Source organism: Cryobacterium sp. Y62, from assembly GCF_002929785.1.
Taxonomy (GTDB): Bacteria; Actinomycetota; Actinomycetes; order Actinomycetales; family Microbacteriaceae; genus Cryobacterium.
Genome location: NZ_PJJK01000113.1, coordinates 1 through 57,671, shown reverse-complemented (window position 1 = coordinate 57,671; position 57,671 = coordinate 1). Strand labels below are relative to the sequence as shown.

The window sequence follows — 57,671 nt, the reverse complement described above, 5'->3', positions numbered from 1 at the left end:
CCACAGCGGATGCCGCCACCAAGCAGGCTGGCCAGCTCGCCGCCCAGCTCTACCGCACCGGTGGCACGAATCTGAGCGTCAACCTGTTCCTGGAAGGCGAGGGGGACGGGGCCGATGCCGACCTGCTGCTGGCGAAACTCGGCAACATGAGCAAGCTGGTCGAGCGCAGTTCGGACGTGTACGACGACGCTCAGTCCGCCATGAACAACGCCCAGTCGCTCGGGGACCAGGCCAAGGTCGCCCAGGCGGAACGCGAAGTGCTGCGCGTCGCCGCCGAGGCCGCTCTCATTGCGGCCCAGGCTGCGGCCCAGGCTGCGGCCAATGCCCTCGCCGAATCCGAAGCCAAGAGCATCGAGCTGGAGCAGCAGCTCCAGTTCATGCGTGACACCCAGGCCACGACGACGGCCGGGTATGAAGCTGGAGTCGCCGAACGCGCCCGCCTCGAAGCAATTCGGGTGGCGGCCGAGGCTGAGGCAGCTCGGGTGGCCGCGGCCGCGGCCGCGGCTGCAGCGAGCGCCAGCGGCGGCTCCGGCGGAACCGTGAGCATGTCCGGCTGGGGCGTTCCGGCCAGCGGACGCATCACCGGTGGCTATGGCCCGCGCTCGACCATTTGCGGCGACGGCGGACAGTGCAGCGGAAGCTTTCACTACGCTACCGACCTCGGCACCGGTTGTGGCGCCCCCCTCTACGCCGCCCACGCCGGCGTCGTCACCTGGGCCGGGCGCCTCGGCACCTATGGCAACTTCGTGAAGATAAGCCACGGCGACAATGTCTCGACCGGCTACGCCCACATTCGCGATGGCGGCTACAACGTCCAATCCGGCCAGTCGGTATCGGCGGGGCAGCTCATTGCCACCTCCGGACGGACCGGTGCCGCCAACGGCTGCCACCTGCACTTCGAAGTTTGGATTGGTGGAAATCGCATCAATCCCGTTCCATTCATGGCCGACCGGGGAGCAACACTTGGCTGACAGCACTACACCCGCACGGGGCACCGCAGCGGTACCGAGCACCACGGCTCGTGTACGAGTTCACGAACGATCGAAGCGTCTGTTCTCGGCCGTCGCGATCGGCGCAGTATCGGCTGTGACGGCATCCGTTGCCGCGGCGGGCGGGGCGGCGTTTGCCGCGCCGGACTACCCGAGCTGGAACGACGTCGAGAAGGCCAAGCAGAACGAGTCGACCAAGCTGGCCGAAATTGCCACGCTGGGCGAGCTGCTGGACGGTTTGGCCGCCCAGGCGGCGACAGCCGTGACGGCCGCACAGATGGCGGCCGAGGAGTATCGCATCACCCAGGATTCTCTGGCTGCCGCCACCGAGCGGGAAGCCAGCCTGAACGAGCAGGCGAAAACTGCCGAGGCTAGTGCTGCGACGTCGAAGATGCGGGCCGGCCTGATCGCAGCCCACCTCGCCAAGTCCGGCGGCAACGGTCTCTCACTGAACCTGTTCTTGAATGGCAACAGCGCCGATGATCTGCTCAGCCAGCTCGGTACGGCCAGCAAGCTCAGCGAACAGTCCGAGCAGATTTACACCGAAGCGCGCCAGGACCAGAACGCGGCTGAATCGCTCGGCGACCAGGCGGCATCGGCAACCGACGAACGAGAACGCCTCACCATAGAGTCGAAGACCACCTTTGAGGCGGCAGCTGAGAGCTCAGCGGCGGCCGAGGCCGCCTACGACACCCAGCAACGCCGGTCGAGCGAGCTGTTCGAGCAACTCGCCCTGCTCAAGGACACGACGGCCGAGGCCGAGCGCAGCTTTCACGTCGGTGAAGAAGCGGCCGCTGCGGCGAAAGCGTTCGCGCAGGCTCAGGGCTCTGCTGCTGCAATAGCGAATGCTGCGGCTGCCGCAGCAGCGCAAGTGGCGCAGGACGCCGCGGCAGCTGAGGGTTCCGGGTCGGGCTCGGGTTCTGGGTCCGGTTCCGGGTCTGGCGCCGTCACTCCCGTGCTGCCGAGCACGCCGAGCACGCCGAGCACGCCGAGCACGCCGAGCACGCCGGCCGGCGGCGGTACGACCGTTCTAGCGCCGAATGCGAGTGTGGTCGACACCGCTCTCGCCTTTGCCAACGACCAGCTCGGCGACCGGTACGTCTTCGGCGGCTCCGGCCCCGACGCCTGGGACTGCTCGGGTCTGACTAAGGCGGCCTACGCCGCGGCGGGCATCTACATTGGCACCCACTCGGCCACGAACCAGTACAACACCATGGCGCGGCAGGGCAAGCTCGTCTCCTTCGCGCAGGTTCAGGTGGGCGACCTGGTGTTCTGGGGCAGCCCCGGCAACTATTATCACGTGGCGATTTACGTCGGCAGCGGGCAGGTTCTGGAAGCCCCAAATCCCTCGGCGCGCGTGCGGGTGCACAGCATCTGGTCCTCTTGGGCGGTCGCGCCCTACGTCGGGCGCCCCGCCGCTTAACCTCAGAATGGGGCTTCTTCCACTGGCCTGCCAGCGGAAGAAGCCCCATTACCTTGCGGGTTAGTGGCCCTCTTCGGCGAGCTTTGCGATGCCGTCAACCACGATCTGGTTGGCTTCGGCGGCATCGCCCCAGCCCTCGGTTTTGACCCACTTGTTCGGCTCGAGGTCCTTGTAGTGCTCGAAGAAGTGCTCGATTTCCTTGCGGGTGTACTCCGGAATGTCGAGGACATCCTGGATGTGGTCCCAGCGCGGGTCGCCAGCCGGAACGGCGATGACCTTGGCGTCTGAACCGCCGTCATCGGTCATGTTGAACACGCCGACCGGACGTACGGAGACGCCAACGCCCGGAAACAACGGGTAGTCGAGCAGCACGAGCACGTCGACCGGATCACCGTCGAGGCCGAGGGTGTTCTCGAAGTAGCCGTAGTCGGTGGGGTACATGAAGCTCGTGTACAGCACGCGGTCGAGATACACCCGGCCGGTCTCGTGGTCTACCTCGTACTTATTGCGGCTCCCGCGGGGGATTTCGATGACTGCGTCGTATTCGGCCATGGCCTTGTTTCTCCCTTGATCTAAGTCTGCGGATAACGTTACTGGATGGAATCCACCCGCCGCCCGCGTCTCACCCCGGCCATCGCCGATATTCGGCGGGCCGTGCGCACACTGCTCCCGGCCGAGGGCCTGGTTCTGGTCGGGCTCAGCGGCGGCGCGGATTCGCTCGCGCTCGCCGCTGCGACCGCCTTCGAAGCCGAACGGACGGGCATCCGGGCCGGCGCCGTCATCGTCGACCACAACCTGCAAACCGGTTCAGCGGATGTCGCAGGCCGGGCCGCCGAGACCGCCCGCCGACTCGGACTCGACCCCGTGCTCGTGCTAAGCGTGACGGTCGGTAGCGACGGAACAGGCCCGGAGGCGGCCGCCCGCACGGCTCGCTATGCGGCGTTCACCGCGGCGCTCGAGCAGACCGGGGCGAGCGGCGTGCTGCTCGGTCATACCCTCGACGACCAGGCCGAAACCGTGCTGCTCGGGCTGGCCCGGGGCTCCGGGCCGACCAGCCTGCGCGGAATGGCGGCGCGAACCGGGTCGATTTTGCGACCATTGCTGGGCATCCGCCGCGCCGATACCCGGCAATTCTGCGCCGATACCGGCCTTACGCCGTGGACCGACCCGCAGAATTTCGACCCGCGTTACGCCCGGGTGCGGGCGCGCGAGACCGTGCTGCCGCTGCTGGAAAGCGAGCTCGGTCCCGGCGTAGCAGTAGCGCTTGCCCGCACCGCCCAGGCGCTGCGCGAAGATTCCGACGCGCTCGATGAGCTGGCAGCGGCTGCAGTACGCACGCACTGGGTCAATGGCACGATCGACGCGGCCGCTCTCGCCGCCCAGCCGGCCGCGGTGCGGCAGCGCGTGCTTAGGTTGGGAGTCGAGCAGGAGTGTGGGGTGTGGCTGGACCGTGCGCAGACCCTGGCCGTGGCGGCGCTGGCGACGGATTGGCACGGACAGGGGGCGCTCAGCCTGCCAGGCATTAGAGTTATACGGCAGGACGGATTGCTGATTTTCTCCGTGCCAGCGTAAATCTGAAGAAATGGACTGCATCTTTCATATGGAACCTCGCGACATTGACGGCGACCTCACCGAGATCCTGATCAGCGAGGAGCAGATCCGCGATCGCCTGGCCGAGATGAGTCGCCAGATCGAAACCGACTACGCCGGCACCGATCTGCTGCTGGTCGGCGTGCTCAAGGGCGCGGTCATGGTCATGGCCGATCTGGCTCGCGAACTGCACCACCCGATCACCATGGACTGGATGGCGGTCAGCTCCTACGGCTCGGGCACGCAGTCCAGCGGCGTCGTGCGCATTCTCAAGGACCTCGACACCGACCTGTCCGGGCGCAACGTGCTCATCGTCGAGGACATCATCGACTCTGGCCTGACCCTCTCGTGGCTGCTGGCGAACCTGAAAACTCGCGGTCCGGCATCCATCGAAATCTGTGCGTTGCTTCGCAAGCCGGATGCCGCGCGCGTCGATATCGACGTGAAATATGTCGGATTCAACATTCCGAACAAGTTCGTGGTTGGCTATGGCCTCGACTACGACGAGAAGTACCGCAACCTGCGCTCGGTCGGAATTCTCGCCCCACACGTCTACTCCACCGTCGCGGCTGCCGCGTTCTAGCCTCAGCGTGCGCACCACGCCAAGTTTTCCTTTGGGCGAACACACGACATTCCCTTGTAAACGCGCGCTAGCCTGAGGTCACCATGAACGTCAAGAAGCTTCTCCGCGGCCCCATTCTGTATATTGTGCTCGCCGTCATCGCAGTCTGGGTGGGGTCGAGCCTCATCACCATGTCCGGATTCCGTGAGGTCAGTACACAAGAGGGCCTGAGCTTTCTCAAATCGGGCAATGTAGCCGAGGCGACCATCGTCGACGGTGAACAGCGCGTCGATCTCACGCTGACCAAGGCCAGCGGGGACCTCGGCACCCAGGTGCAGTTCTATTACGTCGCTCCGCGCGGCGAAGAAATCATCACCGCGGTGACCGCAGCGAACCCGAAGGACGGCTTCACCGACGAGGTACCGCAGCCCAACTGGGTGCTCTCCGTACTCAGCTTTCTGCTGCCCGTGTTGCTCATCGGTGCTTTCTTCTGGCTCATGATCTCGATGCAGGGCGGTGGCAGCAAGGTCATGAAGTTCGGTAAGTCCAAAGCCAAGCTCGTCTCCAAGGAAAGCCCACAGGTCACCTTCGCCGATGTTGCCGGCGCCGATGAAGCCATCGAAGAGCTCGAAGAAATCAAGGACTTCCTCAAGGAGCCGGCTAAATTCCAGGCGGTCGGAGCCCGTATTCCGAAGGGCGTGCTGCTGTACGGCCCTCCCGGAACCGGAAAAACTCTGCTGGCCCGCGCCGTGGCCGGCGAGGCCAACGTGCCGTTCTATGCCATCAGCGGCTCGGACTTTGTCGAAATGTTCGTCGGCGTCGGCGCCAGCCGTGTGCGTGACTTGTTCAGCCAGGCCAAGGAAAATGCCCCGGCCATCATCTTCATCGACGAGATCGACGCCGTCGGTCGTCACCGTGGTGCCGGAATGGGCGGCGGCCACGACGAACGTGAGCAGACCCTGAACCAGCTGCTGGTGGAGATGGACGGCTTCGACGTGAAGGCGAACGTCATTCTGATCGCCGCCACCAACCGACCAGATATTCTTGACCCGGCTCTGCTGCGCCCGGGCCGGTTCGACCGGCAGATCGGCGTTGACGCGCCCGACATGCTCGGCCGCAAGCGCATCCTCGAGGTGCATTCCAAGGGCAAGCCAATGGCCGAGGGTGTCGACCTCGAGGTTCTCGCCCGCAAGACGCCCGGCTTCACCGGTGCCGACCTCGCCAACGTGCTCAATGAGGCCGCTTTGCTGACCGCTCGTTCGAACGCCCAGCTCATCGACAACCGAGCGCTGGACGAGGCCGTCGACCGGGTCATGGCCGGACCCCAACGCCGCACTCGCGTGATGCGTGACAAGGAAAAGCTCATCACGGCGTACCACGAGGGTGGGCACGCCCTTGTCGCGACCGCCATGAACTTCACCGACCCGGTCACCAAGATCACCATTCTGCCGCGTGGCCGGGCCCTCGGTTACACCATGGTCATGCCGCTTGAAGACCGCTACTCGGTCACCCGCAACGAGCTGCTCGACCAGTTGGCCTACGCCATGGGTGGCCGTGTCGCCGAGGAGATCATCTTCCACGACCCGACCAGCGGCGCCTCCAACGATATCGAGAAGGCCACGGCCACCGCACGCAAGATGGTCACCGAGTTCGGTATGAGCGCGGTCGTCGGTCCGCTCAAGCTTGGCCAGGGTTCCGGCGAGGTATTTCTCGGCCGCGACATGGGCCATCAGCGTGATTACTCGGAGCGCGTGGCCGAGAGCGTTGACCGCGAGGTGCGCCAGCTGCTCGAGGACGCCCACGACGAGGCCTATGAAGTTTTGATCAAGAACCGCGTGATCCTGGACGACCTCGCCACCGCACTGCTCGAGCACGAAACGCTCGACCAGAGCGCTCTCGCGGAGATCTTCACCAACGTCGAAAAGCTCCCGCAGCGCCCGCAGTGGCTCTCGAGCGACAAGCGCCCCGTCTCTGACGTGCCGCCGATCGCGATGCCAGCTCCGAAGGCTCCCATCGACGGCGCCGCCGTCGACGGTGGCATCACGAGCGGTGACGCCGCCCCCGCCAAACCGAAACGCGCGCCGGCCCGCAACCCCCGCCCCGCGACCGCTTAGGCGCCCGTGGCAGTGGACAGGGCACGCATCGAGGCGGCTGTTTCAGAGATTCTCGCTGCAATCGGCGAGGATACGGAACGGGTCGGCTTGGAAAGCACGCCGCGACGAGTAGCGGATGCCTACGCCGAGTTCTTCGCCGGCCTGGACCAGGACCCGCAGAAGCTCCTGCAAGATTTCGTGCCGGTCGATGGCAGAACCGGTGAACTCGTGCTGCTGCGCGACATCGCCTTCCGATCCATCTGTGAGCATCACCTGCTGCCGTTCCTCGGCACCGCTCACGTGGCCTACCTGCCGCGCGACCGGGTCGTTGGCCTCGGACGGTTGCCCGCCGTTGTCGAAACCATCGCCGCCCGGCCGCAACTCCAGGAGCGTCTCACCGAGGAAATCGCTGATGCTTTTCAGGACGGCCTCGACCCGCTCGGCGTGCTCGTCGTGCTCGATGCTGTGCACGGCTGTGTCGGCACTCGCGGTCCACGTCAAAGCGCCAGTTCGACCGTCACCATGGCCTCGCGCGGCACGCTGACCGAGCCGACCGCCCGGGCCGAGATCATTGCCCTGATCGCCGCCGGCCAGTGACACTCATCATGGGGGTGCTCAACGTCACACCGGACTCCTTCAGCGATGGCGGACGGTGGGCAGCAACGGATGACGCCATCGAGCACGGTCTGCTGTTGCACGCCCAGGGCGCCGACCTGATCGACGTGGGTGGTGAATCCACTCGTCCGGGTGCCACGCGTATCACGCCGGCCGAGGAACAAAACCGGGTCATTCCGGTCGTCACCGAGCTCGCCCGGCAGGGACTATGCCTGAGCATCGACACGCTCAACGCCGCGACGGCCCGCGCGGCTGCGAAAGCCGGAGCGAGCATCATCAACGATGTTTCCGGTGGGTTGGCCGACCCCGATATGGCCGCTGTCGTCGACGACACGGGCCTGAACTTTGTGGTCATGCACTGGCGTGCCCATGCCCAGCTGATGGACACCGTCACCGAGTATGACAACGTCGTCACTGATGTCATGGCCGCGCTGAGCGCCCGGGTGGACGTGTTGACCGCCGCCGGCGTCGCTCGCGAGCGCATTGTGCTCGACCCTGGTCTCGGCTTCTCCAAGAAGCCCGAGCACAACTGGCAGTTGATCAACCGGCTGGATGCCTTTGTAGCACTCGGGCTGCCGATCCTCGTCGGTGCCTCGCGCAAACGCTTTCTGGCGGACGTTCTGCCGGTCGGTACTCCGGTGCTGGACCGCGACCTACCGACAGCCGTGGTGAGCGTGTTGGCCGCACAGGCGGGCGTCTGGGCGGTGCGCGTCCACGACGTCGCCGGCACCCGCGCGGCACTCAACGTGCTGTCCTGCGCGCTGCAGTCGACGCCCTTGGCCGCCAATGAGTTGTCGGGCGGGGCGCCCCGTCCGACACAATGGAACCATGACTGATTCGATCACCCTTACTGGCCTGCGGGTGAACGCCCACCACGGTGTCTACGACTTCGAGAAGGAAAACGGCCAGGACTTCGTCATCGACGTGACCGTCTGGCTCGATCTGCTGCGGGCGGCGGCGAGCGATGACGTGAGCCAAACCATCCACTATGGCGAACTTGCCGAGGAAGTCACCGACGCAGCCAAGTACAACCCGGTCGACCTCATCGAAACCGTCGCCGAACGCATCGCCGCCGTCGTGCTGGCCCACCCACCGGCACTCAGGGTGCAGGTCACGGTGCACAAGCCGCAGGCTCCCATTTTGGTGCCCTTCACCGACGTGGCCGTGCAGATCACCCGGGTGCGTCCATGACAGGCGATCGAGTCGTTCTGGCCCTCGGGAGCAACCTCGGCGACCGGGCAGCGACGCTCGCGAGCGCCGTGCGGGATCTCGCCAACCTGCCTGGGGCTACGCTGGTCGCGGTGTCGCCGGGCTACGAATCGGCAGCCGTGAAACTCGACGGTGTTGACGAGCGCGCCCCGCGCTATCTCAACGCGGTACTCACGATCGATTACAGCGGCGACGCCTACGAGCTGCTCGACGCCGTCAACGCCATCGAGGCTGAGCACGGCCGGGTGCGCGCCGAGCGCTGGGGCGATCGCACACTCGACATCGACATCATCGCCTTCGGACAGCTGAGCATCGACGACGCGCGCCTCATCGTGCCGCACCCGCGCGCAGCGGAGCGCGACTTCGTGCTCGCCCCCTGGCTCGACCTCGATGAGCAAGCCACCGTTCCTGGACGGGGTCTGGTGCGCGACCTCCTCGCCGCGACCGGTAATACCGTGCGGCGATCAGCGGATGCCGCCGCCCTCTGCCCGGCACCGGGAGCACCGCGATGAAGCGCTCGCACGCGACCGGGCTGCTCGCGGTGTTGCTCATCGGTCTCGTGATCGGCTTTCTGCTCGAGATTGCGTTTGCGGCATCCGGTGCCCCCATCGTCGTTCCACCGGTTACGCTGTCGCTGACGCTCATGCTGTTGGCGGCCGTCGTCGTGAGCCTGGCCTGGCGGGTGCGTCAGGGTAGCCGGCGTAAGGCGCTGCGCCGCATCGACCCGTTCTGGGCGATGCGCGTGGCCGTGCTGTCGAAGGCGACCTCACTAGCGGCGTCGGTGCTGCTCGGCGGTTCTCTCGGCATTGTGCTGTACATCCTGACCCGATCGGTGGTGCCAGCGGTCACCTCGCTCTGGCTCGCGATCGGCACGGCGATCGGCGCGGCCGTCATGCTGGCGGCCGGCCTCGTAGCCGAACACTTCTGCATCTTGCCGCCCGACGACGACACCAACACCGACGAGCCCGGAGGTACGTGTGCCTGATCCCGACGATTTGAACCCACCCGAACACGCGCAAGTCGAACCGTCGGAACGGCTTGACTTGGTCGGCGTAGGTGAGTGGAAGCGGGTTTCCCCGAAATACGTGCTGGTCGAGATCGTCGGCACTATTCTGTTCGGGGTCGTGGTCTGCGGTGGCGCCAGCCTGCTCTGGCTGCTGCTCGATGCGACCTGGGCGCTGTGGGTCGGCATCGCGGTGCTCCTGATGACGATCATCAACCTGGTGTTCGAACCTCGCCGGGTGCGCTCCATCGGCTATCTGCTGCGCGAGGATGATTTGCTCTTTCGCCGCGGCATCCTCTTTCAACGCTTTGTAGCGGTGCCCTACGGACGGATGCAGCTCATCGATATCACCCGCGGCCCGGTGGCTCGCTGGCTCGGTCTGGCCGACCTCAAGTTTGTGACCGCTGCGGCAACCGCCGGGGTCTCGATCCCCGGGCTGCCCGAAGCAGATGCCGAAAGCCTGCGCGACCGTTTGGTGGAGCTCGCCGAGATCCGCCGGGCGGGACTGTGAGCGAGCCCGCCGTTCCGGCACCGCTAGCGGCACCGCGTACCGACCACACCGACGGGCAGTGGCACCGTTTGCACCCCGCGACACCGCTGCTGCGCGGCGGCATTTTCATGGTCGCAGTGCTCGGATTCGTGATCGCAAACCTGCGCGAACGGCTCATCGACCTGTTCCTGGGCGAGGAGAACTATGGCGGCGACCCGATTGATGAGATCTACCAGCGGGGCGGCACCGGGTGGGCGCTGCTCATCATCGCCGGTGTGCTGCTGGTCATTATCGTCGCGTTCTACCTGTCTTGGCGCATGCACACCTTTCGCATCAACGGGGAAGTCGTCGAGGTGCGCAGCGGCCTCATCTTTCGCAGCAACCGCAAGGCGCGCCTCGACCGGGTGCAGGGAGTGAACCTGGCTCGGCCGTTGATCCCCCGACTGTTCGGAGCCGCCAGGCTCGACATCGCCGTGGCCGGCCAGGACGGCAACGTACAGCTGTCCTACCTCGGCTCGAAATTAGCGGATGACCTGCGCCGCGACATCCTGCACCTCGCCTCCGGCCTGCGGCAGGCCAGAGCGCCGGTGGTCGCTGCGGACNCCGGCCTGCGGCAGGCCAGAGCGCCGGTGGTCGCTGCGGACGCCGTTGCACCACCAAACGACCCGGCCTTGACCGGCGACGACGCAGCCCCCACCCTGATCGGCCCACCCACCGCGCACTCGACCCTCGGCAACTTCGCCGCGGCGCGCTGTAACGAGTATGTGGCCTCGGAACTTGACCCCGACGCCGCCCCGCCGGAGTCGGTCGTGCGCATTCCGCCCGGACGGCTGATCGGGTCGGTCGTGCTCAGCGGGTTCACCGTTTTTCTACTTCTGGCCGGCATCGGACTGATCGTCAGCGTGATCGCCGGCAGTAGCGGCTGGGTGCTCGTGGCCGTTCTTCCCGGCCTGATCGGCAGCGTCGGCTACTACTTCTCCCGTATCACCAAGCAGCTGCGGTTCACGATTGCGGGCACGGCTGACGGCGTGCGGGTCGGCTTTGGGCTGCTTTCCACGAGCAGCCAGACCCTGCCTCCGGGGCGCATCCACGCCATCAAGGTGTCTCAACCCATTCTCTGGCGTCGGCTCGGCTGGTGGCAGATCAGCATTAACACGGCAGGGCACGCTGCCGGGGCCAGCGCGAACAATCCTACGAGCACGGTACTCCTGCCGGTCGGCACCTTCGCCGATGTCGAGAAGGTGCTCGAACTGGCTCTCCCGGGCTTCACCACCGATACCCACGGGGCGCTGGTCGAAAACGGCATGCTCGGCGGCCGCAGGGTTGATGTCGGCGTGGCCGATTTCTACAGCAACGCGCCACCGCGAGCGGTCTGGCTGCGACCCTTCTCCTGGTGGCGCACCGGCTGGGCCGTCTCGGGCAATGTCGCCCTGATCCGCCGCGGGGTGCTGTCCCGCGACCTGATCCTCATACCGCTCGCCCGTATGCAGGGTGTGAGCGTGAAGCAGGGCCCGATCAAGCGTCGGCTACGCCTCGCCTCGGCCGACCTGCTCGCGGTTGCTGGCCCGGTCACGGCGTCGCTCAGCGTCATCGACGTCGATGAAGCGCTCGTGCTTTTCAAATGGATGTCCACCGGCGCGGTCAGCTCAGCGCTGGCCGACACCAGCCACCGCTGGAGCCGGGCCGAGGAGGCCCCGCAGCCGGCAGCCGACCAGTACGGAGCGACAGAATGACCGGAAAGCCTGGCCGCCTCGGCGTCGGAATCATCGGAGCCGGCCACGTCGGCCCCATTCTCGGCGCGGCACTCGCGGGTGCCGGCCACGCGATCGTGGGCATCTCGGCGATCTCGCAGGCCAGCCGCGATCGGGCCGAAGCCATTCTACCGCTCGTGCCGATTCTAACCGTGCCCGAGGTAGTCGAGCGCAGTGAGCTGGTCATCATCGCGGTGCCCGATGCGCAGCTGGAGAGTCTGGTGCAGGGTCTCGCCGTCACGAACACGTGGCACCCCGGTCAGATCGTGCTGCACACCTCTGCCCGCTATGGCACCGCGGTGCTCGCGCCCGCCCTGACGGCCGGGGCGATCCCGCTCGCCATCCACCCGGCCATGGCCTTCACCGGCACGAGCCTCGACCTGGCCCGGCTCACTGACAGCTATTTCGCGGTGACCGCGCCCGGCCCGGTGCTGCCGATCGGGCAGGCCCTCGCGGTAGAGATGGGCGGCGAACCGGTCATCGTCGCCGAGGGCGACCGCGCCAGCTACGCCGAGGCGATCGAGATCGCCACCGCGTTTTCCACGTCGATCGTCGAGCAGGCCACGCGGCTACTCGCTGGAATCGGGATGGAGCAGCCGGGAGCCGTTCTGGGCCCGCTGCTGCGCTCCGCGATGGAGAATGCCCTCGGGCACACGAGCCCGGAACGCCTCGACCTGGCCGGGCTGGACGAAATCGCGCCCAGGCAGCATCCGCTTGACGACGACCGGACAATCGAATGAGCACACCAGAAGTAATCAGCACCATCACCGCCCTGCAGCACAGGCTCGGCCAGGCCCGGCGCCGCTCGGCGTTGGTCGGCGGAGACACCCGCATCGTGCTCGTGCCGACCATGGGCGCCCTGCACGCCGGGCACCTCGCCCTGGTTCGACGGGCGCACGCGCTCGGCGAGATCGTGGTGGTGTCGATCTTCGTGAATCCGCTGCAGTTCGGCACCGGTGAAGACCTCGAGCGGTATCCGCGCACCCTCGACGCCGACCTGGCCACCCTCGCCGACGAGAAGGTGCCGTTCGTGTTCGCGCCCAGTGCCGGCGAAATGTATCCAGACAGCGCGAACGGCACGCGGGTTACCGCTGGCCCGATCGGCAGCGCCTACGAGGGTGCAGCGCGCCCCGGCCACTTCGATGGAATGCTCACGGTCGTCGCGAAACTGCTGGGCATCGTGGCACCGGATACGGCGGTGTTCGGTCAAAAAGACGGCCAGCAGGTTTTTCTCGTGCAGAGCATGGTTGCTGACCTCAACCTGCGCAGTGCGATCGAGGTCGTCGAGACCGTGCGTGAGCCGAGCGGGCTGGCCCTCTCGAGCCGCAACCGCTACCTCGACGACGCCGAGAATACGGCGGCGCAAGCTCTGTTCGCCGGACTGAACGCGGCCGCGTTGGCCGCGTTGGCCGGACCCGTCGTCGCCGTCGCCGCAGCACACGCACGCATTGCCGCCCAGCCGCTGGTTAAACTGGACTATCTCGTGATCGTGCACCCGCAGACCTTTCTTCCGGTCGACGACGCCTATCGCGGGCCGGCCAGGATGCTCGTGGCCGCGCGGGTCGGCACCACCCGGCTGATCGACAACGTGCCGCTTGCCCTCGGGTAGGCGTAGCAGCATCCGCTTATTTCTGACCTGACAGCACCAACGGAGAACCGCATGAGCCAGAACACCCCGCCCGCCGCACACGACGATGCCGAGGGCTTTTCCGACGTGGAAATGAACGAGCAGAAGGCCGTGCGCCTCGGCAAACGCGACCGCCTGAACGCGCAAGCTCAGAGTCCGGCCGGCGGTGCTTACCCGGTGTCGGTTCCGGTGACCCACACCATTCCGGCCGTGCGCGCCGAATTCGGCCAGCTCGAAGCGGATGCCACCACCGGCGTCATCGTCGGCCTGGCCGGTCGCATCGTGCACCTGCGCAACACCGGCAAGCTGTGCTTCGCCAGCCTGCAGAGCGGTGACGGCACCCGCATTCAGGCCATGGTCTCGCTCGCGGCCGTCGGGGATGAGTCGCTTGCCGCCTGGAAAGACCTGGTCGACCTCGGTGACCACCTGTTCGTCACCGGTGAGGTCATCTCCAGCCGCCGCGGCGAGCTGTCGATCATGGTCACCGACTGGCAGGTCGCCGCGAAGGCGCTGCTGCCGCTGCCCAACCTGCACTCCGAGCTCAGCGAAGAGACGCGGGTGCGCAGCCGCTACCTCGACCTGATCAGCCGCGAGCAGGCCCGAACCAACGTGCGCTCCCGGTCGAAGGCCGTCACGAGTCTGCGCAAGACGTTCACCGATCTGGAGTTCATCGAGATCGAGACCCCGATGCTGCAGGTCATGCACGGCGGGGCATCCGCTCGCCCATTTCAGACCCACAGCAACGCCTTCGACACCGAACTGTTTCTGCGTATCGCACCCGAGTTGTTTTTGAAGCGGGCCGTGGTCGGCGGCATCGACCGGGTCTACGAAATCAATCGCAACTTTCGCAATGAGGGCGCCGACTCCACCCACTCGCCCGAGTTCGCGATGCTCGAGGCCTATGAGGCGTACGGCGATTACAACTCCATCGCCGACCTCACCCAAAAGCTGATTCAGGATGCCGCGTTCGCGATCGCTGGATCGCACGTGGTCACCTGGGCCGACGGCACACTGTTCGACCTCGGCGGCGACTGGGACCGCATCGGCATGTACGACAGCCTGTCCACGGCGGCCGGCATCACGATCACGCCCGAGACGCCGCTTGCCGACCTCGTCGCGCTCGCCGATCGCGAAGGCATCGAGATCGACCACCCGATTCACGGCAAGTATGTCGAAGAGCTCTGGGAGCACTTCGTCAAGGGCGACCTCGTGCGTCCGACCTTCGTGATGGACTTTCCCATCGACACGAGCCCGCTCGTGCGCGGCCACCGTTCGGTGGCCGGCGTGGTCGAAAAGTGGGACCTCTACGTGCGCGGCTTCGAACTGGCGACCGGCTACTCCGAGCTCGTCGACCCAGTCGTGCAGCGTGAACGATTCATCGAACAGGCCAGCCTGGCCGCAGGGGGAGACCTCGAGGCCATGCACCTTGATGAAGAATTTTTGCGCGCGCTTGAGTATGGCATGCCACCGACCGGTGGCATGGGCATGGGCATCGATCGTATGCTGATGGCACTGACCGGTCTCGGCATCCGCGAGACGATCCTCTTCCCACTGGTGAAATAATGAGCTATCTTCCCAAAGATGAATTAGAGCCCGACAAGGGCGGGCGCAAACCGCCGTCGATGAACCGCATCGCGATCTGGGTGATCGTCGGTGGCATCGGCGTCTATTTTCTGGGCAGCGGCATCTTTGGACTGCTCACCAGGTAGCGGGTATCCCAGCCTTTACGCGTAGTCTGGAGGTGTGATTGAGAACTTCTGGGGTAACGCGCTCTTTTCGGTCGTACCCACCATTGCGCTTGGCCTCATTTTCTGGCTGATGATGCGCTCAATCCTGCGCGCTGACCGCACCGAACGTAAGGTATACGCCCAAATCGAAGCCGAAGAACGCGCCCGGCTCGGTCTCGACAAACCGGTCACCTAAGTTCGATGTTCGGCATTGATGGCGTGACCATCACTGTTCTGCTGGCCCTGATAGTCGATTTTTCCATTCGCATCGTAGCAATCATTGTCGTGCCACGGAATCGACGCCCGATGTCGGGCATGGCCTGGCTGCTGACCATTTTCTTCATTCCGTACCTCGGCGTGCTGTTGTTCCTGCTGATCGGTTATCGCACACTGCCGAAGAAGCGCCGGTTGATGCAGGATGAAATCAATAGGTTCATTCTCGACAGCACCGACGGAATGGATTTGGTGCAGCACGACCGCCCGTGGCCGAGCTGGCTCGAATCGGTCGTCGAACTCAACCGCAACCTCGGGGCGATGCCGCTCGTCGGCGATAACACGGCGAGCCTGATCAACGACTATCAACTGTCTTTTGACACCATGATCGCCGACATCGACCGGGCTCAGAAATACGTGCACGTTGAGTTCTACATTCTCTCGCTCGATCACACCACGGCGCCGTTCTTCGACGCGCTCGAGCGCGCCCACCGGCGTGGGGTCAGCGTGAGGGTTCTGCTTGATCACATCCAGTCCATGCGCAAGCCCGGTTTCACGCAGACCAAACGGCGGCTAACGGATGACGGTATCGCCTGGCACCTCATGCTGCCCGTACAGCCGTTCAAGGGCAAATGGCAACGGCCTGATCTGCGCAATCACCGCAAACTGCTCGTGGTGGACGGCCTGGTCGGCTTCATGGGGTCGCAGAACATCATCGACCGCTCGTACAACATGCGCCGAAACATCCGTCGTGGCCTGCAGTGGAAAGACTTCATGACCCGGCTGGAGGGCCCGATCGTGTCTGGGCTCAACGCGATCTTCATCACCGACTGGTACAGCGAGACCAACGAGCTGCTCACCCGCGATATCGAGCCGGTGCATCCGCGGCCGGTGACGGATGCCCTCGACTGCCAGGTCGTTCCGAGCGGCCCCGGGTTTCGCGGCGAGAATAACCTACGCCTGTTCCTGGCACTGTTGTACTACGCGCAGGATCGCATCATCATCACCAGCCCGTACTTCGTGCCGGATGAGTCGGTCATGTACGCCATCACGACCGCAGTGCAGCGCGGACTGCACGTGGAGCTGTTCGTCTCCGAGATCGGCGACCAGGCCGTGGTCTATCACGCCCAGCGCTCGTATTACGAGGAACTGCTGACCGCCGGCGTGCATATCTACATGTACAAGGCGCCGTACATTCTGCACGCCAAGCACTTCACGATCGATGATGAGGTCGCAGTCGTCGGCTCGAGCAACATGGACCAGCGTTCCTTCAGCCTCAACATGGAGGTGTCGCTCATGGTGCGCGGCCCGTCGTTCGTGCGCAACCTGCGCACCATGGAAGACGAGAACCGACGCAACAGCCGCGAACTCACCCTCGAGGAGTGGCGCAAGCAGCCGCTGCGCTCGACCATCCTCGACAACCTCGCCCGGCTGACCTCCGCGGTGCAGTAGCGCCGGTAGCAAAACGGATGCTGCGCGCAGGGCGTGCGCGCAGCATCCGTCACTCTGTCTGCATCATCACGCCTACGGCGAACAAACACGCGCGAGCGGCGCAGGCTGGCTACTCTCGATGTAACGGCACCAACTGCCCTGGCGCCAAGGGAGCGATCACATGTTTGAAAGATTTACCGACCGAGCTCGTCGCGTCGTCGTTTTGGCCCAGGAAGAGGCCAAGATGCTCAACCACAACTACATCGGCACCGAGCACATTCTGCTCGGGCTGATCCACGAGGGTGAAGGCGTCGCCGCGAAGGCTCTGGAGAGCCTCGGCATCTCGCTGGACGCCGTGCGCGAGCAGGTTCAGGACATCATCGGCCAGGGGCAGCAGCAGCCCACCGGTCACATCCCCTTCACGCCTCGGGCGAAGAAGGTTCTCGAGCTAAGCCTGCGCGAAGCGCTGCAGCTCGGTCACAACTACATCGGCACCGAGCACATTCTGCTCGGCCTTATTCGCGAGGGCGAGGGCGTCGCCGCTCAGGTTCTGGTGAAGCTCGGCGCCGACCTCAACCGCGTGCGCCAGCAGGTCATCCAGCTCCTCTCCGGTTACCAGGGCAAGGAGCAGGTCGCCGTCGGCGCTAACGAGCAGGCGGCCAACACGGCCGGCAGTCAGGTGCTCGACCAGTTCGGTCGCAACCTCACCCAGATGGCCCGCGACAACAAACTCGACCCGGTCATCGGGCGCGAGAAAGAAATCGAGCGGGTCATGCAGATCCTCTCGCGTCGCACCAAGAACAACCCCGTGCTGATCGGTGAGCCCGGCGTCGGCAAGACCGCCGTCGTCGAGGGGCTCGCCCAGGCGATCGTCAAGGGCGATGTGCCCGAGACGCTCAAGGACAAGCAGCTCTACTCGCTCGACCTCGGCTCTCTCATCGCCGGCAGCCGCTACCGCGGTGACTTCGAAGAGCGACTGAAGAAGGTCACCAAGGAGATCCGCACCCGCGGCGATATCATCGTCTTCATCGACGAGATCCACACCCTGGTCGGTGCGGGCGCCGCCGAGGGAGCCATCGACGCCGCGTCGATCCTCAAGCCGCTGCTCGCTCGCGGTGAGCTCCAGACCATCGGTGCGACCACCCTTGACGAGTACCGCAAGCACTTCGAAAAAGATGCTGCGCTCGAGCGCCGCTTCCAGCCGATCCAGGTGAACGAACCGTCGCTGCCGCACACCATCAACATCCTCAAGGGACTGCGCGACCGCTACGAAGCGCACCACAAGGTTTCGATCACCGACGGTGCCCTCGTAGCCGCGGCGAACCTTGCTGACCGCTACGTCTCCGACCGGTTCCTGCCGGACAAGGCCATCGACCTGATCGATGAGGCCGGCGCCCGCCTGCGCCTATCGATCCTGTCGAGCCCCCCGGAGCTGCGCGAATTCGACGAGAAGATCGCCGTAGTTCGTGCCGCCAAGGAACTCGCCATTGAAGAGCAGGACTTCGAGAAGGCCGCCGGACTGCGCGACGAGGAGAAGAACCTTCTTGGCGAGCGTCTGCGCTTGGAGAAGAAGTGGAAGTCCGGCGACGTCAAGACCACCGCGGTGGTCGACGAAGGCTTGATCGCCGAGGTTCTGGCCCAGGCCACCGGCATTCCGGTGTTCAAGCTCACCGAGGAAGAGTCCTCGCGGCTGGTCTTCATGGAGAAGGCTTTGCACCAGCGCGTCATCGGTCAGGAAGAGGCCATCTCGGCGCTCGCCAAGACCATCCGTCGCACCCGGGCCGGCCTGAAGGACCCGAAGCGTCCCTCTGGTTCCTTCGTCTTCGCCGGCCCCACCGGTGTCGGCAAGACGGAGCTCGCCAAGGCACTCGCCGAGTTCTTGTTCGACGACGAGGCCGCCATGATCTCGCTCGACATGAGTGAGTACGGCGAGAAGCACACCGTGTCGCGCCTGTTCGGTGCGCCTCCCGGATTCGTCGGCTTCGAAGAGGGCGGTCAGCTCACCGAGAAGGTGCGGCGCAAGCCGTTCTCCGTGGTGCTGTTCGATGAGATCGAAAAGGCTCACCCCGACATCTTTAACTCCCTGCTCCAGATTCTGGAAGAGGGTCGGTTGACGGATGGTCAGGGTCGCGTGGTCGACTTCAAGAACACCGTCATCATCATGACTACCAACCTCGGCACCAAGGACATCTCGGGCGGACCGGTCGGCTTCCAGCTGGAAGGCGACAGCACCACCGGGTACGAGCGTATGGCCGGCAAGGTCAAGGACGAGCTGAAGAAGCACTTCAAGCCCGAGTTTCTCAACCGCGTGGACGAGGTCATCGTGTTCCCGCAGCTGACCAAGCCTGAGCTGCTGCAGATCGTCGACCTGTTCATTAAGCGTCTCGGCGTGCGTCTGCTCGACCGCGACATGACCGTCGAGGTCACCGTCCCGGCCAAGGAACACCTGATCGAGGTCGGATTCGACCCGACGCTCGGTGCTCGTCCGCTGCGTCGCGCCATCCAGCGCGAGGTGGAAGACCGCCTGTCGGAGAAGATCCTGCAGGGCGAGCTCAATGCCGGTGACCACGTGCACGTGGACTTCGTCGAGGGCAAGCTTGTCTTCACCACGACGACCCGGGCAGAGTCGGTCGGCGTCGGAGTGAACACTGCAGCCGCAGTCGGCACCGGTCCGGCCACCCCCAACCTGGCTATCACTAGCGACTAGCAGTTCCAGCGCTAGTTTCAACAGAAGGGCCCGGCAGATGCGTCTGCCGGGCTTTTTCTGTGCCCTCACTAGACTGGTGGTTTGATCCTGAAACAGCCACATGAGAGGGCCGATCGGCGTGACCGTAGTGCAGCAGACCGCACCTGAACAACCCGAACTGGAGTATTCGGTGCGCCGCGCTCGCACGAGTGACGTTCCCGGCATCGAAGCGCTGGTCGAGCCGCTCGTACAGCAGCGCATTCTCCTCGGCAAGGACCGGGTCGTGTTCTACGAGGCGGTGCAGGAGTTTCGGGTCGCCGTCGACTCGTCCGGTACCCTGATCGGTTGCGGCGCGCTGCACGTCATGTGGGAAGACCTCGGCGAGGTGCGCACCCTGGCCGTTGACGCGACATGGCTTGGCCGCGGCGTCGGCTACACGATGATGCAACGCCTCGAAGCGGATGCCCAGGGCCTCGGCCTGAGCCGACTGTTCTGCCTCACCTTCGAGGTCGGCTTCTTCACCCGCAACGGCTTCAGCGACATGGGTACCGAAACCGTTGATCCGACCGTCTACGCCGAACTCGTGCGGTCGTCCGATGAGGGCGTCGCCGAGTTTCTCGACCTGGCTCGGGTGAAGCCGAACACGCTCGGCAACACCCGCATGGTGAAACGCCTGACTCGTTCCTGAACCGGCGGAATTCTGCGTGACCGGCCCGATCGTGGCTATCTGTGCTGCGTGGCGCCGATTTCAGCTGCGCATACGAGCAAAATGAGCGGAGTTTACCCCCCGGTCATGGGCCGTCACTAGGCTGCGAACTATTGCACCGACCGGCACCACATCACGGGAGCAAATCCCCGGGTGCAATGAGACCACCATCGTTCAATGAATGAGGAGATCCATGTCATCCGCCGTTCGCAGCCGCTCGAGGCTGGTTTTAGCCACACTTCTGGGGGTAAGCCTCGCGGCCGCTCCGATCATTGCCGTACCGGCCAGCGCCAATACCGCCGGCACCGGAGTCGTCATCAACGAGGCCTACTTCAACGGGGGCAGCTCGGGCGCGACCTATCTGAACAAGTTCGTCGAGCTGTACAACCCAACCGATGCCGACGTCTCGCTTGTCGGCACGTCGGTTCAGTATCGCTCGGCCACCGGAACGTCGAACCCGACCGGGGTCGTCGCCCTCACCGGCACCATTGCCGCCGGCGGCTACTACCTCGTACAGGGAAGCTCGAACGCCGCCAATGGCGCGGTACTGCCGACACCGGATGACTCCTTCGGCACCTCCTTTGCCGCTGGCTCCGGCACGATCTTCTTCGCCAACCAGTCCACGGCGCTGACCGCACCAGCCACGGGCTCGCTCACCGGGCAGGCCGAAATTCTGGACCTAATCGGCTACGGCAGCTCGAACACGTTTGAGGGAACGGTAGCAGCCAACGCATCCGTTACGACGTCGGTGAACCGCACTAACTTCTCTGACACCGACGTCAACGCCGCCGACTTCAGCTCGGGCGAGCCCACGCCGACGAACACGGCCGGCGAGACCGGCAGCCCGGTCGTACCAGACCCCGAACCGACTCCGGTACCCGACCAATTGACCGCGATCAACGCGATCCAAGGCACGACCGACGCGAGCCCGCTGGCCGGAACCGTCATCAAGACGTCGGGTGTCGTCACGGCCGCCTACCCGACCGGCGGCTTCGACGGGTTCTACCTGCAGACCGCTGGGACCGGTGGCGACGTTGACTTTGCAAGCCACACCGCATCGCATGGTGTTTTCGCGTACTCCAACTCGGCAACCGCGAACGTGCAGATCGGCGACCACGTACAGGTCGTGGGCACCGTCGTCGAATTCTTCGGCATGACCGAGGTGACCTTCGGCACCGTTGATGATGTCGTCCAACTCACCGACCCCGCTGTGTCGGTGACACCGGCTACGGTCTCGTTGCCCACCAGTATGCAACAGCGCGAAACCCTCGAGGGCATGCTGATCGCGCCCCAGGGCGACTTCACCGTCACCAACAACTACACGACCAACCAGTACGCCGAGATCGGCCTCGCCGCCGGAACGACACCCCTGGTGAACCCGACTGTGGCGGCACTGCCCGGCTCGGCCGAGTACACGGCGGCCATCGCGGCCAATGCCGCACGTGCAGTGACCCTCGATGACGGTGCGAGCACGAACTTCCTCTCCAGTACCAACCAGGGAACCCCGGTGCCGTACCTCACCGTCGCCGATCCCCTGCGCATCGGTGCGGCCGTGACCTTCACGAAGCCCGTGATCTTTGACTACCGCAACGCCTCGTGGAAATTCCAGCCCACCGCGGCGCTGACCGCCGCAAACGCCGCCACGGTTCAACCGGCTACGTTCGCCAATACGCGAACGGAGGCTCCCGAAGACGTGGGCGGGGACATCCGTCTCGCGAGCTTCAACGTCTTGAACTACTTCTCCACCGTCGGTGATTCCCTTTCCGGTTGCTCGTATTACAACGACCGGGCCGGGAACTCGATCACCGTGCGAAGCGGATGCGACGCCCGCGGCGCCGCGAACACCGTCAACTTCGAACGGCAGCAGGCCAAGATAGTCTCGGCCATCAACGCCCTCGACGCCGACGTTGTCTCGCTTGAGGAGATCGAGAACTCGGCCGCTTTCGGCAAGGACCGCGACGACGCCCTCGCCAACCTGGTAAACGCCCTCAACGTAGCGGTCGGCAGCACGGTCTGGGCTTTTGCGGCCTCTCCCACTGAGCTTCCCGCCAACGAAGACGTCATCCGCACCGCTTTCATCTACAAGGCCGGTGCGGTCGAAACCGTGGGAGGATCCAAGATCCTCACCGGTTCCGCGGCCTTCAGCAACGCTCGCCAGCCACTCGCCCAGGCCTTCGCGCTGGTCGGTGACACGGACAGCTCGTTCCTCGCCATTGTCAACCACTTCAAGTCGAAGGGCTCAGGTACCGGCGTCGACGCCGACATGAATGACGGTCAGGGTGCCTCGAACGCCTCCCGGGTGAACCAGGCCATCGCCCTCGTTGACTTTGCCAGCGGGCTGAAAACCAGCACGGGCATCGACCGGGTGTTTCTCACGGGTGACTTCAATGCTTACGACCTGGAAGACCCGATCAGGGTGATCACCGACGCCGGGTATATCAACCAGGGTGCCAAGACTGGCGAGTACAGCTATGCCTTCGGCGGTACGGTCGGTTCGCTCGACCACGTGTTCGCTTCGCCCGAAGCGGATGCCACGGTGAACGACGTCGACATTTGGAACATCAACTCCGTTGAATCGGTGGCCCTTGAATACAGCCGCTATAACAACAACGTGACCGACTTCTACGTTGCCGACGCGTTCCGTTCCTCCGACCACGACCCGGTCGTGCTCGGACTCAACCTGGCCACGCCCACCGCGGTGGAGCTCAACCTGCTCAACATCAACGACTTCCACGGACGCATCGACGCCAACACCGTCAAGTTCGCCGGAACCGTCGAGCAGTTGCGGGCCGAGTACGGCGACGCGAACTCGCTGTTCCTCTCGGACGGTGACAACATCGGCGCGTCGCTCTTCGCGTCGGCGTCGCAGAACGATCAGCCCACCATTGACGTGCTCAACGCCCTCGGTCTCGCAGCCTCGGGCGTGGGCAACCACGAGTTCGATCAAGGCTTTTCCGACCTCACCGGTCGAGTGGCCGATGCTGCCAACTTCGACTATCTCGGGGCCAACGTCTACAACGTGGGAACAGAGACTCCCGCGATGCAGGAGTACGCCCTCCTCGACGTGGCGGGCATCACCGTGGGAGTGATCGGCGCAGTGACGGAGGAGACCCCCACCCTGGTCTCGCCCAATGGTATCGCCAGCCTCAGCTTCGGCGACCCCGTCGAAGCGGTCAACCGCGTTGCGGCCCAGCTTACCGACGGCGACCTGACGAACGGCGAAGCGGATGTCCTGATCGCTGAGTACCACGAGGGTGCCGGCGCTGGGACTCCCGACGGCGCAACGCTCGAGCAGGAACTCGCAGCCGGCGGGGCCTTCGCGAGCATCGTGAATGAGACCTCGGCCGAGGTCGATGCGATCTTCACTGGTCACACGCACAAGCAGTATGCGTGGGACGCCCAGGTACCCGGAGCGGCCACCGGCGTCACGCGCCCGGTGCTGCAGACGGGCAGCTACGGCGAGAACATCGGCCAAGTCGTGCTCAGCTATGACGTGGCCTCCGGCGACACCACCACGGTGAAGAACCGCAACGTGGCCCGCTCGATCGTTGCCGATGCCGACCTCGTGGCCGCGTACCCGCGCGTCACCGAGGTTCAGACCATCACCAATGCCGCGTTGGCCGAGGCCGCGATCCAGGGCAATGTGCCCGTGGGTTCGGTCACCGCCGACATCACCAGGGCGTGCCTCGGCGGAGTCGCGCCGTGCGCCGAAAACCGCATGGCGCCATCCGCTCTGGGGACGCTCGTGGCAAACTCGCTTCGCGCATCGCTGGCCGACCCCACCATCGGCGGCGCCCAGATCGGTGTCGTCAACCCCGGTGGGATGCGCGCAGACCTCTCGCTCGCACCCGATGGTGTCGTCACCTACGCCGAGGCGAACGGGGTGCTGCCATTCCTGAACAACCTCTGGACGACGAGTCTTACCGGCGCGCAGTTCAAGACTGTGCTCGAGCAGCAGTGGCAGACCAACGCCGATGGCACCATTCCCAGCCGTCCGTTTTTGCAACTCGGTCTGAGCGACAACGTGAACTACACGTTTGACGCGTCAAGAGATACCGGAAGCCGCATCACGGGCATCTGGATCGACGGCGCCCAGATCGATCCGGCGCAGTCCTACCGCATCGGTTCGTTCAACTTCCTGCTCACCGGAGGCGACAACTTCCGTGAGTTCAAGAACGGAACGAACACCCGTGATTCCGGCCTCGTCGACCGTGATGCCTGGATCTCCTACATCCAGGCCAACAGCCCGTTGTCACCGTCGTTCAAGGCCAACCAGGCTTCGATCACCGGCGCCCCCACGGCCGCAGTCAACCTGGGTGATACGATCACCTTCACGGTGGGCAGCCTCAATATCACCTCGCTCGGCGCCCCGAAGAACACCCAGCTCGCGCTGAGCTGGTCGGGCACCGACGTGGGTACGGCATCCGTTGATTCGACGGGCACGGCCACGGTCACCGTGACGGTGCCGGCCGACGCCGTGGAGAACAGCGTTCTCGAGATGACCGCGGTTGAATCGGGCACCATTGTGCGCCTCGCCATCGCGGTTGCCGTGAGCGCCGAACCGGGAGATGCGCCCACCGCAGCCCTGGAGAAGGAGCTCACCAAGAAGCTGCGGAACGCGATCGACACCGACCAAAACTCCTATCGGGCCGGTGACATGGTCGTTGTCGAGGTCGGAGTGCAGCACGCCGGAGAGTACGTGTCGGTGTGGGCCTATGACAAGAAAAAGGCCGCCAACCTCGGCGGCTGGTTACTCGTCAGCGCAGAGGGCACGGTGAGCGTCACGCTCGCCGACGGCCTCAAGCACGGCAAGTACAGCGTGTCAGCGCAGAATGCTAACGGTGACCTAATCGGCTGGACCGATGTCACTGTTGAACACGCCAAGAAGGCCCCGAAGCCGCCGAAACCAGGGCACCGCTAGGGCACGGTTATCGCAGGGGCCCGCTCGCACCGTTTCGGTTGCGGGCGAGCCTCTGCGTGTTCCGGCGGCAATTGCTGCCGACACGCACGCCATTGCCAGCTTCCGGCTCCGAACATCAATAACCTTGGGGCATGTCGTCGATCAAGCAACCGGTCGGCCGCCAGTCCAGCAAAGTCTACCGGCGCCGACGTTTCGTAGTGGGGCTCGGCGTGCTTGCCGTGCTCGTGATCCTCTTTCTTATCATCGTGCAACCGGGGGTGAGCAAGAGCGACGCCGACTCCCCGAAAAAGCCGGGCGCAGCCACGACCGAGACGGCCACACCAACGGATGCCGCCACCGCCATTCCCGAGGTCACCACCGCCGTCGATGGCTCGGCCTGCGACCCGTCCGCGGTTGCGGTCGCGGCCATCACCGACGCCACGAATTACGCGACCGGCGTGTTGCCGCAGCTGTCGCTGAGTCTGACCAACATTGGCACCACTGCTTGCGTTATCAACGCCGGCAACGCCCAGCAGGTGTTCACCGTGATGAGTGGTGAAGACGTCTATTGGACCTCGACCGATTGCCAGACTAATCCGATCGACGCCGAGGTGACACTCAAGCCCGGTGTGGTCATGCCGCTCGCAACCCCGATCAGCTGGGATCGCACCCGCTCGGCCGTTGACACCTGCCAGACCGAGACCCGCACCGCGGTTCCGGCCGGCGGGGCGTCATACTACCTGCACGTGACCGTGGACGGCATCGAAGCGGCCGACCCGGCGTTGATGATTCTGAACTAGGAGTCGGCGGAACAGTACGTAACGCCGGAAGGACTGCGCCACGTCGTCCCCACTGCTTCAAGGTGACCCGGGGTTTCCGGCGCAGCGTTCCGAAGGCCGCGCCGCACCGGGCCGAGCGTGGGGCGGGTATCCGTTCGCTCGTGGCATGCGCTGCCAGCTGGGCGTGTTCGGCTGTGCCTGATTGAATGAATGGGTGACCGATACGACTGCCAACACCCGTTCCGAGGCGCTCGCCGCCGCTCTGGCGGCGCAAGACGTCGTCGCTGTCGCCTACGCGCTGCGCAACGATTACATGATTGTGCCGCAACTCGTCGTCAACGGGGAGGCAGCGCAGGTGCGGGTCTTCGGCCGCGAAGGCTCCGACAAGCGGATGCTGCTGCTCTTCTCGGCCGCCGACAACTACGCGCGTGTGGTGCCCGACGATCCGAATCCGCAGGTCATGGTCTGCGACGGCCAGTGGCTGCGGGAATTTCTCACCGTGCATGCCGCTACCCTGGAAATGGTGTTCTTCGACACCGCCGGGCCGAACGTGATGCAGGCCGCTCCGGCCGATCTGCTCAAGGCGCTGAGCCCCGAACTCGGCCAGAGTGACGCCGACTGAGGCCTCGCCCGGGCACGCGGCAGCGCATCAGGCAGGCGTCAGTTGAACCGCCTGGTGTTCAGGTGCAAGCACGGCGCACCGAGCCTGCACCCTCTTTTCGGGCAGCGCTCATCTACGGTCGCGTATGGGCGGGGTGGTTTGCCGAGTCTAGAACGCCCGATCGAGTTCGGCGTCGCGTGGGCTGCGGCTGGTTCCGAGCGCGAGAGCAACCGCCGCGTGGATCGACCCGCAGGCGGCGTCGATTTGGGTGGTGAACCCGAGGCGCACGGCTTCGTTCACGCGTTGCTTCGACATGAGCGCCCCGCGCACTTCGCCCGCGAGGCTGATCTCACCGAAGGCAACCACATTGTGAGCGACTGCGAGTCCGGTGAACGCCGACGCGATGGCTAGCGCAATCGCGAGGTCGGCGGCCGGTTCGGTGAGACGGATTCCGCCGACCGTCGACACGTAGACATCCTTGGTGGAGAGCTTCATGCCGGCGCGCTCCTGCAGCACGGCGAGCAACATGGCGACGCGGGCTGAGTCGACGCCGCTCGTGACCCGACGTGGGTTCGGCGCCTGAGTGTCGGTTACAAGCGCCTGCACCTCGACCGGCATGGCCCGTCGGCCCTCCAACGCGACGGTCACGCAGGTGCCGTCGACCGGATCGGTGGCCCGACTGAGGAACAGGCCGCTCGGATCGGGCACCTCTGCGATGCCGTCGCCGGTCATTTCGAAGCAGCCGACCTCGTCGGTGGGCCCAAATCGGTTCTTGAGCGCGCGAATGAACCGCAGCGAGGTCTGTCGGTCGCCCTCGAACTGGCAGACCACGTCGACCAGATGCTCAAGCACGCGTGGCCCCGCAATCGAGCCGTCCTTGGTGACGTGACCGACGAGCAGCACCGGAAGGTTGCGGTCTTTCGCCACCCGAATGAGAGTGGATGCGACTTCCCGCACCTGGCTGGGCATGCCCGGTGAGCCGTCGGAAAGTGCGCTCGAGACGGTTTGCACCGAGTCAATTATGATGAGTTCGGGCTTCACCGCGTCGATCTGGCCGAGGATGACCCCGAGGTCGGTTTCGGCCGCGATATAGAGCTCGGGTTCGAGTGCATTGGTGCGTTCGGCGCGCAGCCGCACCTGGCTCACCGATTCTTCGGCGCTGACGTAGAGCACGCGGCTCTTGGCAGCGGCGGCTTTCGACGCGACCTCGAGCAGCAGCGTGGACTTGCCGACGCCGGGCTCACCGCTGAGCAGAATCACCGAGCCGGGCACGATGCCGCCGCCGAGCACCCGGTCGAACTCGTTGATTCCGGTCGGCCAGTGAGCGGCGGCATCGGTTTCAACGTGGGTGATGGGACGGGCGACACCATCGCCGACGAGCGTGATCGCCTTGAGCTTACGAGTGCTGCCAGCGGTCTGGCCGGCATCGACGACGGTGCCCCACTGCTGGCATTCGCCGCAGCGGCCCGCCCATTTCAGGGTGGTCCAGCCGCACTCGGAGCAGCGGAAAGAAGATACGGATTTTGCCATATTTTGAGCCTAGCCGCGGCCACCGACAGTCGACTCTGCGCGGGACGCTGGCTCTAGTCAGCGTCCTGGTGCCGCGGGTCGGCGGCCGATAACCGGTGGGCGGCATTGGCGCTGACCGCCGGGAGGAACGCCTCGGCCCAGGAGCGGTAACCGCGGTCGTTGGGGTGGAACAGATCCTTGGCGACGTGGGTCAGAATGCTGCGAAAGCCGGCCCGTTTGGTCGTAGAGTGCAGCGGAACCACCGCCAGTTCGTGCTCGGCGGCAACGCGGCGAATGATCTCGTTGGCAACGGCGACTTTGACCTCGTTGTGCGGCAGATGAAAGCAGGGCAGGTCGGCGACGAGGGCATGCGGCGGCAGTGCGGCGAACACTGTTCGGATGCCGGCTTCAAACGCCACGGAGTTCCACAGGGCGATATCGTTGGCGCCGATCGCGACCGTAACGAGGTCGGCCTCCAGCTTGGCGAAGCGGGGAAGCTGGTCGCGTACGGCCAAAGCCACGGTTGCGCCTGAAACGCTGAGATTGACAACGCGTACCGTCTGGCCGGTCGCCAGGCGCACGTGATCGGCGAGCACGCCGACGTAGCTCTTGTTCGGGCTCGACGCCCCGATGCCCTGGGCGGCACTGTCGCCGATCGCGACGTAGAGCAGCTCGCCCGACTGCTTTGCGTGGTCACGCCACCAGGCTGAGTGTCCCGGCAGGGTCTCGTTGAGAATGGCCCTCTGCTGTTCCAAGTCGCGGCGCCACCAGGTCGTGGCCAGCACGATGCCGCCCGCGAATACAGCGACGGCGGTAGCCATGGCAGAGCGGATGCGTTGGGTCGGTGAGGTCACCCGCTGAGGCTACTCCGCGGCATCCGTGTGTCTGCTGCATGTTTGCCGATTCGCGTCGGACCTCAGTCTCTACTAAGATCGACGGCGGTACCGTGTCCGAGCGGCCGAAGGTGCGACTCTCGAAAAGTCGTGTGGGGGAGACTCCACCGTGGGTTCAAATCCCACCGGTACCGCCACGAAAAGCCCCTACATCCCAGTGTTTCACTGGGGAGCAGGGGGTTCCGTTTTTCTCGGCTGGCCGTTTTGCCCACGTTTTACAAATTTTTGGACATAGAAAAGACTCCGCGTCATGATCACACGGCGGTTTCGAGCAAGTCCAGTCCGTGTCAATTGCGACCAGCGAACATTCCTGTTCATCGTCGGCTTCGTGCGAGTCCTCGTTTTCCTGCTGCCCGTATTGGTCGCATATTTGTTCTTCCGGACCTCACTGAACATTCCCGAACTGCACCTGTCGAGCGTGACGATTGAACCCGTACAGATGGTCGTCGGAGCGCTCCTGGCGATCGGCGGGTTCGCCCTGTTTACCGGCAGGTTGGTCGCGATCGGAGCCGTCATGCCGACCGCGAAAGATGCCGGCAGTTGGTTCTCCGGACTCATCGTTCTCATGATCGTCCCGCTCTACGCGCTGTCGCTGGTCTTGTCGGACCGCCACAGCCCTCTCGTGCAGATCTTCACATATTTCCCGTACTCGGCACCGACCACCGCGATGCTGCGCAATGCGTTCAGCTCTCTCTCCGGCTGGGAAGCAGCCATCGTCATCATCGAGCTCTTTCTCCTCAGCGCGGTCGTACTGCAAGTCGCCGCCCGGCTGTTCCGATACGGGTCCATCGCTTACACCAGCAAAGGGCGTTTTCTAGCCATCGTCGCAACACACGGTTAAATGTGGGCTAGTTCTTTGAGCCTATCGAAGTGCGTTTGCGATGGCTCCCAATTGCGCGATTCGCGGGGGCGAGCGTTGATCTTGGCGGCGACCTCAGCCAAGCGTTCGGGGCTGTGGAGGTTCAGGTTGGTGCCCTTGGGGAAGTACTGGCGAATGAGTCCGTTGGTGTTCTCATTGGAGCCTCGTTGCCACGGTGAATGTGCGTCGCAGAAGTAGACGGGGATCGTCGTTTCTTCCTGGAATTGCCGATACTCGGCCATCTCCGATCCTTGATCCCAAGTCAGCGTTTTCCTGAGGTGCGCTGGTAGGGCGGACATCGCCGTGCCGACCCGTTCGCGGACGGTTGCTGCGTCGTGCTTGCCGCCCAGGTGCACGAGCATGAGGAAGCCGCTGGTGCGTTCCACGAGCGTGGCAATGGCCGAGCGGTTGAACGCCCCGCAGACTAGGTCCCCTTCCCAATGACCGGGGATGATGCGGTCGTCGACTTCGGCGGGTCGTTCACTCAGGAGCAGCCCCGAGAAGCGTGAACGCCTCGCGGTGGTGCTGCGGCGGGGTAGGCGTCCACGTCGCCCGGTGCGCAGGTGACGCGTCATTTCCCGGGTTAGCCCGTGGTTCTGCGGCGAGTACAGGGCCTGGGAGATGCTCTCGTGGACGACGTTCATGGCCGGCTGGCCGGGGAAGTCGACGCTCAATTGGTAGCTGATCTGTCGCGGGCTCCACTGTTCCTTCAGCATCTTCTGGATCGCGTCGCGCAATGGCGTACTCGTGGCGATCTTGCTTTGTCGAGGGCGTTTACGTGCCGCGTCGGCAAACGTTTGAGCAGCTCGGGGAACGTATCGCTTGGCGCGCGGGGCTTGATTGCGGCGCACTTCACGGCTGATGGTGGATGGGCTTCGCCCCAGCGCTGCTGCGATCTGGCGCAGGGACGTGCCGGCGTGCAGCGCGTCGGCGATGTGCACCCGCTCGTCCTCGGACAAGTACCGCGGCGAGATTACGGTGGGGGCGATCCGGGAGATTGGGGCGTAGGTCGTCTCGCGGCCGTGCGCTTTTTTCACGGTCCGGCCGTGGCGCCAGCGCATCCCCGTGCGCCGATTAATTTTCAGTGTGCGACACGCCTCGGCGTTGCTGATTCCTTGCCTCATGAGCCGAGCATATTCAACACGTGTCTCGGCCATCGGCAGCGCGCCGGTACCTTTTTTCCGGGTTCTTGAATTGTCTTTCATCGCTATTCCTAAACGTTAGGTGTTGCGACGTTGGCTGGAATACGCCCAGCTTCTCATGTCCGCCGACAGACCCGGCAGCGCGCCGAGTGGCGGCTGGCCGCGGTCAGGATCATCGGCGAGGTCGCCGTGGACACGATCGGAACTACGGTCCGGCAACGACAGCAGCTGTCGGCGCAGGACCAGATCCTTGCCGCGCTGAGTGTCGACGAGCTCGCCGATCGGGTGCTGCATACGGTCGAAGATAGCCGGGCTACCTGGCGTCGGTCGCATGTTGCAGCGGAGGCGCAACGCATCGCCCGGACCTTTGCGAACGTGAGCCCTGGCGTCGACGCACAGCAGATCGCCGAGGCTGTCGCGCAGGCCGTTATGGCGCGCGTGATTGCCGTCACCGCGCCGACACTCAACCCGGTCCCCGAGGCTTTGCAGCGCAAAGACGGCGAGTCCGTCTACCGCGTGCACGGGACGGAACGGTTTACCTCGGAGCGGATCCTCGCGATTGAGGACAGCCTGATCGACGCGGCCCGCACCGTCGCTGGCTTCGCCGTCGGGCCGGCCATCTTCGCCACTACGGTGGAGACGCTGAACGCCGCGAGCTCGTACCCGTTGGATGCTTCGCAGGTGGAGCTGGCCCGCCGTTTCGCATCCGGTGGCCGTCTCCTCGAGGTCGGGATCGGGCCGGCCGGAACAGGGAAGACCACCGCGATGCGCGCGTTTGCGCGTGCCGTGGAAGCGGGAGGTGGCCGAGTTTTGGCGTTGGCACCGACGGCGGCTGCGTCGACGGTGCTGGCTGAGGAGATCAAGGTGGAAGCGGAGACGGCGCACAAGCTGGTCGACGTGCATCGCAATGGGTCGCCGGAGCAGCAGGAATCTGACCAGTACCGCATCGACAGCAGCACGGTGCTTCTGATCGATGAGGCCGGTATGGCCTCGACCCCGTTGCTGTCGGACGTGTTGGAGCTTGCCCAGCTGCACGGGGCCACGATTCGCCTCCTGGGGGATCCGGCGCAGCTGGCCGCGGTCGAGTCCGGGGGAGCCCTGCGCTTGATCGAGCAGCGCGTGGGGGCCAGCTATCTCGACCAGGTGCACCGCTTCGTGGACGTTGAGGAAGCGGCGGCGTCCCTGCTGCTGCGTGATGGAGCCAGCGGTTCCCTGGACTTCTATGTCACGGCAGATCGCACGCGGGGCGGCATCCGTCAGAGCATGCTGGAAGAGATCTACGTGGCGTGGGCGGCCGATCGTGCTGATCACCGCCACTCGATCATGGTGGCGGGAACCAACGAGGAGGTTGCCGCGCTGAACGCGCGTGCGCGCCTGGACCTGATCGGCCAGGGTGCTGTCGGGAAGAGCGGGGCGTTGTTGCACGACGGGAACAAGGCAGGCGTGAATGATGTGATCGTGACGCGGCAGAACGATCGGAAGTTGCGCTCCAACCAGGGTAAGGACTTTGTCGCGAACGGGGATCTCTGGACGATCCTGGGTGACGAAGGCGGTGACTAGAAGGTGAAGAGCCTTCGGCACGGGGGAGTGTTGACCCTGCCGGCCGAGTACGTGGCCACGCACGTGGAGCTCGGGTACGCGGCGACGATCAATCGAGTGCAGGGAATGACCGTGGACACGTCCCACATTCTTGTGGACCCGCAGTCCACATCACGTGAGCAGCTGTACGTCGCGGCGACGCGCGGCCGTGAATCCAACCGGATGTATGCGGTCGTTGAAGAGACCCTCGAAGTGGATGCGCACGCTCCCGATCACCTGCGCACCTCGATCATCGATGCGCTCACCGCAGTGCTCGCACGCGAGGGCGCCGAGCGGTCGGCGACCGAGGAGATCCAACGCGAGCAGGATGCCGCGGCGAGTCTCTCGACGTTGTTGCCGGCCTATGAGGATGCTCTCGCACGGGTCTACGACCCGGACCAGATCGGGCGGATGGAAGCGGCCGTCCGCGATGTGCTCGACGCGGGCATCGCCGACCGGGTTGTCAGCGACGAAGCGTGGACGCATCTCGCGAGTCGGCTGGTTGCGCACGAGGCACGGGGTGCCGACGTGCGCACGCAGCTTGCCGCGGCCGTTCGGGCCGAGGACACCGAGCTCGACTCGACCGTTGAATCGTTCGCGAAGATCTACCATCACCGCCTCGGAGCACCGGCGGTTGCAATGGGCGACAGCGCGCTGCCGACCTGGGTGACTCCGCCGCCAGCTGGAGCTGATGGCGACAACCGTGAGGTTCGCGACTGGCTGCTGGCCCAAGCCGGTCTCGTCCAGGACCGAACGGCGGCGCTCGTCGATGCTGCGGTCGCCGCGCCGGAACCGTGGAGTGCGGCCCTTCGCCCCCAACCGGATGATGCATCCCTGCGGCAGGCGTGGCGGCGTGACCTCGGCAACGTGCTCGCCTTCCGCGACCTGAACCAGATCACGGATGCGGACTCACCTTTCGGCGCTATCCGTCCCGACGACGATGCCTATGCTGCGGCGACCGAATCCCTCGAGCGGCTTCGCGTGGTTGAGGACCACTCGGCAGTCGAAGCGAGACGTCGAACCGCCGAGCTACGCCAGCGCCTAGCTGGAGCCAGCACTGTAGTGAGCAACGTCGATGTCACCGAACGCGTCCGGCGAATTCGCGGGCGCGACGTTGACCTCGGCACTGAGCAACAACACGACTTTCAGGCCGCCCCAATAGGTCCCCAGCCCAAGATTTAGCTCTGGTACTGATGAGTCGTGGATAGCCCGTTCCGCGGCCAGTCGCGGATGGACGGATGTTCAGGGGTGGAGAGGTTTAGAGCAGGTGAGTACTGCGACACCAAACTGGGGGTCTCCTCAAGTTCCATCACGCATCTAAAATTTATACCCTTTGCTGGCATTTAGAACAAAAGACCGGTTTAATAGATAACCCTTTTTCAAAAAACGTCGCCGTTTACCTCGAATACTCCCCCACTGCCAACGACGTGGGGCGCCCCTGTTCTTTAGAGCCATGCACTCCTCTGCGGCACTGGAGCAGATCACTACTCCAGTGCCGCAGACGAACATGCTGAGTTCAGCGCGAGGTAGCTATGGCTGTAGGTTCCTCGACGACCGGCTTGTGGGTGTCCCACGTGGGCCTGTCTAAGAACAGGTTCCACCCCTTACTCTCCGGCAGCATCTTGCCCAGCACTATCACGGCGATAACAGCGAGCCCCACGAGGTAGAACGCGGGCGCGATCGGGCTCTGGAGCGTTGCTGCGAGCCATCCGGCGATATACGGCGCCGGACCCGCAATGAAGGCCACGGCAAAGTTGAACGCTACGGCGCTCGAGGAGGAGCGGGTCTCTGCAGGGAAGAGCTCGACCAGCAGCACCACGCAGGTGACGCTCGCGAAGGCATGGATGACAATCAACAGCAGGAAGCCGATTATCACGAGAAGCATGTTACCCGTCCCCATGAGCGCGAAGGCAGGAATCGGCACGATCACGAAGCCGAGAGCGGCCAGCACATTGGGCCGACGTCGGCCCACCTTGTCGACGACCCAACCGGCGAAGAAGCAGAATCCGGAGTGGAAGAGCAGGCCGCATCCCGTGATCAGAAGGGCGGAACGGGGTGGCAGCCCGACCGTCACCTGAAGGTAGTTCACTGTGTAGGTCGAGATGTAGTAATAGCCGACGCCGTGCATGGTTCCGAAAGCGAGCGTCAGGACGGCCGCCTTCCAATTGCGGCGAAGTCCTGATATCAGTGGGTTCTTGACGATCCGCTTCTGCTTCTGAATTTCGGCGAAGACGGGCGACTCGTCCATCCTGAGGCGGATGAAGAGTCCGACCACGACAAGAATCCCGGCGACCCAGAACGGGATGCGCCATCCGAAGGCAAGCATCTGCTCGGTCGTGTAGATCGTGTTGAGCGTGAGTACAAAGAAGCTTCCAAATGCGGTGGCGAGCGAGCCTGTAGCGGAGATGACGCTCCCGTACCGGGCGCGCGATCCGACCGGGGCCCCTTCGATCAGGTAGGTAGCGGATCCTGTCCACTCCCCACCCGCGGACAGGCCCTGGAGCGCGCGAATGACGATGAGTAGCACTGGTGCAAGCACGCCGACCTCGGAGTAGGTCGGGAGGAACCCGATTAGCACGGTCGCCACTCCCATCCCGATGATGGAGATGACGAGCGCTGCGCGGCGTCCGAGATTGTCACCGACGATCCCGAGGATGACCGCCCCCAGCGGACGGAAGAGAAAGCCGACGGCGAAGACGCCGAGAGCCGAGAGGGTGCTCACGACGGGGTCGTCACCCGCGAAAAAGAGCGATCCGATGGTTACGGCGAGCACACCGTAGACCGCGAAGTCGTACCACTCGAGGAAGTTTCCGATGCCCACCGCGAGCGCGACTTGGCGCAATTTCCGGTGAGTCGGCGGGGTGCTGACGCTGGTCATATGTACTCCTTCGTACTTTGGGGAGAGAAAAGATGCCTACTCAGAGGTCCCCATCTGCCTTTGGTAGAAACTTGTGGCGCGGACATAATCGATGTCAAGCAGCGGTTTTCAAATGAGGCAATGAATGGTGCTACGCGGAGGTTTCTTATGAGTCAACGCGCACCGTTCATCGAGTTAACAGGGTAGGAAAAATTTGATGTCGCTTCTGATCGAGGCGAGCAGAAACAAGAAGTTGTTGACCGGGAGTGCTGGCACATCCGCTGTCACGACCTTAGAATTCCGGCAATGTTACCCACGCGAACGAGCTCAAAGAAGTTACGCTCTCCTATCTGCCCACCTTTCAGAACGACTTCGAGACCGTCTACACGGGGGTCCTCGGAGTGAAGTTCGAGAAGTAGGGTGTATGTTCCGACCCGCGCAGTGCTCGAGAGAGAAGATGCTTCTAGCGCGGTGACGACGTGCCCCGAGGTGTCTCCTCCGCAGATGATGACTCGGGTGACGTGGGCGGAGCTTCGGACTTCGAGAATAATCTGCGCTAAGGCCCGTGACACGACCTCGACCGACGGCGCATGCGCCACCGATAGTTGATTGGGGCCGCAGGTGTAGACCACGGCGCTTCTTCCGGCGGCGATCGCTGCTGCGGCGACGGATGCCGACGCGGAGACGGCGCTGTCAGGGTCGGATGCAACTAGCTGAGGATCAAGCAAGATTCCTTCCCAACCAGCCGAGAGGGCAGCGGCGATCTGGTCATCCGTCAGAGCAGAGCAAGAACCTGAGACGGCAAGACAGGGCCCATCCGCTGGCAGCAGCGAGGGTTCGACATGAGGGCGCACATCAACCAGGCCGGAGGCGACGGCGACGCTCAGCCCTCCCGACCCGACGGCGAAAGCTGTGCCTGTCTCGAGGGCCGTCCGCATGATCAACGTACCCGCCTCGCGGAGATCGGGTTCGGTGAGCGCGTCGATGACCACGGCGGGGTTTTCGTTGATGTCAGCAAAAGCGTATGCCGCACGTCCGCCGTCGGCGTGCAGATCCTGAAGTGTGACGGCGCCGATTCGTTCCTCGAGCTGTGCTTCAAGGTGGCTTGTCAGATCGCTTTCGCGCATCGGGGTGATCGGATGATTCGCCATGACGGGCTGGCGATCCAGTCGATAGATCGTGCCCCGGTCTCCAGCGAAATGATTGCTGTACACGGTGTAGCGCTTGAGGTCGGGCTGGGCCACAAGGAATGGCACCGGGTGAAGACCGAACAGCTCGCGGCCGAGCTCGAACGCGGGTGCAAATGATCCGATGGTCGGGGACGAGTCGGCTGTTGAACAAACCTTGTACTGCACTAAAGCAGGTTTAAGCAAAGCGAGACGTTCGAATGCCGGTCGGAGCGTGGCCCGGATCCGATCCGGCAACATAGAACGCGTCGTCCCCGCGATGCCGACGACATCGAATTTACGCGCCGCCTCTTCCAATTCCGGCTGAGAGGGCAGCCCGAGGAAGATGACCCCCGTCAGCCCGAACCACTGGTACTGGAGCAGGACGTCTACCGAGCCGGTGAAATCATCACCATAGAACGTGAGTAGACGGCCGGTGGTCACTTAACACCGCTGAAGGTTTTGAGGGCGACGTCCAGCGCAGACCCAGGTGCAGCCACCGCCTCCGGATTCTGACCGGCCACGACTGCAGACCAGGCTTCTCGTAGGCTTTGCACGCCGTCGACCACACCGCCGGGATGGGCATGAACCCCACCCCCGGCGAGAACAAGGAGATCGTCTGTCCGGAGGAAGCGGAAGGTGTCGGCGGCTGTCGCGGGCGTTTGTCCAGAGGACAAAACGGGAACCATCGCCTCCCCAACACCACTGAATGACCGGATCATCGCGGTATTCGCAGCGATCGTCTCGTTGCTTTCCCAAAACTTTCCGTTGATGCCACTGACGTGCAGATGGTCGGCGCCGGCGAGTTGGGCGAGCTGTTGGAATACCATGAAACCTACACCGAGCCGCGGGCTGCGATCGAGGGCGCCAAACCCGGCGCGGTGGCCGTGGATGACGAGATCACTGTTCGCGCGGAGGTGGCTGAGAGCAGGGAAACCAACCTCGGGAATTGCAAGCATGACGCAGTCTCCACCGTGCTCGGCGACAAGATCCGCGTTTCGCAGCATCTCGTCGATATCGCCGGTGACGTTGAATGCGTACATCGTCTTCTTGCCTGTGCGATCGGCAACGTCGTGAATCTCACGCATGACCGTGGCCACCCGGTCCGCGAACGGCGCGTATGGTGGGTTGGCGTTGAGCTCGTCGTCTTTAATGAAGTCGATATCGGCGAGTGCCAAGTCGCGGACAAGTGGACCCAATACGTCCAGCGGGAGCCCAATCGACGGCTTGACGATTGTCCCGATCATCGCGCCTTCCGCGCGGAGCAGGCGCCGTGTCCCGCTGAGTCCAAATCGGGCACCGTGATACTTCTCCCCGAATGCCGGAGGCAGATCAACATCGATGAGTTTTACGGATGCCAGCTCCTTCAATTCGTACAGATTGCCCGACAGTGTGGTCAGGAGCGCCCCGATGGAAGGCCCGAAATTGTGAAGCGGAAACGCGACACTGATCCGTCCGGTGGTCAGCTTCCCACCCGCTGGCATCCAGGATCCAGGTAGCGGAGCGAGCGTTTGCTTGAGAACCTCGACGGACCGGACCTCGGCGCCATGGTCCCGGATCAGCTCATCGCTCTCCAACGCGACTTTGGTGAATGTGCCGGAAGATTGCTCACCCGCCAGGACTGCTGCGGCGCGCTCCAACGGGAGATAGCTGGAGATGTCATACGTTGCCACAACTTCAGATCCACGCGAATCGAACACCTGCTTCGGAGAGGTGAGTGAAGAAGGGCTGAGAACAACTCGGTTTATCAACGCGAGCTCCTTTTTTCAATGATTTCCACCGTCTGCCCTGAGAGCTTTCCCAAGGTCATCGGACCGTGGCGGAGGCCGAGGTGATGTAGCTGTCGACTTCGGTTCGGCGCGCCCTAGTCCACGTCTCTGCCGTTGAGGCGGCAGCGACGAATAATCCGATCGCCCGGATTGCCGCGTAATACGACTCGGGTTCTACAGGCCGCCGCTGCGCGAATCTCGGATGAGTTGGCTGCGCTCGTCGCCAGGGGCAGTCGGGTGATCGGCCGCCGAGCGCCAGACGGAACTGGTCGCGCTTCTCAAGAGAGCGCTCATTTGACGGCCAGCGCGTTGGCGGGCGACCCGATCGCCCCGGGAACGTTCATCGGCGCGCTCGTCAGCAGGACTTCGAATACTCCGTCATCACGGCAGTCCATAGCCAGATCATGAAGCCACCACAGCTCGCCTAACCCCATGCCGAACTGCCCGAGCAGGATCTGGTGCATGAAGCCGAAGGGCCATGCTTCGGCTCGCTCGTCGGGTGGCCAGACCTCAGCGCCAGCCGTGTCGGTTGCGATGGCAACAATCTGACTGTCCCACAGATACTCGGCCATCTCCGCGGTGTGCTCGATCCCCGGCGCCGTCAACAGTTCGCGCCGGGACATGCGCCGACGTTCGGCAGCGTCCTGCTGCCCATACCAGTGCAAGAATCCGGTGTGCAGCAGAAGGACGTCTCCTCGCCGGAGTGTCAGGCCGGCCGCTGCGAGGGCCGAGTCGATGTCGGATGCCGTGACTGGAACCGATCCCCCCGCTCCTCCGCGTTCGACGATGGCGGCGCCGACATCGACGAGTACGCCGCGTGTCGCGATCCCCCGTTGAGCGACGAAGTCGATGGTGTTCCGTCGTCCGTGCAGCATGTCGTCCGTCGTCGCACCGTCGTAGAACTCGCCTGGCCGGAAGGCGACATGGCCGATGGCGTCCCATTGACTCCCCGCCTGGGGGTAGAAGTTGTCGAAGACGTCGTCGAGCGCTTCATCCTTTCGCACCTCGAAAGTCGTGCGCCGGAGTGCGCCACGCGAGAAGATCGGCGGAGTGATGTAATCCGAGCGCACGTCGAGTGGGAAGACCGCGCCGCGACGCACGAGCTGGGCAGCCGCGAGAGTCTGTTCGGCACCCAGCTCGTTGAACAGTCCGAGTGACCCGCGATCACCGAACAATCCCCACCCTGAACGTGCTCCGCCGGGTGTTTCCGGCAGCTGTGAGTACGCGATCCTCCGTGGTTCGGCGTTCATCGGTCCCCTCCAGGCCCGACGGCGCTTCCGATCGCGACAGGGGTCTTGTCGGGTGAGCCTTCGTGTGCTCGTTCGTTGTCTTGCTGAACGGTAGTGGGCATGTGCTGAAGATCTCCTTTGGTATTCGTGGATGTAGTTGGAATGCCCATCAGGCTGAAACGTGTGAATCCTCGAGCTGTCTATCTTCAGAGGGAGGCTGGGCGGGAATCACGAGCATCTTGACGACGTCATCGACTGAGCCGAACATTTTGCCGGTCAGGTAGTCGCTCGCCTCCTCGAGGGTCGAGATCGCATTGACCAACTGACGAATCAGGGCCGGGTGTTTCTCCAGCGTTGCCACGCCGGCGGCGAAGTCGCCGCCTGTGTACACGTTCGACCCGACGATGGATATCTCATCCTGTTGCAGAGCGGTAATGTCGAAGGTGATCGCGGCGGAGAAAAGTCCGACCTGGACCACCTGGCCCTGCGGTCGCAAAAGCGAGACTGCTTCATCCACGATTCCGGGCACGGCGGCGGCAACGAATACGACATCGAAGCGACCGCCGGCAAGGGCGAACGCTTCTTCTTTCCAGCCCTTCTGGAAAGGATCGACGGCGCCGGTCGCGCCGAACTGAATTCCGACTGAGCGGTTATGCGGCCGGATGTCGCTCACGACGACTGTTTCGGCGTTGAACTCATGTAGGAAATGCACGATCAGTCCCCCGATTGTTCCGCCGCCAAGGACTGCAATCTTCCTCTTCGCTACCTCGGCGGCTTGCATCACGGCATGGTGGGCAACGGCGAGAGGCTCGACGAGGGCGAGCAGGTCATCCGGCACCGCAGGGCTGACAGGGAAGAGGCAGCGGGTAGGTGCCACGACGTACTCCGCCAGTGTCCCCGACCAACCAACCATCCCCAGCATGAGTCGATCGCGGCACAGGTGGTAGACGCCTGTCATGCAGGGCTCGCACGTTCCACAGGCCTTTTGCGGTTCGATCGCCACGCTTCGGCCCAGCCAAGATTCAGGAACCTCTGCTCCAAGGCTTACGACGGTCCCACCTCCCTCGTGTCCTGAGATCAGGGGAGGGACGCGGAACGGATGGACGCCGCGGAGTGCGGTGATGTCCGATCCGCAGACGCCGGCAGAGGTGATTCGGACAAGCACTTCATCAGCACCCGGAACTGGTACGGGAATCTCCACGACGTGAGCGACTTGGTCGGTCGTGAACTCGATGGCTTTCACAACACATCTCCCTTGATGATGTCGCTCATGCGACTAGTGAAAAACATACTGGGTACGTATTCATTTCGCAACTATGCATTTGTTGTGTGCAAATGCCACTGCACGCTTTGCAAATCTCCTTGCCTCACCCTCCGGGAAGGTGCTGCATGAATACGTATCCGAATTATGCACCGATGACGAGTGATGCCGCGTTGGCAAGCTATCCTGTTGGGAAGTGGAGCTGGGAGGTTCAGGTGGTCACCAGCCGTGATGTCGCTCGTATCGCGGGCGTTTCGCAGTCGACAGTGTCGCGGGTGCTCAACGGCGGCCTTGGCGTGAAATCCTCGACGCGCGAGAAAGTGCTGGGAGCGCTGGAAAGCTACACCCCGAATGCTCAGGCACGGGCGATGCGCACGAAGCGAACTCAGACCATCGGCGTCGTTGCTTCCGACATCACGAACCCGTATTTTCCGCAGCTGCTCGAGGCGATCCATGCAGCCGCAAGTGTGCGCAATCTCGACATCGTTTTATGGAACGAGCACGACCCGAATGCCCCCATCGCGATCGCTGGCGCGCGTTCCGGGATCGTCGACGGCGTGATTGTCACCTCTGCCACGACGGAGAGCAGCGCGATCCTTCAGCTCATCGAGAGGAAGATACCGACAGTCCTCATTAACCGCGGCCTGTCGACGATCCTTTGCGATCAGGTTGTATCCGACAACATTCAAATCGGGCGGACGGCAGCCGACTACCTACGCCAGTCCGGAATAGCCGAGATCGGCTTGGTGCTCGGGCCTAATCGACTTCTGGCCGTGGTTGAGCGCCACGAAGCATTCATCGATCGCCTGTGGCATTTGGGCGAAATCGAAGTACCTCGCCGATGGACGAGCCGCGGAGAACTGACATTCGACGCAGGCTATTCTGCCGTGCGGGCTATGTTCGCTGTCAAGCCGTATCCACGGGCACTTTTCTGCAGCAACGACGTGCTGGGCTTCGGAGCGGTCAGTGCGCTTCACTCGCTCGGCCTGTCCGTCTCGGAGGACGTCTGGGTCATCGGAGTGGACGGCCTTGCGATGTCTGGCTGGGAAGTATTCGATCTCACCACGATTCGTCAACCTGTAGAGGAGATGGCAGCTCAAGGATTGGATCTCCTCACGAAGAGGATCGATGGAGACGATTCGCCTTTCGTCGATATCCGACTGCAGACGGAACTCATTGTTCGCGGATCAACGGGGAACGTGCAGGTCGTCTCAGCCCTGCACTGTCAAGGGTCATGAAGAACGGGGTGTTTGGCCGCCGACAGCGTTCATCGGTCCCCTCCAGGCAATGGGACCACGGCCAGGGGGTCGCCCGCAAGCGTGCCGGCATCTACCGGAAGAGCGACCCCCGTGATCCAACGTGATTGGTCGCTCGCCAGGAAGGCGACGGCCTCCGCAACGTCCCAGGCGGTGCCCTCGGTTCCCAGTAGGGTACTCTCGGCGCGTTCGCGCCGCTCATCCTCCGACATACCACGAGATGCCACTCTCGGGGTATAGACGTACCCGGGCGCGACGTAGTTAACGCGGATCCCTTGTCGGCCGTGATGAACCGCCATCGACTGGGTCATCGCGAGCAGCGCCCCCTTCGAGACCGGGTACATGAGCGCAGGATGCCCACCACGCAGACCCTGGATGGAACCCATGTGCACGATTGACCCGCTTCCTTGCGCGACCATGTGCGGAATGCTTGCACCGCTCATCGCGACTGCGGCGCGAACGTTGATAGCCATCCCACGATCCCACGCCGCCTCGTCCAGATCCACGGCGGTACCGGTCGGTTCGGTAACTCCGACGTTATTGACGAGCACATCGACACGACCGAATCGTTCCACGCACGATGCCACAGCTGCCCGCGCGTCCGCGATCGAGGACACGTCGGCGGATACCGCGAGTAGATCCTCCGCAGACGCCCCGAGCGTCGTTAGGCGGCCGAGCGAATGGATCGCCCTATCGATGGACAGGTCGACGAGAGCCACCTTAGCTCCGCGCTGGACGAGCAACCGGGCGATCGCATAGCCAATCGAATCTCCGGCGTCGGCACTACCCGCTCCGGTAACGATGGCAACCTTGCCGCCGAATCTTGTCAGGTCACGCAATTCGGTCGCCCTTCTTCACTTTCACAGCTCTATTGTCGACGCCGGGGAGCATCTTGGCCGGATCGCGTGTGACGATGACGTCCACGACGACCGGACCCACGACGACCAGTGCACGACGGAGCGCACCGTTCAACTCTTCGGGATCCTCTACGCGGATACCGGTGCAGCCGATGCTCCGGGCAACCGCTGCGTAGTCGATCTCGCTGAGATCGGATGCGTGATACGAATCGGTCCCATACATCAGATGCTGGAGGGACTTGATGTAGCCGGACGCGGCGTTATTCACGATCACGACGACGAAAGGCAACTTGAGACGGCGAGCAGTCTCGAGATCGCCCATCGACATGGCAAAGCCTCCGTCTCCCGTCAGGCTCACAACGGCACGCCCCTCAGCGGCGAGTGCGACACCGATCGCGCCCGGCACGCCGTAGCCGATGGATGCGAACCCTCGGTCCGGCACGAACGAGCGACCCGGCTGCTTCGTGTCGTAAAGCAGGCCGCCCCAGTGCGCGGCGAAACCGCCATCGGCGACGAGAAATCCGTCGGCGGGAAGCACATCGTTGATCTCCGTCATCAACCGTGCGACACTCACCGGGCTCTCACGGGAATGCAGTTTGGCTGAGACGTCTGTGCGCCACACCGCCATGCGCGCAGGAACCCCTGCCGCCCATGCACCGACGCGTTCGCGGATCGCCTCCTGATCGTCCACGAGCGCCGCATCCAGATCCTGGATCGCAAGCAGTGCGTCGCTCCACAACGAGACGGTAGGCAGGGCGGTCCTGCCGATCTCGTCGGCCACGCTCTCGATATGGATGATCACCGCTCCCGGCCGAAGGAGCGTGTAACGCTTGGTCGCTATCTCACCGAGCTTGCAGCCGACGACGAGCAAGACATCGGCTTCCTCGATGAGCTGGTTCGCGATTCTGTCATACCGTCCGAACAATCCCGCGCTTAGCGCATCGGTGCACGCGATCGATCCCTTTCCGCCCAGGGTGTGCGCGACGGGGATCGAATACCGCGAAGCGAAATCGGCGAGAGTCGATGCCGCCTGCGAGAGGTGGACGCCGCCACCGGCGAGGATGAGTGGACGGGTGGCCGACCGCAGAATCTTTGCGGCCTCGGCGAGTCTCTCCGCGTCGGGGCGGCTGCGGTGTGCGGGCATTCGCTGCGAGAACTTTTGCAGGACGAATTCGTTCAACGCGAAGAGGTGTTCGTCGTGGGCGACGTCCTCTGGGATGTCGACGACGACCGGTCCGGGCCGGCCCGAAGAAGCCAGCGCGATCGCGCGGCGCATAAGTTCGGGAATCCGTGCGATTTGTTCGATGCGGATCACGGCCTTGACCGCCGACCGCAGAATCTGCAGCTGATCAGTCTCCTGGGTCATGTTCTTGCCGGCGTGGTCACGATGGGCATCGCCGACTACCGCCACGAGCGGCGTGCCGGCGTTGAGTGCTTCGACGAGCCCGGTGACCAGGTTGGTGGTGCCGGGACCAAGAGTGGCGTCGACGAACCCGATACGTCCTGAGGCCTTGGCGTAGGCGTCAGCGGCAAATACCCCGCTGCGTTCGTCGTTGATCAGGAAGTGCGGCAGGCCGAGTTGACGGCAGGCCTCGTAGAACGGCAGCAGTTGAAAGCCACACATACCGAAGATCGGTGAATCCCCGTATGCCTGGATCATGCGTGCGATCGCTTCGCCGCCGCTGAGGAGAACGGGAGGCGTCTCACTGTGGCTGCTTGCAAGGGTGAGGTTCGTGGTCGTCATTGTTCCCGTCATCGGACTATTCGTCCCCTGTATTGGGGTGGACTTTTGCAGTTTGGCTGGTATTTAGGCCGCGTAGGCGCGAGGGTCTAGGACTGCTGTCGTGATTTTGTCGTGTTCGAACGGCTGTGAATTACCCCAAGATATCTCGACCCAAGACGCCCCTGTCAGAACCCCGGAACTCGTCTCGAAGATAATCATCCAAGAATCATCTCTGGAAGCCACAAACTGATCTCCGGAAAGACGATGAGTATCGCAACCACTGCAAGCAGTATGGCGAAGAAAGGCACGAGTTCCCTCGTAAGGCTCCCAAACGAGACCTTGGCAATATCACTCACGATAAGGGCGTTAATGCCGAACGGAGGCGTAATCAATCCAATCATGAGCGTTAGCACCATGATGACACCGAAATGAATGGGGTTTACTCCAATAGAGACGACCACGGGCACGAGAATCGGTGTCAGCACCACGAGCGCGGCGGCCGTCTCCATGAACATGCCAACAATAAGTAGGAGCACGACTGCCAACACCAGTACAGCGACCGCGCTTCCTCCCGCCGTGCTGATTACAGCTCGAGCTAGTGCTTGGGGGAGACCCATTCTTGTAACAACCAAGGCGAAAACCGAAGCCATCGAGATGATGAACATAATTACCGCAGTTTGAATGCCTACCCGCCCGAACACCTGCCACAACTGTCGGAGGGTGAGTACGCGGTAGACAACCAAAGCTAGAAAGATCGCATACGCACTCGCGACGATTGCTGCCTCGGTCGGCGTGACAATGCCACTCAGTATGCCACCGAGCAAAATTACAATTGTAAGGAGCGGGAGAAATGCCTGTCGGAAGGTGCGCCAAATATCGCCGCGCCTCGCCTTCGCCTCGCGCGGGTACCCACGCTTTACTGAAAGTAAGAAGATCACAAACATCATTCCGATGGCCATCATAATGCCAGGGATGGCTCCTGCAATTAGAAGCGCACCAGGTGAGACTGATGCCAATGATGCGAAGATTATGAACGGGATGCTGGGCGGTATCACTGGGCCAATAGTCGCCGAGGCGGCCGTGACAGCTCCACTGAAGGCGGGGGTATAACCGCGTTTCGTCATCGCGGCAATTTCAATTCGCCCCACCCCGGCAACGTCGGCCACCGCTGAACCACTCATCCCGGAGAACAGCAAGCTCACGGCGACATTCACTTGCGCCAATCCGCCTCTGAAATGCCCGACTAAGACGCTGGCAAAATTGAACAGTCGATTAGTCAGGCCCGACTCGTTCATTACCTCGGCAGCAAGGATAAAGAACGGGACAGCAAGTAATGGGAACGAAGTTATGCCCTGCGCGGCCCTTTGCACGAGGGCAGGCCAGGCTATCGAGGCGTCTCCAGTTACTGCCGCCAAAATGGCGGCAGCACCGAGCGCTACACCAACTCCCAGACCGCCGATGAGAAGCATAACTAGGTAGATAATTGCGGGCATTTACTATCCTCGCTTCAAGTTGACTGCGCTGGCCCGGTAGTGACGGATCGATTTCCAGACGTCTCTGCCGGTAATAAACGCCAAATAGGCGGTGCCAACAGGTATTGCCGCGTACATGAACCCAATCGATACACCCGGCAAGGAAGACATCCCTAGGTCCCACAGATCGATCACCAAGAAGGTCCCGTGGTACGCCAGGAGCGCATAGAGTGATACGGCAATGAGAGATTGCAGGATCTCAATTACCAGTTTCAGTCTGGGGGACCTGTTTGAGAACGGGGCCGACATCAAGACGAGGTGTTGCCCTCCTATTCGCAAAGCAACACCAGCGCCAATGTAGGTCAACCACGGCATCAGATATCGCAGTACCTCTTCTGACCACACAAGGCTGGTGAAAAAGTACCTAAATATGACTTGGCCTAGACCGAGTACCAGCATGACTGCGACAATGGCCGCGAGGATGCTCACATCCCATCGTGGGGCAGAAGGCGCCTCTATGTCGTCGGCTTTCATAGTCAATCCTCTTCCGATGCCTGAAGTGTGCCTAGTGACGGACGCGCGCAATCTTCCATCAGGGTTACCCGGCGGCGTTTATCGCGCGGATCTCCTTATAAAGCGAATGCAACTCCTCGGGCAGAATGCTTTCATATGATTCGTGCATGATGGACGAGAAGCTTTCGACGTCAGGCTCAATCACTGTCATTCCTTGATCCTTGAACTTCTGCAGGAGCTCATCATCCGATTCGCTCCACTTATCATTCACGCAACTCTGTGCGTCTACTCCTGCTGTGGACACGGCATTGCGAAGGTTCTCTGGCAGCTTTTCAAGGGATGCAGTATTGGCCGCGTACCACTCAAAGTTGCGCACGTGGCTAGTGAGAATTAGGTACTCCTGGACTTCGTACAGTTTGGCGGAGTCTATGTACACGAACGGATTCTCCTGTGCATTTACAACCCCCTGCTGAAGACTCGTATAGAGTTCGCCGAAGTTAATGGGGGTTGGAGATGCATTAGTAGCGCTCCAGTAGCTGGTAAAGATGGGGATCTCAGGAACCCGAATCTTCAGACCCTCAACGTCTTCAGCGCTGTGTACCTCAACGTCGGACGTGAGGTGGCGCGGAGGTTGGAAGAATGTCGACAAGAGAGTGATGCCTGCCGTCGACTCCAAGTCACTGTAGAGCCGCTTCCCCACGTCACCCGACGCTAGGCTTTTCTGCTGTTCAGCATTGTTGAATAGGTACGGTGCCGCGAATATACCCATTTCCGGCTGGAGCACTGCCAAGACCCCTGAACTCACGTCAGCGATGTCGATGCTTCCTAACGTGAGGCCCTGGACGAGCTCGCTTTCCGTGCCTATCTGACTGTTGGGGAAGATCTCGATCTCGAGCGCGCCGTCGGTCAGTTGACTCACCTGTTCGGCGAACCCGACCGCGCACTCATGGTTAGCGGTGTCGGTCGCGTATCCATGGCCGAATGTGAGTGAGTACGTTTCTCCCTCGGCGGAGGCTGTGCCACCAGCCGCACATGCGGTTGTCGTAACGAGGACCGCGACGGCAAGAAGCCCAAGTCCTGTTGTGCGACGTCGATACGTTGTGGCGGGGGCGTTTTTCTCAGTCTTCATTGACATTCCTTCTTCGTGTTGGGGTGCTTGCCCTAAGACGTGTAATAACGTATATTATATTTTAAATATAGTCAACGCGTCAGCCGGTCATTTTGCCTTGTATTTTGAGGCGGTAAATTAACCCAGCGTTTTGAGTTTCCTTAGAGAGATTGAATGCAAAGAACATGATTAATCGTTTCTCGGCACCGCAGCATCTACTACTGCCCGATATCGTGGCGGAACAGCTGGCGCAGGAAATCATCCTTGGCACGTTGGAGCCCGGGGTAAAGCTGAATGAGGCGAAGCTCGCTGAGCGCCTTGGAGTCAGCCGACTTCCGTTGCGCGAGGCCCTGCAGCAATTGGTTAGCGACGGTCTCGTGGTCAGTGAACGCCGGGGTGGTACGTGGGTGGCGCCCGTAGATTCGAGGACAGTGGGCGAGTTCTACGACTGCCGGATCCTGATGGAAGGCGAGTGCGCGTCACTCGCGGCACCCCACCTTTCGGATTCGGACATATCCCGAGCCAAGGCTGTGCTCGACGAGTTGAAAGGCGCTGGCGAACAGGGGCTTCTCAACGAATGGCTCAAGCATGTCGAGTCGTTTCACGATGTCTATCGCGAGGCTTGTCCGAACAAACAATTGGTGGCAATCGTGCGCACATTGACGCGCAGGACTCTTCGCTATCGGGTGATCGGTATTGCTCAGCCTTTTAGATCAGTGACATCACTGGAGCAACACGAAGAGGTTTTGCATGCAATGGAACGGCGTGACGCGAGCCGCCTCAAGGCCAGCGTGATTGGGCTTCTATCTTCTTCGAAGGAGAACATTCTTGCGTCGAAACTCTTGCGAAGCACTGAAACGAGACTCCCGGCCAGCGGTCGGCCCTCACTCTAAGTGGAATCTCATAATGGAAGGACGAACTGTGGATAAAAGTACGGTTGCCAGCGAAAACCCCTTGGCGTCGAAATTCAGTCGTGGCGACACTGCCTACGGCACATTGATTTTCTCCTCCGACCCTGCTCATACAGAAATAGTAGGTATGGCGGGATATGACTTCGTCGTAATTGATACCGAACACGCACACCTAAACGCTGCGTCTGTGTTGGCGCATACTCGTGCTGCAGAAGCTGTTGGCTGCACGGCTCTCGTGCGTATGCGGGGTAGTGACCCGGCAGATATTGGCCGCATGCTTGACGCAGGAGTGCGTGGAATTGTCCTACCGCATGTCGGTTTAGACATTGAGGCGACAAAGAAGGCGATTGCTGCCCTGAGATATGCGCCAGCGGGCGCCCGCCCGACTTGCTCAGGCGTTCGCGCGGCCAACTATGGACTCTCGAACTTTGGGTCATATGCGGAGAGGAACAACGCCGAAGTTCTCTCGATAGGACTGATTGAGGATCTGGACGTTGTTGAAAACATCGACCAAGTTTTGGAAGAGTGTCGTCTCGATGCCGTCATCCCTGGCCCTGGCGACCTAGCTACGTCGATGAACGTGCCTGGACAACTAGAGCATCCGGACGTCGTAGCTGCAGTTACTCGTGTCGTTACGGCTGCGAAGGCCAAGGAGATCAAGGTCGGGGTGTATGTAGTCAGCGACGCCAACCTTGAGATGTGGACCGCTTTGGGCGTTGACTTTTTCCTCGTTTCCATCGACTACAGAATCTTGGCGAACGCATACTCCAGCAAGCTGCAGGAACTGACTGCCGTCAGCGTACCGTGAGTGCCGGCTCATCCCTACGAGCGCGGGAGAGTCATGGTGTCCCATGGCGCCCGGGATAAAGACCGTTTTAGTACGGATGGGCACATGATCGCACAAGTAACCGCGTCGGCACGAAAGCTGGAGTATAGACCATGAAAATTTCAGGCAAACGATTTCTCATCACAGGCGGTTCAAGCCTCGTTGGCTCCCGGATCGCCTCTCGGCTGTTAGAAGGGGGCGCATCTGGCGTCGTCTTGTACGACAATCTGTCGCTAGGGACTATGCACCAGATGGATGCGCTACTGGCGGACGATCGTGTCAGCTTCATCCAGGGAGACATCTTGGAGCTTGACGATTTGACGGTAGCTTGTGAAGGAGTCGATGGGGTTTTCGCGCTAGCGGCATTTCTAACTATTCCGCTTGGGCGGAACCCGCGGCTCGGGCTACGTGTAAACGTCGATGGCATGGGCAATACGCTTGAGGCTGCTCACCACAGTGGAGTGAATAAAGTCGTTCTGGCTTCGTCAATCTCGGTCTATGGGGACTCTCTGCAGGACAGTATTTCAGAGACCACTCCGTTCGGTTCGGCGACACTTTCGCCGCCTTTTGCGCTGTACGCGCTCTCAAAGCTTATCGGCGAGCAGCTAGGCAAGCTCTACTCGTCTCAGCATGGCTTGGAGTTCAACTCCGTGCGATTCTCAACCGTGTATGGGGAGAGGCAACACGACCGCGGAGTAAACGCACTCCAGATGGTGGACGCGTATCACCGTATTCGTGCGGGGGAGGCGCCTATCATCGTAGGTACCGGCGATGACGCGCACGATTACATTTATGTCGGCGATGCCGCAGATGGTGCGATCAAAGCTATGGAACATGGGCGAACCGGGGAGGCCTACACAATTGCTACTGGCGTCTCCTCCAAATCACGAGACGTCGTTGACCTCGTTACTCGCCTTTCGGGATCCAGCTTGTCACCCGTATTCGTGCCCGACGAACGTGTGTCGAAGCCCACGATGAACGAAGACTTGCTACTTGACGTCGATGCAGCTCGCCGGAATTTATCTTGGAGTGCACAAGTCTCCATAGAGGAAGGCGTAGCGAGGCTTCTGCACTGGCTCGATGAGCAGGAGAACCAATGACACCGAGCGTCAACTTAATACACTCGAGGCCAACCGCAGCGTCCCATCTTGAAAATGTCTTTGCATGCATAGTCGGAGAAAAGCATGTAGTTGGACATCGTATGTTTCACCTTGCGGAGGGTCGCCCAGACGCTCGGCTTGTCTTCCCTTTCTGGGTGCTTCAATTCAACGACCACACGGTACTTGTGGATACCGGTTTTCCGGCAGATATCGCAGCTGTACGTGGGATCGAAAACTTTCGCGATCCGAACGAGTGCCTCAGCCGCTTGAACATATCTGCGTCAGAAATATCGGTTGTAATCGTGTCGCATTTACACTTCGATCACTTCTCCACCCCCGAACGATTTCCCAACGCAGAATTCATCGTTCAGCGCGATGACGTTGACTATTTCACTGGCCGTGGGAAGTCGCACCCAATTACATCTATCGCCGACGTTAAGAGTTTAGATTCACTTGCTATATTGCGCAGGAATGGCAGGTTGCGCGAGCTTTCGGGAGATGCGATGGTTGACGAGGGGATACGAGTTCAGCAGGTTCCCGGCCATACGCCAGGTTCGCAGATTGTCGTCGTTGAATTCGCGGGCTCCGTTATAGTGCTCGCGTGCGATGCTTCTCACTTTTATGAGAACCTCGAGACATCCACGCCGTCGGCGATCATGTACGACTACGACGGATATCAGCGTGGGTTCGCGCGGATCAGTGCGTCTGCGGGAACGGGCCGGTGGTTCCCGGGGCACGACCCTGCAATGCTAGAGCGGCTGCGAGAAGTCGGTGACGGGGTGTACCAGATGCCGCGTTAAGGACTCTCGGCAACGTGCAGACCGAGCGCCTCTGCAACCTCCGCGCCCTCGTGAACCCGTTACTTGGCACTGACTACAGCAGAAACCAGATGAGCTCCGACCTTGCCCGACTCCGTACCAACGGCGTCATCCAACGCCGCGAACACGACAACGCCTACGTCTTCACCGCCGATGGGCAACGCGTCGCAAACTTCTACACGACGGTCCACGACATGCTCCTCCGGCCACTCATTGCGGCAAACATGGCCCCTGAGCCAGCCTTACTCCGCCACCATCGCGGACCACATCGACGGCTATCTCAACGACGCCCACATGGCTAACACTGCCTAAAACTCACGACAAACGTCCGAATTCTGGACCCCACATAATCTAGGAATATCGCACGCGATGCGAAATGCCTTTGTGCTGTTCAGGTGTACTTTCTGATTACGCTATGGAGCGAGCAATGCCAGGAATGCTTCTTCAAAACCGATTTAGCGGTAACAAACTTGACTCAAACTTCCGGCGTCGCCGGATCGAGGCCCTTAGGGTCCCAGAGTCAGAGTAGATTGTGTCACCCTTACGATTTCAGTGAGATAGGAATTGCTCCATTGCAGGTGGTCAGGCGCGATTCGGAAATAAGCATCTCATTGAAATCGTAAGGGTGTATTGTGTTCGCTCGCACGCCGGCATATTATCGTGTTCGCTCGAATATGTAAGGGAAACAAAGGAGTTGTAACTGTGGAAGCTATCGTCAAGAGGCACGCTGAGAAGGGCGTCGACTTTGACACCGATTACGCCGAGCCGACAGTTGGTGATGGCGAAGTCCTGATCGAGGTTGCCGCTGCATCAGTGTGTGGCACCGACCGCGAATTGCACGACTGGACTCTCTCTGCGCAAGCATTCAACTTGAATCTCCCCGTAGTGCTCGGACACGAAGTCGCCGGTACTATCATCGAAATCGGCAAGGATACTAAGAGCGTCAAAGTCGGCGACCGCGTCGCGATGGAGAGCCACGTTCCGTGTTACCAGTGCTACCAGTGCCGCGTCGGCGATGCCCACAACTGTGCGAACATGCTCATCCTTGGCATGCACATCAACGGTGGCTTCGCGCAGCGGCTTTCCGTCCCAGAATCAATTGCCGTGTGTCTGCCCGACTCAGTCTCGCTCGAAGTCGGTTCCCTCATGGAGTCGGCAGGCGTCGCCTGGACCGCGCTGGCGCGCAGCAACTTCGCCGGAGTCGGTGGCACCGTTCTCGTGAGCGGTTGTGGCCCGGTCGGCCTCGTCGCCATCCAGCTCAGCCTGCTGCTCGGTGCCACGCACGTCGTGGCCGTCGAACCGAATCCGTACCGCCGCGCCATCGCCGAATCGCTGGGGGCGACAGTCCTGGACCCCAGCGACGACGTTGTAGGCTACTGCCGTTCGATCGGCGGCAGGCGCGGTGGGGTGGATGTCGCGTTCGAAGTTTCGGCCGCGCCCAGTGCGCTCCCCACGCTGCTCAATGCAGTGCGTCGCGAGGGAGATGTCGTCACGATCGGTCACCCGAGTCGCGAAGTCCCGATCGACATCGCGACGTTCATTAATAAGAAGGGCATCACGCTTCGCGGTGTCTTCGGTCGTCGCCTCTGGTCGACGTGGGAAGACCTCGGCCAATTGCTCGAGTCTGGTCGACTCGATTTGAGCTGGCTCATCACCCACCGGCTCAGCCTTGGCGACTTCGATGAGGCCATCGACTTGTTGACAGGTAAGGCTAACAAGGTCGTCCTCTACCCGAACGGCGTTGATCGTGGTTCACGGTGATCGGGTCAGAGCGACCTTTTGCAGCACGAGTTACCTGCCGATTGAGACGGCTGGGGAAATCCCGGCCGGCAGTAGTCGTCCAGAACGTTCACGAAGGTAGCGCTCGATTCGGCCGGGAGCACGCCACTCGCGTCGAGACGATCAAACAGTCGAATGAGTCGTGTGTGCTCCTGCCCGGAACATTCCGACCGAACGCCGCGTCGGTACTTTTGACAGGGATGATCTCAATATCGTTTCCCGTCGCATAACTTCCGCCGCGGCACTCCTGACAGCCGTCGCTGGCAATCTTTACGAGTTCCGTGAACTGGCTGCTGTCAAGCTTCTCGACATCGAGGTTCCGGAAGCAGCTGCGGCGCAGTTACTGGCCCGAAGTGGGGAACGTAGGGCACGTGGCGAGAAGCGCTTGTAGGTAGCGCATCCGCCCCGCAAAGTGTAAGCAGATTGCACCCATCAGAGCGACGATAATGTCCAGGTAGATGAACTGAATCAGGGAGTAGGCGGCGGCGGACGGCTGGATCTCTGCCTGAACTCAGGGGCTGGTTCCGATCGGATGAGTGTCGCTAGCCAGTGATATGGGACCACCCTGTTGACAGGAGTATGGGACCACCTGGAGCTGTCACCGAGCATTGCGGACACCTCGATCCGTGTCAAGGGCGACACGCTGACGTTGCCGGTATGAGGGGCCCTCGACGATGAGGTGGTGCGCTCCGGAGGTGAGGCGGTCGACGGCGGATTGGGCCAGGAGCGCGTCGGTGGTCATGGTGAGCCATTCGGAGGGTTCGCGGTTGGAGACCCAGATGGTGCTCTTTCGGCGGTGGCGTTCGACGACGGGTTCGTAGAAGTCGCTAGTCTGGGTCGCGTCGAGCGGCTTGAGTGCAAAATCATCAAGGATCAGCAGGTCGACGGCGGTGATGCGGCGTATTTCGGCGTCGAGGGTGTTGTCGAGGCGGGCGGCGCGGAGCCGGGTGAAGAGCTTGTCGGCGCGAGAGTAGAGCACGCTGAGGTGCCGGCGGATTGCTGTGTGGCCCAGGGCCGTGGCGAGGTGGGTTTTCCCGACACCGACGGGGCCGAGGATGAGGGCGTTGGTGGCCGCTTCGGTGAAGCGGAGGCTGGCCATGTCTGACCAGAGCATGCGGTCGTAGCGGAGGTCAGCGGATTCATCCCAGGTCTCGATCCGCATGCTGGGGTCGAGGCCGGCTTTGGCGGCGCGGAGCATCCCGGAACGCCCCTCACGGCGGGTGACCTCGTCCATGAGGAGCACCTCGAGGAACGCGGCGTGGCCCATGCTGTGTTGACGCGCGAGGGCGAGGCGTTCAGGCAGGGTGTCCTTGAGTCCGGAAAGCTTGAGGGTGCGCAAGGTGTGGGCGAGGTCGGTGCTGATGGGATCGACCGGCCGAGCAACGGTCGGGGTGGGTTTGGTCGTCGTGGTGCTCATAAGGAGTTCTCCTTGTCAGTCTCGGGAACGATGAGGGTGAACAAGCCGGGATTCACCACGGTCAGGCCGGTAGCGTTGCTGGCGCTTGCCGCGACGCTGGCTGCGGACAGGCGCCCATCAGCGGCCGGGGAGGCGGTCCCTTCAACGGCGAGGGCGGTCCCAGAACGGGCCAGGCTGGTCCCCGAACTGGCCAGAGCGGTCCCGGAACTGGCCATTTCGGCCTGTCGTCGGGCGGCGTATTCGGCGGGGGCTCGAGCGAACCGGGCGCCGTCGGTGTCGGTGCGGCCCGGCAGCAGCGGGATCGTGTTCTCCGTCGCGCGTTGCAGCATCGATTCGATCTTCATCACCGAGACCACGTCCAGCTCCAACGCCCGGGCGCAGGCCGTCTCGACCGGGTCGGCGCCGTAACGACGGACCAAGCCCAGCAGCCGGTAAACGGCCCGCATCCGCGCCCACGGCCGCGGATCGTCCAGGATCTGTGCGGCATAAATGCCGATGTTCGGGCCATGTCCTGCGGCCGTCGCGATGAGCAGGTCCAGGTCGCGGAGGGCATACCCGGCCTTGCCGGTGGGGATATCGGCCGGGTCCGTGGACCGACCGCCGGGTGCCTGTCGGGGATGGATCCGCACCAACCGGCCGCTGTCGTAAAGCTTGACGAGAGCGCGGTCGGCGCGAGCGTCGAGGTCCCGGCCGAGGTAGCTGCCCGGCACCGAATACAACGCCTTCCCCACCTCGACGTGCAGGTCCAGGTGCACCTTCACCCGGGTGAACACCGGCACGTCATAGACCGCCGGGACCGGCAGCAACACCGAAGCTTCAGCCTGGGCGAACAGCTCCGCGGGGCGGGCTTGGGTGCTGCCATGGATCCGCATCCCCGCCCGGCTGGCGCACCAGGTAGTGACGGCGGCTTGGGCCTGTTCGAGGGTCGCGAAGGTCTCTCCGGCCCAGAAGTTGCCACGCACGTATTGCACTGCCCGCTCGACCTGGGGTTTGTCGCGGGGTGCCCTCACGCGGGCGGGGTCGGTGACGAACCCGGCGTGCTGCGCGTAGTCGAGCCATCCCGACGACAACTTCAGGTTGACCTCGTCAGCAGCGGTGACGACGGGCTTCAAATTATCGGGGATGAGGACCTTGAAAACCCCGTTAAAGAACGCCCACGCCGCTTCGCACCCGGCGATGACCGCGGCGAGGGTCTGCGAGTAGGACAGCCAGACGAACATGTGCCGTGAGTACGCGGCGGTGAAGATCAGCGCGTGCACCCGCCGACGCTTCCCGGTGTCCGCGTCGGTTATGAAGCCCATCTGGCCGAAGTCCATCTGCAATTCCGCGCCCGGCTCGCCAGCGTTGACGCGCACCGTGACGTCGCGCAGCCGATACCGCAGCGTTCCGTCGCAAAACGATGCAACGTCCGATACGGCACCATGCAGCCCGACCGCGCGAGCAACTCCTCGATCTTCAAGATCGACAACGCTGGGTGGTCACGGCCATCCCCAACGACCCAGACCTTAATCTGCGCCTCCCGCTCCAACAACGCCTCCCAGGCACTGCCGTGGCCGTTGGGCCGGGCCGGGCGCACCGAGGCGACAACCGCGCCGACGATCTCGTCCGTGATCGCCGTGACACCGCCCGATCGCACCAGCCCCGCCTCTTGCGCCGCGAGCACATACCGCCGCGCGGTCTTCCGATCCACGCCGGCACGCTCGGCGACGACCCTCAGCCCAACCCCATCGAGCCACCCCCGCAGCACTTCCCTGATCTCATTCACACTGACCTCCCTGAATCCCATCGCTGATGACCTCCATGTCGAAAGAATGCTGACGCGATGATCAAACAGCTGCGCGAAGAACCCACCGGCACGACTCGCCGGGTGGTCCCATAACTGGCTATTCAGGTGGTCCCATGAACCTGGCAGAAAACCGCCTACGGTGGTCCCATACTCATGGCAAGCGACATTTCGCCTCCGTGACGCGGACTTTCTGACCCGACAAAGGCATCCCGACATGGATCCGCCGCCTGCGGTATTTGATAGCGCCGCTCGCGGAGACAGTCAGTACCCGCGGTCCTGTGTTTCCTCCCCGGCGCACGTCGTCGGGCGTCATCTTCCGCGACGCGTCATAGACGACTGAGGGCGTCTGCTGGTTGAGGGCGCGGTGCGGTCGTTCGTGGTTGTAGTACCAGCGAAACCGGTCACACAATTCTTGCAATTCCTCGACCGTGGCAGTGGGGCCGTTGTCGGCATAGAACTCTTTGAAGGTGCGGTGATACCGCTCGAGCTTCCCGCACGTCTGCGGGTGCCGGGGCCGAGAGTTGAGTTGGTGAATGTTCAGCGCGGCCAGGCGCTTTTGGAAGAACACGGGCTTCTGTCCCTTTCTTGATTTGAATTGCAACCCGTTGTCACTGATCAGCTGCCGCGGCACGCCGTGCTCGGTGATCGCGGTGTCCATCGCTTTCCAGGCTGCGTGCACCGTGAAGCGTCTGACGGCTGTTGCGCCGATCGCGTACCGGGCATGGTCATCGAGCAGGTCGACGATCCACGCCTTCGACCCGTCGGCCAAGGCCACCATCGTGCCATCGATCTGCCACAGATCGTTCGGGGAATGACGCTCGAATCGCTTCCACTCTTTCGGCACCCGGTGCTCCTGCGCAACGACGAGACCGTGCCGTTGCAACACGCGGTGGATCATGGACACGACCGGTGGGCGTGCCAGACCCGCCTGCACCAATTTCGTATGCAGGGTCCGCGCACCCCACCGAGGATTATCGACACGGAGCTTCACGATCAACGATTCAACCTCTGACGCCGTCCTCGACGGCGAGGTTGTCGGCCTCGTTGACCGCGGCTGCAACGCAGGGACTCCCTCGGACCGCAACCGTCGCCGATAGTCGTAAAACGACTGCCTGGATATGCCGTACCGGCGACAGGCAGCAGCAACGCTGATTCCATCGCGTTGCGGGGCCAACAGGATTTCAAGCCAACGCTCGTTCACACTCATCACTCACATTCAAAAAGAGTGTCAGGAATGTCCCGCGTACAACATGTCAGCGATGTGTCCGGTCCCTACACATCAATCGTGCTCGGGTGGCTGAGTTTTCACCGTCGTTTTTGGGCTCTCCTGACGCAACCGTGGGTTAAACCCGGCCGGGGAGCACGGGTTTATGTCCGCCGAGGCTGAGCATCGCCAGAGCGATCAGGGCGTCTGGTGATGTGAAGCCGAAGGCGATGCGGGTCATGA

Annotated in this window: 52 protein-coding genes and 1 tRNA gene (1 of these 53 running past the window's edge); 34 read left to right on the top strand and 19 right to left on the bottom strand. The window is 62.8% G+C overall.

Annotation, left to right across the window (positions count from 1 at the left end; translation table 11 throughout):
• Both CXY71_RS13310 and CXY71_RS13305 read left to right on the top strand, forming a co-directional pair.
• A protein-coding gene (locus tag CXY71_RS13310; RefSeq protein WP_104136160.1) for a M23 family metallopeptidase crosses the window boundary here: on the top strand, nt 1-971 show its 3' portion. Its footprint begins 391 nt before the window's first position; the window shows 971 of its 1,362 coding nt (coding positions 392-1,362); the start codon falls outside the window, past its left edge; it ends in the stop codon at nt 969-971.
• Nucleotides 964-2,412: an NlpC/P60 family protein gene (locus CXY71_RS13305; RefSeq protein ID WP_104136157.1), complete on the top strand. Its 1,449-nt coding sequence runs from the start codon at nt 964-966 to the stop codon at nt 2,410-2,412. Before CXY71_RS13310 ends, CXY71_RS13305 begins: the two co-directional genes overlap by 8 nt.
• Before the next feature lie 60 nt (nt 2,413-2,472).
• Here CXY71_RS13305 and ppa read toward each other — a convergent pair whose 3' ends face one another.
• Complete coding sequence (ppa, locus tag CXY71_RS13300; RefSeq protein ID WP_092106945.1) at nt 2,473-2,964, bottom strand: inorganic diphosphatase; 492 nt, start codon at nt 2,962-2,964, stop codon at nt 2,473-2,475.
• Nucleotides 2,965-3,009: 45 nt separating this feature from the next.
• Between ppa and tilS the strand changes: the two genes are divergently transcribed.
• The 21 genes from tilS (at nt 3,010) to CXY71_RS13200 (ending at nt 26,416) form a co-directional block, all read left to right on the top strand.
• Nucleotides 3,010-3,984 carry a tRNA lysidine(34) synthetase TilS gene (gene tilS, locus CXY71_RS13295; RefSeq protein WP_104136154.1) on the top strand — a complete coding sequence of 325 codons (975 nt, stop codon included), beginning with the start codon at nt 3,010-3,012 and terminating at the stop codon, nt 3,982-3,984.
• A 28-nt stretch (nt 3,985-4,012) separates the two neighbouring features.
• Nucleotides 4,013-4,585: a hypoxanthine phosphoribosyltransferase gene (hpt, locus tag CXY71_RS13290; RefSeq protein WP_104136152.1), complete on the top strand. Its 573-nt coding sequence runs from the start codon at nt 4,013-4,015 to the stop codon at nt 4,583-4,585.
• Nucleotides 4,586-4,668: 83 nt separating this feature from the next.
• Entirely contained in the window at nt 4,669-6,678 is a 2,010-nt protein-coding gene (gene ftsH / locus CXY71_RS13285; RefSeq protein ID WP_104136150.1) for an ATP-dependent zinc metalloprotease FtsH, read from the top strand.
• Between the two features lie 6 nt (nt 6,679-6,684).
• The gene (folE, locus tag CXY71_RS13280) at nt 6,685-7,254 is read left to right on the top strand and encodes a GTP cyclohydrolase I FolE (protein WP_104136148.1); all 570 of its coding nucleotides are present in this window, start codon (nt 6,685-6,687) and stop codon (nt 7,252-7,254) included.
• Nucleotides 7,251-8,108 (top strand): dihydropteroate synthase, encoded by an 858-nt coding sequence (gene folP / locus CXY71_RS13275; protein WP_104136145.1) that lies wholly within the window; start codon nt 7,251-7,253, stop codon nt 8,106-8,108. Before folE ends, folP begins: the two co-directional genes overlap by 4 nt.
• On the top strand, nt 8,101-8,463 hold the full coding sequence (gene folB / locus CXY71_RS13270; RefSeq protein WP_104136142.1) for a dihydroneopterin aldolase: 363 nt from the start codon (nt 8,101-8,103) through the stop codon (nt 8,461-8,463). Before folP ends, folB begins: the two co-directional genes overlap by 8 nt.
• Nucleotides 8,460-8,993 carry a 2-amino-4-hydroxy-6-hydroxymethyldihydropteridine diphosphokinase gene (gene folK, locus CXY71_RS13265; RefSeq protein ID WP_104136139.1) on the top strand — a complete coding sequence of 178 codons (534 nt, stop codon included), beginning with the start codon at nt 8,460-8,462 and terminating at the stop codon, nt 8,991-8,993. Before folB ends, folK begins: the two co-directional genes overlap by 4 nt.
• The gene (locus tag CXY71_RS13260) at nt 8,990-9,466 is read left to right on the top strand and encodes a DUF3180 domain-containing protein (RefSeq protein ID WP_104136137.1); all 477 of its coding nucleotides are present in this window, start codon (nt 8,990-8,992) and stop codon (nt 9,464-9,466) included. Before folK ends, CXY71_RS13260 begins: the two co-directional genes overlap by 4 nt.
• The gene (locus tag CXY71_RS13255; RefSeq protein ID WP_233198302.1) at nt 9,459-9,995 is read left to right on the top strand and encodes a PH domain-containing protein; all 537 of its coding nucleotides are present in this window, start codon (nt 9,459-9,461) and stop codon (nt 9,993-9,995) included. The genes CXY71_RS13260 and CXY71_RS13255 overlap by 8 nt, the downstream gene beginning before the upstream one ends.
• Complete coding sequence (locus CXY71_RS13250; protein ID WP_104136135.1) at nt 9,992-11,707, top strand: PH domain-containing protein; 1,716 nt, start codon at nt 9,992-9,994, stop codon at nt 11,705-11,707. The genes CXY71_RS13255 and CXY71_RS13250 overlap by 4 nt, the downstream gene beginning before the upstream one ends.
• Complete coding sequence (locus CXY71_RS13245) at nt 11,704-12,465, top strand: Rossmann-like and DUF2520 domain-containing protein (RefSeq protein WP_104136132.1); 762 nt, start codon at nt 11,704-11,706, stop codon at nt 12,463-12,465. The genes CXY71_RS13250 and CXY71_RS13245 overlap by 4 nt, the downstream gene beginning before the upstream one ends.
• Nucleotides 12,462-13,334 carry a pantoate--beta-alanine ligase gene (panC, locus tag CXY71_RS13240; protein WP_104136129.1) on the top strand — a complete coding sequence of 291 codons (873 nt, stop codon included), beginning with the start codon at nt 12,462-12,464 and terminating at the stop codon, nt 13,332-13,334. The genes CXY71_RS13245 and panC overlap by 4 nt, the downstream gene beginning before the upstream one ends.
• A 51-nt stretch (nt 13,335-13,385) precedes the next feature.
• Complete coding sequence (gene lysS / locus CXY71_RS13235; RefSeq protein ID WP_104136126.1) at nt 13,386-14,915, top strand: lysine--tRNA ligase; 1,530 nt, start codon at nt 13,386-13,388, stop codon at nt 14,913-14,915.
• On the top strand, nt 14,915-15,061 hold the full coding sequence (locus CXY71_RS21490; RefSeq protein ID WP_199184305.1) for a hypothetical protein: 147 nt from the start codon (nt 14,915-14,917) through the stop codon (nt 15,059-15,061). Before lysS ends, CXY71_RS21490 begins: the two co-directional genes overlap by 1 nt.
• Before the next feature lie 34 nt (nt 15,062-15,095).
• The gene (locus CXY71_RS13230) at nt 15,096-15,275 is read left to right on the top strand and encodes a hypothetical protein (RefSeq protein WP_104136123.1); all 180 of its coding nucleotides are present in this window, start codon (nt 15,096-15,098) and stop codon (nt 15,273-15,275) included.
• Between the two features lie 5 nt (nt 15,276-15,280).
• Nucleotides 15,281-16,744 carry a cardiolipin synthase gene (gene cls, locus CXY71_RS13225; RefSeq protein ID WP_104136121.1) on the top strand — a complete coding sequence of 488 codons (1,464 nt, stop codon included), beginning with the start codon at nt 15,281-15,283 and terminating at the stop codon, nt 16,742-16,744.
• 160 nt (nt 16,745-16,904) lie between these two features.
• The gene (locus tag CXY71_RS13220) at nt 16,905-19,430 is read left to right on the top strand and encodes an ATP-dependent Clp protease ATP-binding subunit (protein WP_104136119.1); all 2,526 of its coding nucleotides are present in this window, start codon (nt 16,905-16,907) and stop codon (nt 19,428-19,430) included.
• 100 nt (nt 19,431-19,530) lie between these two features.
• Nucleotides 19,531-20,097: an amino-acid N-acetyltransferase gene (locus CXY71_RS13215; protein WP_104136116.1), complete on the top strand. Its 567-nt coding sequence runs from the start codon at nt 19,531-19,533 to the stop codon at nt 20,095-20,097.
• Between the two features lie 211 nt (nt 20,098-20,308).
• Entirely contained in the window at nt 20,309-25,036 is a 4,728-nt protein-coding gene (locus CXY71_RS13210) for an ExeM/NucH family extracellular endonuclease (RefSeq protein WP_104136114.1), read from the top strand.
• A gap of 131 nt (nt 25,037-25,167) precedes the next feature.
• Nucleotides 25,168-25,815 carry a hypothetical protein gene (locus tag CXY71_RS13205; RefSeq protein ID WP_104136111.1) on the top strand — a complete coding sequence of 216 codons (648 nt, stop codon included), beginning with the start codon at nt 25,168-25,170 and terminating at the stop codon, nt 25,813-25,815.
• Nucleotides 25,816-26,008: 193 nt separating this feature from the next.
• Nucleotides 26,009-26,416: a dehydrogenase gene (locus CXY71_RS13200; protein ID WP_233204630.1), complete on the top strand. Its 408-nt coding sequence runs from the start codon at nt 26,009-26,011 to the stop codon at nt 26,414-26,416.
• 147 nt (nt 26,417-26,563) lie between these two features.
• On the opposite strand, the gene radA is transcribed toward CXY71_RS13200, so the two are convergent.
• Nucleotides 26,564-27,925 (bottom strand): DNA repair protein RadA, encoded by a 1,362-nt coding sequence (gene radA / locus CXY71_RS13195; protein WP_104136105.1) that lies wholly within the window; start codon nt 27,923-27,925, stop codon nt 26,564-26,566.
• Nucleotides 27,926-27,978: 53 nt separating this feature from the next.
• Complete coding sequence (locus CXY71_RS13190) at nt 27,979-28,758, bottom strand: SGNH/GDSL hydrolase family protein (protein WP_233198303.1); 780 nt, start codon at nt 28,756-28,758, stop codon at nt 27,979-27,981.
• Nucleotides 28,759-28,844: 86 nt separating this feature from the next.
• Here CXY71_RS13190 and CXY71_RS13185 point away from each other — a divergent pair.
• Together CXY71_RS13185 and CXY71_RS13180 are read left to right on the top strand one after the other, a co-directional pair.
• A tRNA-Ser gene (locus CXY71_RS13185) sits at nt 28,845-28,934 on the top strand.
• A gap of 113 nt (nt 28,935-29,047) precedes the next feature.
• A complete protein-coding gene (locus CXY71_RS13180) occupies nt 29,048-29,638 on the top strand; it encodes an ABC transporter permease (protein ID WP_104136099.1) in 591 nt (196 codons plus the stop codon).
• Here CXY71_RS13180 and CXY71_RS13175 read toward each other — a convergent pair.
• On the bottom strand, nt 29,635-30,693 hold the full coding sequence (locus CXY71_RS13175) for an IS30 family transposase (RefSeq protein WP_233204629.1): 1,059 nt from the start codon (nt 30,691-30,693) through the stop codon (nt 29,635-29,637). The genes CXY71_RS13180 and CXY71_RS13175 overlap by 4 nt on opposite strands.
• Before the next feature lie 198 nt (nt 30,694-30,891).
• On the opposite strand from CXY71_RS13175, the gene CXY71_RS13170 reads away from it, so the two are divergent.
• Together CXY71_RS13170 and CXY71_RS13165 are read left to right on the top strand one after the other, a co-directional pair.
• Nucleotides 30,892-32,358: an ATP-dependent RecD-like DNA helicase gene (locus CXY71_RS13170; protein ID WP_146072824.1), complete on the top strand. Its 1,467-nt coding sequence runs from the start codon at nt 30,892-30,894 to the stop codon at nt 32,356-32,358.
• A gap of 3 nt (nt 32,359-32,361) precedes the next feature.
• On the top strand, nt 32,362-33,558 hold the full coding sequence (locus CXY71_RS13165) for a helicase C-terminal domain-containing protein (protein ID WP_146072823.1): 1,197 nt from the start codon (nt 32,362-32,364) through the stop codon (nt 33,556-33,558).
• A gap of 334 nt (nt 33,559-33,892) precedes the next feature.
• Here CXY71_RS13165 and CXY71_RS13160 read toward each other — a convergent pair whose 3' ends face one another.
• The 5 genes from CXY71_RS13160 to CXY71_RS13140 all read right to left on the bottom strand — a co-directional run bounded on the left by CXY71_RS13160 (nt 33,893) and on the right by CXY71_RS13140 (nt 40,562).
• Nucleotides 33,893-35,254, bottom strand: a complete 1,362-nt coding sequence (locus CXY71_RS13160; RefSeq protein WP_104136093.1) for an MFS transporter — start codon at nt 35,252-35,254, stop codon at nt 33,893-33,895.
• A gap of 263 nt (nt 35,255-35,517) precedes the next feature.
• Nucleotides 35,518-36,843, bottom strand: coding sequence for a four-carbon acid sugar kinase family protein (locus CXY71_RS13155; RefSeq protein ID WP_104136090.1), 1,326 nt, complete (start codon nt 36,841-36,843; stop codon nt 35,518-35,520).
• A complete protein-coding gene (locus CXY71_RS13150; RefSeq protein WP_255412639.1) occupies nt 36,840-38,099 on the bottom strand; it encodes a RuBisCO large subunit C-terminal-like domain-containing protein in 1,260 nt (419 codons plus the stop codon). Before CXY71_RS13150 ends, CXY71_RS13155 begins: the two co-directional genes overlap by 4 nt.
• Before the next feature lie 359 nt (nt 38,100-38,458).
• The gene (locus tag CXY71_RS13145; RefSeq protein WP_104136084.1) at nt 38,459-39,418 is read right to left on the bottom strand and encodes a cyclase family protein; all 960 of its coding nucleotides are present in this window, start codon (nt 39,416-39,418) and stop codon (nt 38,459-38,461) included.
• Between the two features lie 148 nt (nt 39,419-39,566).
• Nucleotides 39,567-40,562: a zinc-binding dehydrogenase gene (locus CXY71_RS13140; protein WP_255412638.1), complete on the bottom strand. Its 996-nt coding sequence runs from the start codon at nt 40,560-40,562 to the stop codon at nt 39,567-39,569.
• A gap of 251 nt (nt 40,563-40,813) precedes the next feature.
• On the opposite strand from CXY71_RS13140, the gene CXY71_RS13135 reads away from it, so the two are divergent.
• On the top strand, nt 40,814-41,896 hold the full coding sequence (locus CXY71_RS13135; protein ID WP_158253091.1) for a LacI family DNA-binding transcriptional regulator: 1,083 nt from the start codon (nt 40,814-40,816) through the stop codon (nt 41,894-41,896).
• A 29-nt stretch (nt 41,897-41,925) separates the two neighbouring features.
• Here CXY71_RS13135 and CXY71_RS13130 read toward each other — a convergent pair whose 3' ends face one another.
• The 5 genes from CXY71_RS13130 to CXY71_RS13110 form a co-directional block, all read right to left on the bottom strand.
• The gene (locus CXY71_RS13130; protein ID WP_104136075.1) at nt 41,926-42,753 is read right to left on the bottom strand and encodes an SDR family NAD(P)-dependent oxidoreductase; all 828 of its coding nucleotides are present in this window, start codon (nt 42,751-42,753) and stop codon (nt 41,926-41,928) included.
• A complete protein-coding gene (locus tag CXY71_RS13125; protein ID WP_199184303.1) occupies nt 42,746-44,527 on the bottom strand; it encodes a thiamine pyrophosphate-binding protein in 1,782 nt (593 codons plus the stop codon). The genes CXY71_RS13130 and CXY71_RS13125 overlap by 8 nt, the downstream gene beginning before the upstream one ends.
• Nucleotides 44,528-44,709: 182 nt before the next feature.
• Nucleotides 44,710-45,987, bottom strand: a complete 1,278-nt coding sequence (locus tag CXY71_RS13120; RefSeq protein ID WP_104136067.1) for a TRAP transporter large permease — start codon at nt 45,985-45,987, stop codon at nt 44,710-44,712.
• A gap of 3 nt (nt 45,988-45,990) precedes the next feature.
• Nucleotides 45,991-46,500, bottom strand: a complete 510-nt coding sequence (locus CXY71_RS13115; protein ID WP_199184302.1) for a TRAP transporter small permease — start codon at nt 46,498-46,500, stop codon at nt 45,991-45,993.
• Nucleotides 46,501-46,564: 64 nt separating this feature from the next.
• On the bottom strand, nt 46,565-47,608 hold the full coding sequence (locus CXY71_RS13110; RefSeq protein WP_158253090.1) for a TRAP transporter substrate-binding protein: 1,044 nt from the start codon (nt 47,606-47,608) through the stop codon (nt 46,565-46,567).
• Between the two features lie 164 nt (nt 47,609-47,772).
• Between CXY71_RS13110 and CXY71_RS13105 the strand changes: the two genes are divergently transcribed.
• The 4 genes from CXY71_RS13105 to CXY71_RS13090 all read left to right on the top strand — a co-directional run bounded on the left by CXY71_RS13105 (nt 47,773) and on the right by CXY71_RS13090 (nt 51,224).
• Complete coding sequence (locus CXY71_RS13105; protein ID WP_104136061.1) at nt 47,773-48,480, top strand: GntR family transcriptional regulator; 708 nt, start codon at nt 47,773-47,775, stop codon at nt 48,478-48,480.
• A gap of 28 nt (nt 48,481-48,508) precedes the next feature.
• Nucleotides 48,509-49,306 carry an HpcH/HpaI aldolase/citrate lyase family protein gene (locus CXY71_RS13100; RefSeq protein WP_158253089.1) on the top strand — a complete coding sequence of 266 codons (798 nt, stop codon included), beginning with the start codon at nt 48,509-48,511 and terminating at the stop codon, nt 49,304-49,306.
• A gap of 131 nt (nt 49,307-49,437) precedes the next feature.
• Nucleotides 49,438-50,424 carry an NAD-dependent epimerase/dehydratase family protein gene (locus CXY71_RS13095; protein WP_104136056.1) on the top strand — a complete coding sequence of 329 codons (987 nt, stop codon included), beginning with the start codon at nt 49,438-49,440 and terminating at the stop codon, nt 50,422-50,424.
• Nucleotides 50,425-50,579: 155 nt separating this feature from the next.
• Nucleotides 50,580-51,224, top strand: coding sequence for an MBL fold metallo-hydrolase (locus CXY71_RS13090; protein WP_233204626.1), 645 nt, complete (start codon nt 50,580-50,582; stop codon nt 51,222-51,224).
• Between the two features lie 59 nt (nt 51,225-51,283).
• Here the strand turns inward: CXY71_RS13090 and CXY71_RS21140 are convergent, their stop codons facing one another.
• Nucleotides 51,284-51,433: a hypothetical protein gene (locus tag CXY71_RS21140; RefSeq protein ID WP_158253087.1), complete on the bottom strand. Its 150-nt coding sequence runs from the start codon at nt 51,431-51,433 to the stop codon at nt 51,284-51,286.
• A gap of 511 nt (nt 51,434-51,944) precedes the next feature.
• On the opposite strand from CXY71_RS21140, the gene CXY71_RS13085 reads away from it, so the two are divergent.
• Nucleotides 51,945-53,003, top strand: coding sequence for an alcohol dehydrogenase catalytic domain-containing protein (locus tag CXY71_RS13085; RefSeq protein ID WP_104136050.1), 1,059 nt, complete (start codon nt 51,945-51,947; stop codon nt 53,001-53,003).
• A gap of 160 nt (nt 53,004-53,163) precedes the next feature.
• Complete coding sequence (locus CXY71_RS22675) at nt 53,164-53,412, top strand: hypothetical protein (protein WP_146072822.1); 249 nt, start codon at nt 53,164-53,166, stop codon at nt 53,410-53,412.
• 207 nt (nt 53,413-53,619) lie between these two features.
• On the opposite strand, the gene CXY71_RS13080 is transcribed toward CXY71_RS22675, so the two are convergent.
• The 4 genes from CXY71_RS13080 to CXY71_RS13070 all read right to left on the bottom strand — a co-directional run bounded on the left by CXY71_RS13080 (nt 53,620) and on the right by CXY71_RS13070 (nt 57,431).
• On the bottom strand, nt 53,620-54,438 hold the full coding sequence (locus CXY71_RS13080) for an ATP-binding protein (protein ID WP_104136047.1): 819 nt from the start codon (nt 54,436-54,438) through the stop codon (nt 53,620-53,622).
• Nucleotides 54,435-55,754: an IS21 family transposase gene (locus CXY71_RS13075; protein ID WP_233204625.1), complete on the bottom strand. Its 1,320-nt coding sequence runs from the start codon at nt 55,752-55,754 to the stop codon at nt 54,435-54,437. The genes CXY71_RS13080 and CXY71_RS13075 overlap by 4 nt, the downstream gene beginning before the upstream one ends.
• On the bottom strand, nt 55,727-56,203 hold the full coding sequence (locus CXY71_RS22110) for a hypothetical protein (RefSeq protein ID WP_233204624.1): 477 nt from the start codon (nt 56,201-56,203) through the stop codon (nt 55,727-55,729). The genes CXY71_RS13075 and CXY71_RS22110 overlap by 28 nt, the downstream gene beginning before the upstream one ends.
• A 172-nt stretch (nt 56,204-56,375) precedes the next feature.
• A complete protein-coding gene (locus CXY71_RS13070; RefSeq protein WP_104136045.1) occupies nt 56,376-57,431 on the bottom strand; it encodes an IS481 family transposase in 1,056 nt (351 codons plus the stop codon).
• Between the last annotated feature and the right edge of the window lie 240 nt (nt 57,432-57,671).

Coding starts and splice junctions, on each gene's coding strand:
- ppa (WP_092106945.1), bottom strand. CDS start 2,964: ATGGCCGAATACGACGCAGTCATCGAAATCCCCCGCGGGAGCCGCAAT.
- tilS (WP_104136154.1), top strand. CDS start 3,010: ATGGAATCCACCCGCCGCCCGCGTCTCACCCCGGCCATCGCCGATATT.
- hpt (WP_104136152.1), top strand. CDS start 4,013: ATGGAACCTCGCGACATTGACGGCGACCTCACCGAGATCCTGATCAGC.
- ftsH (WP_104136150.1), top strand. CDS start 4,669: ATGAACGTCAAGAAGCTTCTCCGCGGCCCCATTCTGTATATTGTGCTC.
- folB (WP_104136142.1), top strand. CDS start 8,101: ATGACTGATTCGATCACCCTTACTGGCCTGCGGGTGAACGCCCACCAC.
- folK (WP_104136139.1), top strand. CDS start 8,460: ATGACAGGCGATCGAGTCGTTCTGGCCCTCGGGAGCAACCTCGGCGAC.
- CXY71_RS13260 (WP_104136137.1), top strand. CDS start 8,990: ATGAAGCGCTCGCACGCGACCGGGCTGCTCGCGGTGTTGCTCATCGGT.
- CXY71_RS13245 (WP_104136132.1), top strand. CDS start 11,704: ATGACCGGAAAGCCTGGCCGCCTCGGCGTCGGAATCATCGGAGCCGGC.
- panC (WP_104136129.1), top strand. CDS start 12,462: ATGAGCACACCAGAAGTAATCAGCACCATCACCGCCCTGCAGCACAGG.
- lysS (WP_104136126.1), top strand. CDS start 13,386: ATGAGCCAGAACACCCCGCCCGCCGCACACGACGATGCCGAGGGCTTT.
- CXY71_RS21490 (WP_199184305.1), top strand. CDS start 14,915: ATGAGCTATCTTCCCAAAGATGAATTAGAGCCCGACAAGGGCGGGCGC.
- cls (WP_104136121.1), top strand. CDS start 15,281: ATGTTCGGCATTGATGGCGTGACCATCACTGTTCTGCTGGCCCTGATA.
- CXY71_RS13220 (WP_104136119.1), top strand. CDS start 16,905: ATGTTTGAAAGATTTACCGACCGAGCTCGTCGCGTCGTCGTTTTGGCC.
- CXY71_RS13215 (WP_104136116.1), top strand. CDS start 19,531: ATGAGAGGGCCGATCGGCGTGACCGTAGTGCAGCAGACCGCACCTGAA.
- CXY71_RS13210 (WP_104136114.1), top strand. CDS start 20,309: ATGTCATCCGCCGTTCGCAGCCGCTCGAGGCTGGTTTTAGCCACACTT.
- CXY71_RS13205 (WP_104136111.1), top strand. CDS start 25,168: ATGTCGTCGATCAAGCAACCGGTCGGCCGCCAGTCCAGCAAAGTCTAC.
- radA (WP_104136105.1), bottom strand. CDS start 27,925: ATGGCAAAATCCGTATCTTCTTTCCGCTGCTCCGAGTGCGGCTGGACC.
- CXY71_RS13180 (WP_104136099.1), top strand. CDS start 29,048: ATGATCACACGGCGGTTTCGAGCAAGTCCAGTCCGTGTCAATTGCGAC.
- CXY71_RS13160 (WP_104136093.1), bottom strand. CDS start 35,254: ATGACCAGCGTCAGCACCCCGCCGACTCACCGGAAATTGCGCCAAGTC.
- CXY71_RS13145 (WP_104136084.1), bottom strand. CDS start 39,418: ATGAACGCCGAACCACGGAGGATCGCGTACTCACAGCTGCCGGAAACA.
- CXY71_RS13135 (WP_158253091.1), top strand. CDS start 40,814: ATGACGAGTGATGCCGCGTTGGCAAGCTATCCTGTTGGGAAGTGGAGC.
- CXY71_RS13125 (WP_199184303.1), bottom strand. CDS start 44,527: ATGACGGGAACAATGACGACCACGAACCTCACCCTTGCAAGCAGCCAC.
- CXY71_RS13120 (WP_104136067.1), bottom strand. CDS start 45,987: ATGCCCGCAATTATCTACCTAGTTATGCTTCTCATCGGCGGTCTGGGA.
- CXY71_RS13115 (WP_199184302.1), bottom strand. CDS start 46,500: ATGAAAGCCGACGACATAGAGGCGCCTTCTGCCCCACGATGGGATGTG.
- CXY71_RS13110 (WP_158253090.1), bottom strand. CDS start 47,608: ATGAAGACTGAGAAAAACGCCCCCGCCACAACGTATCGACGTCGCACA.
- CXY71_RS13105 (WP_104136061.1), top strand. CDS start 47,773: ATGATTAATCGTTTCTCGGCACCGCAGCATCTACTACTGCCCGATATC.
- CXY71_RS13095 (WP_104136056.1), top strand. CDS start 49,438: ATGAAAATTTCAGGCAAACGATTTCTCATCACAGGCGGTTCAAGCCTC.
- CXY71_RS13080 (WP_104136047.1), bottom strand. CDS start 54,438: ATGAGCACCACGACGACCAAACCCACCCCGACCGTTGCTCGGCCGGTC.
- CXY71_RS13075 (WP_233204625.1), bottom strand. CDS start 55,754: ATGGACTTCGGCCAGATGGGCTTCATAACCGACGCGGACACCGGGAAG.
- CXY71_RS13070 (WP_104136045.1), bottom strand. CDS start 57,431: ATGAGTGTGAACGAGCGTTGGCTTGAAATCCTGTTGGCCCCGCAACGC.